59 protein-coding genes and 4 tRNA genes (1 of these 63 running past the window's edge) are annotated in these 56108 nt (G+C 53.6%); 26 read left to right on the top strand and 37 right to left on the bottom strand.

Going from position 1 to position 56108, the window contains the following annotated elements:
- A protein-coding gene (locus O0S09_RS01770) for a flippase (protein WP_268922178.1) crosses the window boundary here: on the top strand, nt 1-517 show its final stretch. 956 nt of this gene lie to the left of the window's left edge; 517 of the gene's 1473 nt are visible here — the last part of the coding sequence; its start codon lies off the left edge, out of view; its stop codon occupies nt 515-517.
- A gap of 4 nt (nt 518-521) precedes the next feature.
- Here O0S09_RS01770 and O0S09_RS01765 read toward each other — a convergent pair whose 3' ends face one another.
- The 3 genes from O0S09_RS01765 to O0S09_RS01755 are packed head-to-tail and all read right to left on the bottom strand — an operon-like array spanning nt 522 to nt 2711.
- Nucleotides 522-1463, bottom strand: a complete 942-nt coding sequence (locus O0S09_RS01765; protein WP_268922177.1) for an alpha/beta hydrolase — start codon at nt 1461-1463, stop codon at nt 522-524.
- 4 nt (nt 1464-1467) lie between these two features.
- Nucleotides 1468-1698: a DUF3006 domain-containing protein gene (locus O0S09_RS01760; RefSeq protein ID WP_268922176.1), complete on the bottom strand. Its 231-nt coding sequence runs from the start codon at nt 1696-1698 to the stop codon at nt 1468-1470.
- Nucleotides 1695-2711 carry a ComEC/Rec2 family competence protein gene (locus tag O0S09_RS01755; protein WP_268922175.1) on the bottom strand — a complete coding sequence of 339 codons (1017 nt, stop codon included), beginning with the start codon at nt 2709-2711 and terminating at the stop codon, nt 1695-1697. The genes O0S09_RS01760 and O0S09_RS01755 overlap by 4 nt, the downstream gene beginning before the upstream one ends.
- A 173-nt stretch (nt 2712-2884) precedes the next feature.
- On the opposite strand from O0S09_RS01755, the gene O0S09_RS01750 reads away from it, so the two are divergent.
- Genes O0S09_RS01750 through O0S09_RS01730 form a run of 5 tightly spaced genes read left to right on the top strand, consistent with a single transcriptional unit; the run spans nt 2885 to nt 6364 of the window.
- A complete protein-coding gene (locus tag O0S09_RS01750; RefSeq protein WP_268922174.1) occupies nt 2885-3217 on the top strand; it encodes a hypothetical protein in 333 nt (110 codons plus the stop codon).
- Nucleotides 3150-3686: a hypothetical protein gene (locus O0S09_RS01745; RefSeq protein ID WP_268922173.1), complete on the top strand. Its 537-nt coding sequence runs from the start codon at nt 3150-3152 to the stop codon at nt 3684-3686. The genes O0S09_RS01750 and O0S09_RS01745 overlap by 68 nt, the downstream gene beginning before the upstream one ends.
- Before the next feature lie 51 nt (nt 3687-3737).
- Nucleotides 3738-4496: a metal-dependent hydrolase gene (locus tag O0S09_RS01740; RefSeq protein WP_268922172.1), complete on the top strand. Its 759-nt coding sequence runs from the start codon at nt 3738-3740 to the stop codon at nt 4494-4496.
- A 33-nt stretch (nt 4497-4529) separates the two neighbouring features.
- On the top strand, nt 4530-5729 hold the full coding sequence (gene thrC / locus O0S09_RS01735; RefSeq protein WP_268922171.1) for a threonine synthase: 1200 nt from the start codon (nt 4530-4532) through the stop codon (nt 5727-5729).
- A complete protein-coding gene (locus tag O0S09_RS01730) occupies nt 5672-6364 on the top strand; it encodes a DUF5803 family protein (protein ID WP_268922170.1) in 693 nt (230 codons plus the stop codon). The genes thrC and O0S09_RS01730 overlap by 58 nt, the downstream gene beginning before the upstream one ends.
- A gap of 20 nt (nt 6365-6384) precedes the next feature.
- Here the strand turns inward: O0S09_RS01730 and O0S09_RS01725 are convergent, their stop codons facing one another.
- The 7 genes from O0S09_RS01725 to O0S09_RS01695 all read right to left on the bottom strand — a co-directional run bounded on the left by O0S09_RS01725 (nt 6385) and on the right by O0S09_RS01695 (nt 11729).
- A complete protein-coding gene (locus O0S09_RS01725) occupies nt 6385-7029 on the bottom strand; it encodes a YIP1 family protein (RefSeq protein WP_268922169.1) in 645 nt (214 codons plus the stop codon).
- 74 nt (nt 7030-7103) lie between these two features.
- On the bottom strand, nt 7104-7751 hold the full coding sequence (locus O0S09_RS01720) for a YIP1 family protein (protein WP_268922168.1): 648 nt from the start codon (nt 7749-7751) through the stop codon (nt 7104-7106).
- A gap of 51 nt (nt 7752-7802) precedes the next feature.
- The gene (locus O0S09_RS01715) at nt 7803-8693 is read right to left on the bottom strand and encodes a thiamine pyrophosphate-dependent enzyme (protein ID WP_268922167.1); all 891 of its coding nucleotides are present in this window, start codon (nt 8691-8693) and stop codon (nt 7803-7805) included.
- Nucleotides 8694-9851 (bottom strand): pyruvate synthase subunit PorA, encoded by a 1158-nt coding sequence (porA, locus tag O0S09_RS01710; protein WP_268922166.1) that lies wholly within the window; start codon nt 9849-9851, stop codon nt 8694-8696.
- On the bottom strand, nt 9852-10118 hold the full coding sequence (locus O0S09_RS01705; RefSeq protein ID WP_268922165.1) for a 4Fe-4S binding protein: 267 nt from the start codon (nt 10116-10118) through the stop codon (nt 9852-9854).
- Nucleotides 10118-10663, bottom strand: a complete 546-nt coding sequence (locus tag O0S09_RS01700) for a pyruvate ferredoxin oxidoreductase subunit gamma (RefSeq protein ID WP_268922164.1) — start codon at nt 10661-10663, stop codon at nt 10118-10120. The genes O0S09_RS01705 and O0S09_RS01700 overlap by 1 nt, the downstream gene beginning before the upstream one ends.
- A gap of 178 nt (nt 10664-10841) precedes the next feature.
- Nucleotides 10842-11729, bottom strand: coding sequence for a methanogenesis marker 12 protein (locus O0S09_RS01695; protein WP_268922163.1), 888 nt, complete (start codon nt 11727-11729; stop codon nt 10842-10844).
- Nucleotides 11730-11823: 94 nt separating this feature from the next.
- On the opposite strand from O0S09_RS01695, the gene O0S09_RS01690 reads away from it, so the two are divergent.
- Nucleotides 11824-12594, top strand: a complete 771-nt coding sequence (locus O0S09_RS01690) for a DnaJ C-terminal domain-containing protein (protein ID WP_268922162.1) — start codon at nt 11824-11826, stop codon at nt 12592-12594.
- A 6-nt stretch (nt 12595-12600) separates the two neighbouring features.
- The gene (locus O0S09_RS01685) at nt 12601-13317 is read left to right on the top strand and encodes a hypothetical protein (protein WP_268922161.1); all 717 of its coding nucleotides are present in this window, start codon (nt 12601-12603) and stop codon (nt 13315-13317) included.
- 21 nt (nt 13318-13338) lie between these two features.
- On the opposite strand, the gene O0S09_RS01680 is transcribed toward O0S09_RS01685, so the two are convergent.
- Complete coding sequence (locus O0S09_RS01680) at nt 13339-14565, bottom strand: adenosylhomocysteinase (protein WP_268922160.1); 1227 nt, start codon at nt 14563-14565, stop codon at nt 13339-13341.
- 71 nt (nt 14566-14636) lie between these two features.
- On the opposite strand from O0S09_RS01680, the gene hisF reads away from it, so the two are divergent.
- From hisF to O0S09_RS01665, 3 genes are read left to right on the top strand one after another with little or no spacing between them, the layout of a single operon-like run.
- Nucleotides 14637-15443 carry an imidazole glycerol phosphate synthase subunit HisF gene (gene hisF / locus O0S09_RS01675; RefSeq protein ID WP_268922159.1) on the top strand — a complete coding sequence of 269 codons (807 nt, stop codon included), beginning with the start codon at nt 14637-14639 and terminating at the stop codon, nt 15441-15443.
- On the top strand, nt 15440-16036 hold the full coding sequence (locus tag O0S09_RS01670; protein WP_268922158.1) for a class I SAM-dependent methyltransferase: 597 nt from the start codon (nt 15440-15442) through the stop codon (nt 16034-16036). The genes hisF and O0S09_RS01670 overlap by 4 nt, the downstream gene beginning before the upstream one ends.
- Complete coding sequence (locus O0S09_RS01665; RefSeq protein ID WP_268922157.1) at nt 16029-16301, top strand: hypothetical protein; 273 nt, start codon at nt 16029-16031, stop codon at nt 16299-16301. The genes O0S09_RS01670 and O0S09_RS01665 overlap by 8 nt, the downstream gene beginning before the upstream one ends.
- Nucleotides 16302-16319: 18 nt before the next feature.
- Here O0S09_RS01665 and thrS read toward each other — a convergent pair whose 3' ends face one another.
- From thrS to O0S09_RS01640, 5 genes are all read right to left on the bottom strand, one after another.
- Nucleotides 16320-18080, bottom strand: a complete 1761-nt coding sequence (gene thrS / locus O0S09_RS01660; RefSeq protein ID WP_268922156.1) for a threonine--tRNA ligase — start codon at nt 18078-18080, stop codon at nt 16320-16322.
- Nucleotides 18081-18284: 204 nt separating this feature from the next.
- Nucleotides 18285-18358, bottom strand: a tRNA-Lys gene (locus O0S09_RS01655).
- A 32-nt stretch (nt 18359-18390) separates the two neighbouring features.
- Nucleotides 18391-18464, bottom strand: a tRNA-Lys gene (locus O0S09_RS01650).
- A gap of 32 nt (nt 18465-18496) precedes the next feature.
- A tRNA-Lys gene (locus tag O0S09_RS01645) sits at nt 18497-18570 on the bottom strand.
- 32 nt (nt 18571-18602) lie between these two features.
- Nucleotides 18603-18676, bottom strand: a tRNA-Lys gene (locus O0S09_RS01640).
- 121 nt (nt 18677-18797) lie between these two features.
- Here O0S09_RS01640 and O0S09_RS01635 point away from each other — a divergent pair.
- From O0S09_RS01635 to O0S09_RS01625, 3 genes are read left to right on the top strand one after another with little or no spacing between them, the layout of a single operon-like run.
- Entirely contained in the window at nt 18798-20288 is a 1491-nt protein-coding gene (locus O0S09_RS01635; protein ID WP_268922155.1) for a DHH family phosphoesterase, read from the top strand.
- Nucleotides 20278-20907, top strand: coding sequence for a 6-hydroxymethylpterin diphosphokinase MptE-like protein (locus O0S09_RS01630; RefSeq protein ID WP_268922154.1), 630 nt, complete (start codon nt 20278-20280; stop codon nt 20905-20907). The genes O0S09_RS01635 and O0S09_RS01630 overlap by 11 nt, the downstream gene beginning before the upstream one ends.
- Nucleotides 20897-22555 carry a radical SAM protein gene (locus O0S09_RS01625; protein ID WP_268922153.1) on the top strand — a complete coding sequence of 553 codons (1659 nt, stop codon included), beginning with the start codon at nt 20897-20899 and terminating at the stop codon, nt 22553-22555. The genes O0S09_RS01630 and O0S09_RS01625 overlap by 11 nt, the downstream gene beginning before the upstream one ends.
- Here O0S09_RS01625 and O0S09_RS01620 read toward each other — a convergent pair.
- Entirely contained in the window at nt 22552-23004 is a 453-nt protein-coding gene (locus O0S09_RS01620; protein WP_268922152.1) for a GNAT family N-acetyltransferase, read from the bottom strand. The genes O0S09_RS01625 and O0S09_RS01620 overlap by 4 nt on opposite strands.
- 108 nt (nt 23005-23112) lie before the next feature.
- Between O0S09_RS01620 and O0S09_RS01615 the strand changes: the two genes are divergently transcribed.
- The 3 genes from O0S09_RS01615 to dapF are packed head-to-tail and all read left to right on the top strand — an operon-like array spanning nt 23113 to nt 25007.
- A complete protein-coding gene (locus O0S09_RS01615) occupies nt 23113-23385 on the top strand; it encodes a PRC-barrel domain-containing protein (RefSeq protein ID WP_338148496.1) in 273 nt (90 codons plus the stop codon).
- 14 nt (nt 23386-23399) lie between these two features.
- Nucleotides 23400-24143 carry a tRNA(His) guanylyltransferase Thg1 family protein gene (locus O0S09_RS01610; protein WP_268922151.1) on the top strand — a complete coding sequence of 248 codons (744 nt, stop codon included), beginning with the start codon at nt 23400-23402 and terminating at the stop codon, nt 24141-24143.
- A 36-nt stretch (nt 24144-24179) separates the two neighbouring features.
- Nucleotides 24180-25007: a diaminopimelate epimerase gene (dapF, locus tag O0S09_RS01605; protein ID WP_268922150.1), complete on the top strand. Its 828-nt coding sequence runs from the start codon at nt 24180-24182 to the stop codon at nt 25005-25007.
- Nucleotides 25008-25318: 311 nt separating this feature from the next.
- On the opposite strand, the gene O0S09_RS01600 is transcribed toward dapF, so the two are convergent.
- From O0S09_RS01600 to O0S09_RS01570, 7 genes are all read right to left on the bottom strand, one after another.
- Nucleotides 25319-26254 carry a TDT family transporter gene (locus O0S09_RS01600; protein WP_268922149.1) on the bottom strand — a complete coding sequence of 312 codons (936 nt, stop codon included), beginning with the start codon at nt 26252-26254 and terminating at the stop codon, nt 25319-25321.
- Entirely contained in the window at nt 26254-27201 is a 948-nt protein-coding gene (gene pheA, locus O0S09_RS01595; protein WP_268922148.1) for a prephenate dehydratase, read from the bottom strand. Before pheA ends, O0S09_RS01600 begins: the two co-directional genes overlap by 1 nt.
- A 64-nt stretch (nt 27202-27265) precedes the next feature.
- Nucleotides 27266-28204 carry an S-layer glycoprotein N-glycosyltransferase AglJ gene (gene aglJ / locus O0S09_RS01590; protein WP_268922147.1) on the bottom strand — a complete coding sequence of 313 codons (939 nt, stop codon included), beginning with the start codon at nt 28202-28204 and terminating at the stop codon, nt 27266-27268.
- Between the two features lie 788 nt (nt 28205-28992).
- On the bottom strand, nt 28993-29505 hold the full coding sequence (locus O0S09_RS01585) for a hypothetical protein (protein ID WP_268922146.1): 513 nt from the start codon (nt 29503-29505) through the stop codon (nt 28993-28995).
- A gap of 64 nt (nt 29506-29569) precedes the next feature.
- Nucleotides 29570-30136 carry a hypothetical protein gene (locus tag O0S09_RS01580; RefSeq protein WP_268922145.1) on the bottom strand — a complete coding sequence of 189 codons (567 nt, stop codon included), beginning with the start codon at nt 30134-30136 and terminating at the stop codon, nt 29570-29572.
- A gap of 103 nt (nt 30137-30239) precedes the next feature.
- Nucleotides 30240-30767 (bottom strand): hypothetical protein, encoded by a 528-nt coding sequence (locus tag O0S09_RS01575; protein WP_268922144.1) that lies wholly within the window; start codon nt 30765-30767, stop codon nt 30240-30242.
- A 373-nt stretch (nt 30768-31140) separates the two neighbouring features.
- On the bottom strand, nt 31141-32436 hold the full coding sequence (locus O0S09_RS01570; protein ID WP_268922143.1) for a hypothetical protein: 1296 nt from the start codon (nt 32434-32436) through the stop codon (nt 31141-31143).
- Nucleotides 32437-32672: 236 nt separating this feature from the next.
- On the opposite strand from O0S09_RS01570, the gene O0S09_RS01565 reads away from it, so the two are divergent.
- Entirely contained in the window at nt 32673-33122 is a 450-nt protein-coding gene (locus O0S09_RS01565; RefSeq protein WP_268922142.1) for a hypothetical protein, read from the top strand.
- 2 nt (nt 33123-33124) lie between these two features.
- Nucleotides 33125-33991 carry a winged helix-turn-helix transcriptional regulator gene (locus O0S09_RS01560; RefSeq protein ID WP_268922141.1) on the top strand — a complete coding sequence of 289 codons (867 nt, stop codon included), beginning with the start codon at nt 33125-33127 and terminating at the stop codon, nt 33989-33991.
- Between the two features lie 47 nt (nt 33992-34038).
- Here the strand turns inward: O0S09_RS01560 and O0S09_RS01555 are convergent, their stop codons facing one another.
- The 9 genes from O0S09_RS01555 to pyrG all read right to left on the bottom strand — a co-directional run bounded on the left by O0S09_RS01555 (nt 34039) and on the right by pyrG (nt 44266).
- The gene (locus O0S09_RS01555) at nt 34039-34446 is read right to left on the bottom strand and encodes a nuclear transport factor 2 family protein (RefSeq protein ID WP_268922140.1); all 408 of its coding nucleotides are present in this window, start codon (nt 34444-34446) and stop codon (nt 34039-34041) included.
- A gap of 113 nt (nt 34447-34559) precedes the next feature.
- Nucleotides 34560-36203, bottom strand: coding sequence for a hypothetical protein (locus O0S09_RS01550; protein ID WP_268922139.1), 1644 nt, complete (start codon nt 36201-36203; stop codon nt 34560-34562).
- A gap of 347 nt (nt 36204-36550) precedes the next feature.
- The gene (locus O0S09_RS01545; RefSeq protein WP_268922138.1) at nt 36551-37621 is read right to left on the bottom strand and encodes a hypothetical protein; all 1071 of its coding nucleotides are present in this window, start codon (nt 37619-37621) and stop codon (nt 36551-36553) included.
- A gap of 188 nt (nt 37622-37809) precedes the next feature.
- A complete protein-coding gene (locus O0S09_RS01540) occupies nt 37810-38445 on the bottom strand; it encodes a CDP-alcohol phosphatidyltransferase family protein (RefSeq protein ID WP_268922137.1) in 636 nt (211 codons plus the stop codon).
- Nucleotides 38442-38951, bottom strand: coding sequence for an adenylate kinase family protein (locus tag O0S09_RS01535; protein WP_277612890.1), 510 nt, complete (start codon nt 38949-38951; stop codon nt 38442-38444). Before O0S09_RS01535 ends, O0S09_RS01540 begins: the two co-directional genes overlap by 4 nt.
- Nucleotides 38951-40030: a histidinol-phosphate transaminase gene (hisC, locus tag O0S09_RS01530; RefSeq protein ID WP_268922135.1), complete on the bottom strand. Its 1080-nt coding sequence runs from the start codon at nt 40028-40030 to the stop codon at nt 38951-38953. The genes O0S09_RS01535 and hisC overlap by 1 nt, the downstream gene beginning before the upstream one ends.
- Nucleotides 40008-41135: an aspartate aminotransferase family protein gene (locus O0S09_RS01525; protein ID WP_268922134.1), complete on the bottom strand. Its 1128-nt coding sequence runs from the start codon at nt 41133-41135 to the stop codon at nt 40008-40010. Before O0S09_RS01525 ends, hisC begins: the two co-directional genes overlap by 23 nt.
- Nucleotides 41136-41140: 5 nt before the next feature.
- On the bottom strand, nt 41141-42676 hold the full coding sequence (gene guaA / locus O0S09_RS01520) for a glutamine-hydrolyzing GMP synthase (protein WP_268922133.1): 1536 nt from the start codon (nt 42674-42676) through the stop codon (nt 41141-41143).
- Nucleotides 42677-42679: 3 nt separating this feature from the next.
- Nucleotides 42680-44266: a glutamine hydrolyzing CTP synthase gene (gene pyrG / locus O0S09_RS01515; RefSeq protein WP_268922132.1), complete on the bottom strand. Its 1587-nt coding sequence runs from the start codon at nt 44264-44266 to the stop codon at nt 42680-42682.
- Between the two features lie 243 nt (nt 44267-44509).
- On the opposite strand from pyrG, the gene O0S09_RS01510 reads away from it, so the two are divergent.
- Nucleotides 44510-45016: a hypothetical protein gene (locus O0S09_RS01510; RefSeq protein WP_268922131.1), complete on the top strand. Its 507-nt coding sequence runs from the start codon at nt 44510-44512 to the stop codon at nt 45014-45016.
- Here O0S09_RS01510 and O0S09_RS01505 read toward each other — a convergent pair.
- From O0S09_RS01505 to O0S09_RS01495, 3 genes are all read right to left on the bottom strand, one after another.
- Nucleotides 45013-45729, bottom strand: a complete 717-nt coding sequence (locus O0S09_RS01505; protein WP_268922130.1) for a vWA domain-containing protein — start codon at nt 45727-45729, stop codon at nt 45013-45015. The two genes, O0S09_RS01510 and O0S09_RS01505, sit on opposite strands and share 4 nt — an antisense overlap.
- The gene (locus O0S09_RS01500) at nt 45726-48485 is read right to left on the bottom strand and encodes an aminotransferase class V-fold PLP-dependent enzyme (RefSeq protein WP_268922129.1); all 2760 of its coding nucleotides are present in this window, start codon (nt 48483-48485) and stop codon (nt 45726-45728) included. The genes O0S09_RS01505 and O0S09_RS01500 overlap by 4 nt, the downstream gene beginning before the upstream one ends.
- A gap of 155 nt (nt 48486-48640) precedes the next feature.
- On the bottom strand, nt 48641-49546 hold the full coding sequence (locus O0S09_RS01495) for a DUF4013 domain-containing protein (protein ID WP_268922128.1): 906 nt from the start codon (nt 49544-49546) through the stop codon (nt 48641-48643).
- Nucleotides 49547-49649: 103 nt separating this feature from the next.
- On the opposite strand from O0S09_RS01495, the gene O0S09_RS01490 reads away from it, so the two are divergent.
- Together O0S09_RS01490 and O0S09_RS01485 are read left to right on the top strand one after the other, a co-directional pair.
- Nucleotides 49650-50126, top strand: coding sequence for a hypothetical protein (locus tag O0S09_RS01490; protein WP_268922127.1), 477 nt, complete (start codon nt 49650-49652; stop codon nt 50124-50126).
- A 3-nt stretch (nt 50127-50129) separates the two neighbouring features.
- Nucleotides 50130-51215, top strand: a complete 1086-nt coding sequence (locus O0S09_RS01485; protein WP_268922126.1) for an MFS transporter — start codon at nt 50130-50132, stop codon at nt 51213-51215.
- A 48-nt stretch (nt 51216-51263) separates the two neighbouring features.
- On the opposite strand, the gene O0S09_RS01480 is transcribed toward O0S09_RS01485, so the two are convergent.
- The gene (locus tag O0S09_RS01480; RefSeq protein WP_268922125.1) at nt 51264-52271 is read right to left on the bottom strand and encodes a hypothetical protein; all 1008 of its coding nucleotides are present in this window, start codon (nt 52269-52271) and stop codon (nt 51264-51266) included.
- Nucleotides 52272-52316: 45 nt separating this feature from the next.
- On the opposite strand from O0S09_RS01480, the gene O0S09_RS01475 reads away from it, so the two are divergent.
- The 4 genes from O0S09_RS01475 to O0S09_RS01460 all read left to right on the top strand — a co-directional run bounded on the left by O0S09_RS01475 (nt 52317) and on the right by O0S09_RS01460 (nt 55695).
- Nucleotides 52317-53162: a DNA adenine methylase gene (locus tag O0S09_RS01475; protein ID WP_268922124.1), complete on the top strand. Its 846-nt coding sequence runs from the start codon at nt 52317-52319 to the stop codon at nt 53160-53162.
- Between the two features lie 64 nt (nt 53163-53226).
- The gene (locus O0S09_RS01470) at nt 53227-53631 is read left to right on the top strand and encodes an arsenate reductase/protein-tyrosine-phosphatase family protein (protein ID WP_268922123.1); all 405 of its coding nucleotides are present in this window, start codon (nt 53227-53229) and stop codon (nt 53629-53631) included.
- A gap of 37 nt (nt 53632-53668) precedes the next feature.
- The gene (locus tag O0S09_RS01465) at nt 53669-54991 is read left to right on the top strand and encodes a protoporphyrinogen/coproporphyrinogen oxidase (protein WP_268922122.1); all 1323 of its coding nucleotides are present in this window, start codon (nt 53669-53671) and stop codon (nt 54989-54991) included.
- Nucleotides 54988-55695 (top strand): glycosyltransferase family 2 protein, encoded by a 708-nt coding sequence (locus O0S09_RS01460; protein WP_268922121.1) that lies wholly within the window; start codon nt 54988-54990, stop codon nt 55693-55695. The genes O0S09_RS01465 and O0S09_RS01460 overlap by 4 nt, the downstream gene beginning before the upstream one ends.
- The last annotated feature ends 413 nt before the right edge of the window (nt 55696-56108 follow it).

The raw sequence follows: 56108 nt of genomic DNA, 5'->3' as shown, positions 1-56108 counted from the left end.
CTTCTACGGTGCAGACTTCGCCGTAGGCGGGACGGCCTGTGCCATTCTGCTTCTCTTACAGATCGTGAATGTCTTCATGGTGTTCCTTGGAACAACCCTCAGCGCCATCGATCATGCCCGCCAGTCCTTCTATGCAAGCGGCTCGGCGGCTATCCTCAACGTTGTCCTCAACGTTCTCCTGATTCCGATCATCGGCATCGAAGGGGCTGCGGTTGCCTCGCTTCTCAGCATCACACTCAACGCAGTCCTCCTCAGACACTACCTCAAACACTATGTCGACGTCCGCTGTGACCTTCGTGCCGCAGCCCACATCGTCTTCAGTGCATTACTGATGGCGGCATTTATCCTCGTCTACCTGCAGTTTATCCCGCTCACGAATGTTTTCCTGGTCCTCATCGCAGTTGCGGCGGGGGCAGTTCTCTACTTTGTTGTCCTGTTCAGACTGGACCGGGAAATTCACGACGAAATTGCGGACCTTGCAAAACAGTTCGGACTTCCTTGGCCGTGCTGGCTCTAATGAATTATTGCTGTAAAAACGCCGCGCACTCCCCAATACCGCGCCAAAAGTCCCCGTCCATTCCGGCAACCGTCACAAACAGATGCACGGCCCCCGCAAAACATCGTTCCGTAACCGAGACACCCGCTTCCCGTAGTCGTTCACCAAACCTCTCCCCCTGATCCCGCAGAATATCACACTCCACTGTGATGCAGAGCGTTCGCGGCAGCCGGGAAAGATCCGCACAGGAAAGCGGCGATACACGTACGTCACCCCGCATCGCGTCGGGAACGTATGCCTCGGCAAACGCTTCCATCAGATCCGCATCCAGCGCATAGCCGCGGGAAAACTCCTGCCATGATACTCCGTAGTCTTCAGACAAAAGTGTTACCACCGGGTAAAACAGCATCAATCCGCTCAGCGGATATTCCTGCGCCAGTGCAACTGCGAGGTTACCGCCCGCACTGTCTCCTGCGGCATAGATCTGCGCAGCATCCCCGCCGTACGCTGCCGCATACTCCTGCATCCATAGACATGCCGTCTGGCAGTCCTCGACTGCCGCGGGATAGGGAAACTCCGGTGCAAGCCGGTACTCGACAGCAGCAACAACCACTCCTGCCGCGCGTGCAAGTTCCCCGCAGAACCGCGAGCAGCTCTGCACACTGCCGATAACCCAGCCGCCACCGTGAAAATAGAGAACGATCTTTTTAGGCGGCGTGGTGGACGCGGGAACATACAACCGCACGGGAACACCGTTCGCATCTGCTTCCACCACAACCACACCTTCTGGAACAGGAGCATCCGTTGCCCGTCTGCTCCGGACGCGCCGCAGTTCTGCTGAGTTGCCGGAGATAGCGTCCCGCACAATTTTTGCCCACCGGTCGCCGAGATCTTCCTCCCGTGTTCTGAGGAATGCCCGTGCCTCTTCGTTCAGCCGTGAGTCATCCCATGCATGCGTGAATTGCATCCGCTTATCTCCGCAGAAGCTGCTTGTGCAGCTCCTCTGCCCGTCTCCGCGCGGCCTCCGTCAGCTCCGGCTCTGCGTGAAACGAGAGAGAGAGAATATCTCCCGCAGAAACACCCTCCGGCAGCAGTGCGAGCGGAACAATCGCAAGAGGCCGCTCCTCCTCCGGCATCCGGAGAAGAAGCGACGCTTTGTCTCCCTCAATTGCATCAACCGTAACCAGCAGCTTCTCCATCATGCCTCCGCTGCGGGTTGGTTTGGCACAATCACATTCTCATACACATGCGGTTTGCGTGTCACCACAGAATATACCTCGCCGTCGGTTGTCACCACCACATCCCCGTCCATATCCGTCCGGTAGATGTGTTTCGTCATCTGCACAAACCGCTCCAGCGGCTCCTTGTGCGGATGGCCGTACTCATTTCCCTCGCCGACACTCATCACAATCACTGCCGGACGCACCGCGTTCAGGAACGCTTTCGTCGATGACGTGGAGCTTCCATGATGTCCCGCCTTCAGAATGTCGGCGTTCAGATCCGCTCCTGCGGCAAGCATCGCCTCTTCAGCCTTCTTCTCCGCATCACCGGTTAAGAGATAGGACACATTTTTGTAGGTCGCCTTCACCACCACAGAGTTTTCATTGATGTCCGGTTTCGCTCCCGCCATAATCAAATCCTTCGGCGGCGAGAGAACATCCAGCGTCACCTCGTTCCACGGCGAAGGAATTTTGTCTCCTGCGGAGACCACACGGTAGGAAATATTTTCCTCAAGAATGTACTGCATCAGCTTCTCGTAGGTCGCCGAGGTGTGGGTAATGCCGTTGTCATAGACGGTACCGACTTCGTATCGTTTCAGCACATCAAGCGCGCTGCCGATGTGATCATAATCCTGATGCGTCAGCAGCAGGAACTCCAGTCGTTTCACACCAAGCGAGTCAAGATAGATGAACAGTTTCTCCCGCGCCTCGCGTTCTGAAGGGGACATCGTCTCGCCTGCATCGATCAATGCGTACGTGTTGTCCTTGGAAAGCAGGATCGCATCCGCCTGTCCCACATCAACTGCATGCATCGCAAATGCATGTTCATCTGTGATCAGCGGCGCAAGTTCTGGAGCGGAGCCCGGAACTCCGCCGCCGAAGATCAGAAGGCACGCCGCGGCAACAATTACCACAAGGATCCCCGTAATCTGTTTCTGCATCTTCTGTGATTTTCTCCGGCGCTGCCCGCCGGTTCGTCCTGACTTCTTCGCCATGATACTTACTTAATACGTGTTCTTTGAAAACACTTATGTATTATTTGTTTTGCATGTTTTCACGCTTTCATCTCATGTCGATACTTATATTTCCAAATATAACCTCTAATTAGATAATGATTAAATCATTCTTAGCTCGTCTTCGTGAATTTCTGTGGAATACGCCCCAATCTATGAAATATTTGGAGTCTGAAAAATTTCGGAGAGAACTTCTTTGTTCTGAACCATATATCCATCCTTTGAGGCTTGAGAAATTTGGTTATAAAGTGTATTCACAAAATGATGAAGATGGAATCATCGCGGAAATATTTAGAAGAATTGGAACTACAAACAAGGTTTTTGTCGAATTTGGTGTGGGAGACGGATTAGAAAACAATACTCATTATCTGCTCTTACAGGGATGGAGAGGATTATGGATCGAAGGGGATAAAACATCCTGTGAGTATATTAGGAAAGAATTCAAATCAATACTTGGGGGGGGGGTCGCAATTAAACGTCCTCAATGAATTTATTAGTAAAGACAATATTAACGATCTTTTCATTAAGGGGGGAATTACTGGTGAAATCGATCTGCTCTCTGTAGATATAGATGGAAATGATTATTACGTTTTTGAAAATATTCACGTACTCAATCCGCGTGTTGTCATTATTGAGTATAATGCTAAATTTCCTGGGGATTTTTCTTGGATAATGCAGTATGATCCTGATCATATATGGGATGGTTCAGATCAGCATGGTGCATCATTAAAAGCATTGGAAACATTGGCGAAATCCAAAAATTATCAGTTAGTGGGTACTAATATTTCCGGGGTCAATGCTTTTTTTGTGCGTTCTGATCTCGTGGGAGAGAATTTTTACACTCCGGCAACCTCTGAAGCGTTATACAATCCTTTCAGGACTGGAATGGGGATGTGCTTTATATCGGGGCATCCTCCTCGGCATTATCTTGGTAAACCTTTTGAGAAGAAGTACTGACGTACTTTGTTCACCAAGAAATTATTTTTCCGGTCCCGCCAATACTTATCCGTGAAAGGCTCAACCCATCTACTGCTCAGCCTCCTGACCGGTCTTGTCATCCTCGCCCCTGTTGCAGGGCTCATCCACTGGTCATGGTCGCTTGTGATTCTGCTCGGCATCTTCTTTGGATCGATTGCGCCGGACGTGGACAAAGGCCGCGGCTCTGCGATCTTCCACGCAGCAATTCCCGGCGCAAAAGGCAGGAGATTTTTCCTGACCCCGGTGATCGGCTACTTCCTCTACCTCTTCTGTTACAAACCGCTCTCGATCATCTTTGTCGGCATCTTCGGTCAGAAAATTCTCCCGAAACAGGGGCACCGCGAACTGCCGCACTCGCCGATCGGCATCATCTGCATGTCGGCGCTGCTGACGCTCTGGCTGTGGCTCTTCTGCTATGTGCTTTCGTACATCCCCCCTCTGGAATTTTTGCGGGACCATGTTCTCATCTGGATATTTGGTGCCGCGTTTCTGCTCGGCTGCTTCCTCCATCTCCTGGAAGATACCTGCGACAACTCCGGCATTCACTATCTCTATCCGTTCCGGTTTCGCCGCATTCGCGGAACCGTCGTAGGAGACGGATCCGATATCAGGCCCAAGATGTTTGCGGTTGTTCTTGTGGTTGTTGCGGCAGTGGTGTTTCTTGGATTTTTTATGGGAAAAATCCCTGCCGGGTATGCGAAGTGGGCGGCATTTCTCGTGCCTGCGGCTCTCTGGATCGTCTTTCTGAAAATTTCCGGAGTACCGGCGAAAAAAGTCGTCTGGGAATAACATTCTAACGTTTCAACACCAAATACATACAGCATGTATCGTCTCGTCTGTGTCCACTGCGGTGCGGAGTATCCTCCGGACGCAATTGTATACAACTGTGAAAAGTGCGGTCATCTCCTGGCCGTCAAATATGATCTCGATAAGATCACCGTCAGCCATGAAGAACTCCAGAAACGCCCTATCTCCGTCTGGAGGTACAAGGAGTTCCTGCCGGTCAGAATTGAGCCGGTTACCCTTCAGGAGGGAGGAACCCCTCTCTACCACCTGAAAAAGATCGGTGAAGAACTCGGACTGCCGAATCTGTATGCAAAGCACGAGGGTATGAACCCGTCCGGCTCCTTTAAGGACCGCGGCATGACGCTCGGTGTTTCGATGGCAAAACAGCTCGGCAAGAATATTGTTGCCTGTGCTTCCACCGGCAACACCTCCGCCTCAATGGCAGTATATGCGGCAAAAGCCGGAATGCCGGCGGTTGTTCTGCTGCCGGCAGGTCACGTTGCGCTTGGTAAGGTTGCCCAGGCACTGATGCACGGGGCAAAGGTCATCTCGATTCGCGGCAACTTTGACCGCGCTCTGGAGATGGTGCACGAGCTCTGCGTTACCCACGGCATTTATCTCTTAAACTCCATCAACCCGTACCGGCTTGAGGGTCAGAAGACCATCGGGTTTGAGGCGGTTGATCAGCTTGGCTGTGTACCGGACAGAATTGTTCTGCCGGTCGGCAACGCAGGAAACATCTCTGCGGTCTATAAGGGTCTGTGCGAGTGGCGCGATGTCGGCTACATCGACACGCTGCCGATGATGACGGCAATTCAGGCAGAGGGTGCGATGCCGGTCGTCAACGCAATCAAAGGCAACCTGCCGGAGGTTGTGGTGGAGCAGAACCCGGAGACGGTTGCATCCGCAATCCGTATCGGTGCACCGGTAAATGCAGAGAAGGCTCTTCGCGCAATCCGCGAGACGAAGGGATGCGCAGAGTCCGTAACCGATGAGGAGATTCTTGCCATGCAGCGCGATCTTGCCCGCTATGAGGGTATCGGTGTTGAGCCGGCATCCGCCGCGTCGGTTGCCGGTATCCGCAAACTTGCCGAGCAGGGCATGCTGGATCCCAAAGAGAAGATTGTTTGTGTGGTTACCGGCCACCTCCTGAAGGATCCGGAAACGGTGATTAAGCAATGCGCTCCGCCAATCGAGATCGACCCGACCATCGAGGCACTGCTCTCCGTGCTGTAACTGCAGTACTGCTGATAGGCATACTGCTGATTGTCCCTGCATCCGCGAACACGGCGACGTATTACATTGCGGAGAACGGGGCATCCTTCTCCGCAGAGGTCACTCTGGTAAACCAGAGCGGTTATATGCTGATCTCTCCCGGTTTCATCGGGGAGGGAGCGGAACTGAAAGTAACGAACCTTACACTTACTGCGGAGAACGGGACTATTGTAAACGCCACGAAGAAGAATTCCATGCAGATAGCGTTTCCGGAAGGAAACTATACGCTTGTCTATGATGCACCGCTTGACGGGTATCTGATGTATGCGCAGTATCTCTCACCGTTCAATACCACGGTGTTTCTTCCGGCAGGCTTTCATACAAACAACCTGATTCTTGGTCCCGTAAGCAATGACGGTAAAACATATCTGATTGATGAGGAGACGACACAGCTGCAGGAACAGGGCATTGTCCCGAATGCTACGCAGTATGAAACGGTTGTCGTCTGGACGGACAAACGCGATATCCAGATGCGGTTTTATCCTGCAAGCTATGAGAAGTACTTCGTGATCTGTATGGGTCTGTGGTTTGTTCTCTTCTGTGCTGTAGGATACCGGTACTGGCGGCTGAGACGAAAAGCAGATCAGTATCTCTAATCTTTTTTTGAAAAATAGAATTATCTTGGGCCGCCTCCGCCGCCCGTTCCCATCACCATTCCTCCGCCGGCTGGTCCCCGGGTCATACTCGTTGACACTCCTCCTCCTCCTCCGTTTCCGGGCATTCCGGATGCCGGAGAGGTTCCGCCTGCAAACGTGCCCCACAGTTCAACTGCGAAGATCAGCAGTACCGGGATGATCAACAGAACCAGTACGGATTTCACCGGCAGGTTTGTTACTGCGGCAATGCCGTACACCCATATCGGGATACACCAGAGAAGAATGGCAGCACTCATCAGTGCTGTCAGCACTCCGGAAAATCCACCGACTGTTGAGCTGATTATTCCGGTCAGGACTGTTCCGATCAGGAGCGGTACTGCGGCATAGCCGGTTACTGCAAGGACGGGGACATATCCGCATTCGACATGCCCCATCACTCTGAGGAAAAAATAAAAGAGTGCCGCAACAAGCGGCCAGGCAATGAGATTGAGTACGAAGTTTCCTGCCAGTCCTGAAACATTCACACCGGCGGTAAATACTGCGGCAGTCCCAGCATAGAGTATGATAAGGAGAGCCGGAAGGGCGATCCGTCCGTGAAATGACTCATTTCGGAAGAACTGCTGTTGGGTAAACAGCAGTGTTTTTGTTGCATTAGTAATCTCCATATTACTAATTGTAATGTTTGTTTTACATTGCGTATTAATGTAGCGAGCAGTTTCCGGGATACACAAAAAAAAGGTTAGCGCGGCGGCTGCATTGATATCTGCATGCCGTTCATGCCGCCCGTTGCCGCCAGGGTTTTCAGTGATTCGATGGTCGTATAGGTTTCATATGCGGTGTATGCGGCCATGATGATGATCGGAATCAGCAGTGCCGTGAAAACAGCACGTACCGGAACGTTGCCGGCGGCTGCAAATCCGTAGATCCAGATCGGCATGCACCAGAACAGCACCACAATATTCAGCAGATAGCCCGTCCACCCGTCAAATATTCCGGGAGATACTGCACCTGCAAGAAGCATGAGAACTGTTCCTATCAGAATCGGGAGTGAGGCATAGCCGGTAACGGAAAGGAAGGGTTTGAATCCGGCAGTGGTATGCGTGATGAACTTGACGAACACAAAGAAGAATGCAGCGACGATGACCCATATGAGAAAGGCCATGATGAATCCGGTTACCGCGCCGACCGCGCCAAGCACTCCGGCGGCGTCCGGCATGCCGATCAGCGCTGCGGAGGCTGCGGATACCTGGTAGGCGACAGCTGCGGCGAAGATTCCATATACGGCGGTATAGATCAGCGGCAGTTTCAAGGACTGCGTGCGGGATGCATCTGCAAAGAACTCCTTTGGATGGAAAAGCAGGGAAAGTATGTCTGCTGCAAAGGTCATTGCAGTCTATATTGGATCTCTTCGGATAAGAGCGCTTGGAAAAAAAAGAATTTATGCGATGTCAATGCCGTACTTTGCGGCGTTGGCATCGGCAATTGCCTGAATCTTTGCAACCTCTGCATCGTTTCGGGCCGGTTTAAACAGGTGGCGGAACCGTTTCTGGGCTTTGAGATACTCATCGACCGGTACACGCTTGACCTTCTTGACGGATGTCAGTTTTCCGTCAACCATTTCGTAGCACGGCCACAGACCGCACTCAACCGCCATTCTGCCGATCTCCATCGTCTTGGAGCCGTCGAATCCCCATCCGGTACAGCAGGGTGCGTGTACCTGAATGTAGCAGGGACCGGGTGTGTTCATAGCTTTCTCGACTTTTCTCATCAGGTCCATGGGGTATGCCATCGTGGCTGTTGCCACATAGGGGGAACCGTGGGCAACGAGAATCTGCGGGAGATCCTTCTTGGGCCGGTTGTTACCGGTTGAACATGCGCCGGACGGTGACGTGGTGGTGTCCGCATCATACGGGGTTGCACCGGAACGCTGAATACCGGTATTCATGTAGGCTTCGTTGTCGTAGCAGACATAGGTGAAGTCATGACCGCGCTCGAATGCTCCGGAGATGCAGAGCATACCGATATCCACAGTCGCGCCGTCTCCGCCGATGACGAGAATCTTTTCCTTGTCAAGCCGTCCCTGTTTTTTCAGGGACGCCTCAATGCCGGACGCAACAGCCGATGCGTTCTCGAACAGCGAGTGAATCCAGGGCGTTTTCCATGCGGTCTCCGGATACGGAGTGGAGAACACCTCAAGACATCCGGTCGGACTCACGACGATGGTGTTTTCTCCTGCTCCCTTCAGGATCATCCGGACCGCAGATGACGCCCCGCAGCCGCCGCAGGCGCGGTGGCCGCAGTCGAAGTTTTCAATTGTACGATCTACCATTTATAACAACTCCTCGCGCAGTCCGTAGAACATATCGCCGGAACCTTTCTCGGCAAGTTCTACAATCTTTTTGATATCCTTCTTGCGCACGTCGCGTCCGCCAAGGCCGAGGATGTAGTCATAGACCGGAATACCGGAACCGTAACAGGCTTCCTTGACCTCAATGGCGACCGCACCCTTTGCACCGAGACTGACGTTCTTGTCCAGCACAGCAATGGTGTTGACGTGGGCGAGTGCCTTTGCGATGTCTTCTGCCGGGAACGGACGGAAGCAGCGAATCTTTAAGAGGCCGACCTTCTTGCCTTCCGCACGCATCTCGTCGATTGCATCCTTGGTGGTACCGCAGATGGAACCCATGGCAACGATCGCAACATCCGCATCTTCGAGTTTGTACCCTTCGACAAGTTCGGAGTAGTCGCGGCCGAACTTCTCGCCAAACGCTTTGCCGTACTTGCGCATCGCGTCTGCTGCCCGGTGGACTGCCTGATCGTGTTCGTACCGGAACTCCAGATAATATTCAGGCGTTGCGTACATACCGAATGAGATCGGATCCTTGACGTCGAGTTTCTGGTACGGGGTGAAGGGCCCGAGGAACTCGTCCACCTCTTCCTGTGAGGGGATATCGACCGGCTCGAACACGTGTGAGAGAATGAATCCGTCGAAACAGACGAATGCCGGAAGCAGAATGTTGTGATCCTCGCAGATTTTGTAGGCGAGGACATGAAGGTCAACTGCTTCCTGATTGTCCTCTGCATAGAACTGCAGCCAGCCGGAGTCCCGCATCATAATGGAGTCCTGCTGATCGTTCCAGATGGATAAGGGAGCGGAGATTGCACGGTTGGCAATGCCCATCACAATCGGGAGCCGCATACCTGCGGAGTTGAAGACAACCTCGGCCATCAGGGCAAGGCCCTGCGAGGTGGTTGCAGAGTAGACACGGCTTCCTGCGGCGGACGCACCGATACAGGCGGAAAGCGCGGAGAACTCGGACTCCACACAGATATACTCCGCGTCAAGCCGTCCATCCGCAACGATGGAGGCAAGACCTTCGACGATATGTGTCTGCGGGGTGATCGGATATGCGGATATCACCTGCGGGCGGCAGAGCCGGACAGTCTCTGCAACGGCGATGGATCCTTCCATAATCTGAAGTGTCATTTATTTTTCCTCCTTGTGCATGGTGATTGCCTTGGCTTTGTCGGGACATTCCGCCGCACACATGCCGCACCCTTTGCAGAAGTCAAGATCGATCTCATAGCTTTTGTCCGGCATCTGGTTGATGCAGCCTTCCGGACAGATCAGCTGACAGGTTCCGCATTTGGTACATTTTTCCTTGTCCAGAACCGGGTAGAAGACCCGCCAGGATCCGGTTTTGTTGTTTCTGGACTGGCCGGGCCGTGCTGTGCATCCTATTCCAAGCGCCATTAGACTGCTCCCTCCAAAACCATATTGTATGCCCGCTTTGCTGCGGCGAAGTTGGTCGCTGCAAGCTTTCCGGGGAACCGTTCCTCAATTGCGCCTTTCAGCGCATCCAGCGTGATCTCACCGCTTGCCGCGGCGAATGCTCCCATCAGCGTGGTATTGGTGATGGGCAGGCCGATCTCTTCCAGGGCAATCTGCGTTGCATCAATGATGATCAGTCTGACACCTGCGGGAAGGTTGTACTCTCCTTTCTTTTCGGTGTTGATGATGGCAATTCCTCCCTCAGACATTCCTGCGAATACGTTGACGTCGCGAATGAGGGTGCTGTCCTGTACAATAATATAATCCGGCTCGTAGACCTGGCTTCTCAGCCGGATCTTCTCGTTGCTGAACCGCACGAATGCCTGAACGGGTGCACCGCGGCGCTCGACACCAAATGCCGGAAACGCCTGGGCGTGCACACCGCCGGCAAAGGCTGCGGTTGCAATGAGTTCCGCAGCCGTGACGGATCCCTGTCCGCCTCTCCCATGGATGCGTAGTTCTTTCACGTGAATAACCAGTATAATTTATCACGATTAATCAATATGAATTTAGTGTTTCCGCCGATGCCGTCAATTCGGAGGTATTTTCTAAAAATAGGTTTGAATATCCTGTTTTTTGGGATTGGTTGTTCTATTCGGCTTATCTTTCTTTTGGTCGAAAATAAGTTCGACGATTTGCGAAACATTATCTTCTGAGTGCCGGAGAAACAGGGATACCGAGAATCTGTTTTGCTCCGGAAAAGACATCCCGGGCGATCCGGGCGAGACCGTCGGACGCTGCCCACTCATCATAGACGATGACCGGCTTTTGCAGAAGCGCGGAGATCTCCTCGGCAAGATCGGGGGCAAGACTTCCGGCAAGAGCAACAGGTGCGGCGGGTGCGAGCAGTGCAAGGGATGCACACTCCATTGCGGCCCACATGGCCACGGCCGGATTCTGATATTTTTCTTCCAGATGATACATCACGCCTGCGGTGGTGAAGGCTTCGTTTGCGGTGAGTTCTCCTGCGTCAACCTTTCTGATTGCATCCACATCAAGTGCGCCGTGCCGTGTTCCGGGCGCAAACACGCATGCATCAAACGCTCCGATAACTTTTCCGTTTGCCACCAGAAGGGAGACGGTGTTTGAACTGATGTCGGAGACAATGAAGGTGTCGCCGAGTGTTTCTGCTGCAAGATAGGCGATGCCGAGTTTTTCCGGACTGGTCTGATGCGAGTAAATCTTGAACCGCGGATCCGTGTCCGAACCCCGATGAATCCCGGGGATTGCAACCGCCGGAATGCCGGAGTCTTTTACCGCATCAAAGACGCGTGTTCCTCCGCCGATGTGTTCGCCCGCACCGTCACGGGTAATGATGCCGCGGTTCTTCAGTCTGTCAACCGGCGTTATCTGCGTAAAGTTGTCGCCCATCGAGTAACAGAGCGCGATTCCGGAGATTTCTTCGACGGGGCCGAGTTTGCGCAGATCGTCGATGGTGAACTCTTTCGCTGCTTCACGGGACATCTTGAACCGCTTTCCGTTGTCTGCGGCAAACCGGAGGGAGGTTGTTCCGTGATCAATCCCAATGTACATGAGAATTATATTTGGACGAAGTCATGATAATGGTTGGTCTCCCGCATTTTCCCAGTAAGATTATGATTTCACCCCTCCAATCTATTCTCAGTTCATGGCCGAAACCATTACCCACTATACGACTCTGGGCATTCCGCAGAATGCAACGCCCGAGATGATCAAAAAGGCCTATGTCTCGCTGGTAAAACAGTATCATCCTGATCGTGCGGGAACCGACGAGGCAAAACAGGATGAGTACAATGAGCGCCTGCTTGCGATCATGGCAAGTTATGAGATCCTTTCCCACCCGGAAAAACGTGCAGCCTACGACGCGGAGCTGTCCGGCGACGAACCTGCCGCAGGAACACCGCGTGGAAAAAAGATGTGCGGCATGCCGGTGAAAGGCGGGGATATCGAAACCGATTATCCGGTCTCAATGGCGATTGCCGCTTATGGAAAAGGCAAAATCCCGATGAAGGTTGCAGGCGAGCGGGTGGTGGTCAAGGTCTATCCGGGTGTCCGCCGCTACCGCATTGAGGGGTACGGTGTTCCGGTTGAACCCGGCAAACCCCGCGGGGATCTGTACGTCAATCTGAAGGTTGTCCCGCAGGAGAACTGGGAGATCGAGGATGCGACCAACAACCTGATCCATACCCTGCAGATTACCCCCAAGCAGGCGGAGCGCGGCGGCCCGGTTCCCGTGCAGCTGCTGTTCAACAAAGTGATCAGGGTCACGGTTCCTGCCGGAGTAAAAACCGGGGACCGTTTCTCTCCTCCGGAAGGCAAAGGCCTTGGCGTGATGTCGCCGAAGAAACGCGGCAATCTGGTGATCGAGATCGAGGTTGTGGAAAAGAAGGGCTTTCTTTCCGGCCTCTTCGGGAAGTGAACTGCCATGGCGGAAAAACAGAATGGAAATCTTACCGCGGCGGACTTTTACCATGCCCTCTACCGCAGGTTTGATGCTGCTTTCGCAGACGGAAAAACCGTTCTGGAAGTGAATGCCGGCGAACTGCACAAAACCCTCAAAGCAGCGAACCGTTTGTCCCTGTGCTGCAACTGTCTGTACGATATGCAGAACATCGGTGATGTCATCCAGAATGTTCCCTCCGGCGGTGTGGGTTCAACCCTTCTTATCAGCTACTCGCTGCCCCGCGACAAGGGACTGATGCTGGAGAAAAGTATCTACTCCCCCGCACAGGTAACGTCCTGTGCCGGGGCACGGATGCGGCGTTTTGAAGAGCTTGCGAGCCTGCACCCGATCTTTCGCGACCTTGCGGTGATTGCCCGGCAGAAAAAATCCGAGACCGCAACCCGCAGGCTCTGTGAGATTACGGCAGCGGTTGCGGAGCTGATCTGCCGGACGCAGAAGATCCGTACCGACAATAAAAAGTTCGGTACCGTCTGCGGCGCAATTGGAAGATGCGGGATTCTCTCTCCGGAAGGATTGTATGCGCTGGACCTTGTGCGCATCATCGGCAACACCCACGCACGAAAAATTCCGGATGCGTATCTGATGACACCAAATGTGTTTGCGTATGCAAGTCACGCGTTTGTAATCTTTGCGGATGAGGTTGTGAAGAAGCGGCTCATCTGGAAGAAACCCGAATAAAAAAGAAAAAAAATTTTTTGTTTATGTGCCGTGATTCCAGCTGCACATGTACTCTTTCTGTTCTGCCGTCAGCGCGTCAAGCGTCGCACCGACCGCCGCAAGTTTCAGGCGTGCGATGTACTCATCAATCTCGGTCGGCACATCGTGAACGCCTGCTGCAAGTTCGCATCCGTGTTTTGCCACATACTCAACCGACAGCGCCTGCACCGCAAAGCTGAGGTCCATAACCTCAACCGGATGGCCCATGCCTTTCGGCGTTGCAAGGTTGACCAGTCTTCCTTCTGCAAGCAGATGGATCTTTTTGCCGTCGATTACGTACGTATCGATGCCGTCGCGGTGTTCAACCGCCGATGCGTGTTCCGCAAGCCAGGGGATCTCAATCTCGTTGTTGAAGTGGCCTGCATTGGAAAGAATCGCGCCGGACTTCATCAGCGGGAAGTGGCGGCCGGTGATGATGCTGCAGTTACCGGTCGTTGTGATGAACAGGTCCCCGACCTTTGCTGCTTCTTCCATGCACATCACATCAAATCCGTCGAAGTGTGCCTGCAGCGCTCTGCGGGGATCGATCTCGGTTACAATCACGCGTGCGCCAAGGGACCGTGCCTTGGTTGCAACACCGCGGCCGCAGTACCCGTATCCGGCAACGACCACATGACGGCCCGCAATGAGGACATTCGTCGTCAGCATAATGGATGCCAGCGCACTCTCGCCGGTTCCGTGGACGTTGTCGAAGTAGTGCTTCATCGGAGTGTCGTTTACCGCAATGACCGGGAACTCCAGTTTTCCGTCGGCCTCCATTGCGCGCAGCCGGTGAATGCCGGTTGTCGTCTCCTCGCATGCGCCGATGATCCCCGGCAGGGCATCGCGGCGGTCAAGGTGGACGCGGTTGATCAAGTCCATGCCGTCATCGATGGTGAGGGTCGGGTGTACATCAAGCACTTTGTCGATTGCCGCATAGTACTCCTCGGTGTTGCATCCGCGCTGTGCATAACAGGCGATGCCGCCCTCGCGAAGGGCTTCTGCGACATCGTCCTGAGTGGACAGGGGATTGCAGCCGGTGATATACACCTCGGCTCCTCCTGCGGCAAGTGTTCGGACAAGACATGCGGTCTTTGCCTCCACATGCAGCGCCATACCGATTCTGTGGCCGGTAAGGGGCTTTTCCTTCTCGAAGCGTGCACGGATGGCATTTAAGACGGGCATATACTGCTGTGCCCACTGTATCTTCTGCTCGCCGGTATGCGTCATATCCAAAGATGTTGGTTCTGCAAGCCTATAATACGCAATGATAATTTTTCCCGCCCGCCAACTATACAGACATGGGACTTACACGGCGGATTATTCCCTGTCTTGATCTCAAGGACGGAAGGGTTGTCAAGGGTGTGAACTTTGAGGGTCTCCGCGATGCCGGAGATCCCGTTGAGCTTGCGCGGACCTACAACGAGCAGGGAGCCGATGAAGTGGTGTTTCTGGATATTGCTGCTTCAAAGAACAACCGCCAGACGATGGTTGATGTCATCGGCCGTGCTGCCGATCAGCTGTTTCTGCCGCTGACCGTTGGCGGCGGTATCCGGACGGTAAAGGACATTCAGGAGATTTTACGTGCCGGTGCCGACAAAGTAAGTCTGAACACGGCGGCGGTGAAAACGCCGGAGGTCATTTCTGCGGGAGCGAAGCTGTTCGGCAACCAGTGTATTGTGCTTGCCGAGGACGTGCGCCGAAACTATACGATGCGTGAGGGTGTAACTCCCGTGCATCTTGCGGACGGCCGTACCTGCTGGTATGAGGTTGTCATCTACGGCGGCAGTCACCCGACCGGCATGGACGCCATTGCCTGGGCGCAGGATGCGGTCAGTCGCGGTGCGGGTGAAATTCTCCTGACCTCTATGGAAACGGACGGGGTACGGACCGGTTTCGATCTTGAGATCACCGCGAAAATTTCGGATACTGTGGATGTGCCGGTGATCGCATCGGGCGGTGTCGGAACGCTTGAGCATTTCTACGACGGGTTTGTGAAGGGGAAGGCGGACGCCTGTCTTGCGGCAAGCGTGTTCCATTACGGTGAGATGACCGTCCGCGGGGTGAAGGAGTATCTCGCCTCCCGCGGTGTTGCGGTGCGGTTGTGACCGGCTGGGACACCGACTACACGCTGCGCGGAAACCGGTGGGGCGGGACAGCGGCGGAACTGCCGCCGCTGCCTGCGGGCAGCCGTGTGCTTGAGTGCGGCTGCGGTAACGGTAAGACACTCACCGCCATGGCGGCGCGGGGCTGGGAAGCGGTTGGTATTGATATCTCTCCTGCGGCGGTCTCTCTTGTACGCACGCAGAGTTGTACCGTAGTCTGCGGAGATATCACCGCACTGCCGTTTTCGGACGGCTCGTTTGATGCAGTGTTCTGCTGGCACGTGCTGGGTCATCTCCCCGCATCCCTCCGGCCTGCGGCCGCAGCAGAGATGCGGCGTGTTCTGGTACCTTCCGGCAGCATTTTTTTCAAAGGGTTCTCGCGCAGGGATTTGCGGTGCGGGAAGGGCCGGGAGGTTGCGCCGTACTCGTATCTCCGGGGCGACGGCATTGTGACGCATTATTTTGATGAGGCGGATCTCCACGAAGTTTTTGGCAGAGGAACGCTAACCAGAGTTTCATGGAAGATGCGGGTTCGCGGAACAGAGTATCTCCGGGAGGAGCTCTGCGGGGTGTACGGGAGGGAACGGTATGACTGATCCGATCGTCGGCGACTGGGAAAAGTCGGTGATGTTTGCCGGACACATGCACTGCCGGTTCTACCCTGACAATACCGGTGTTGCCATCGGCAAAGTGCTGGGGTACGATATTAACGAGCCGTTTACCTGGACGTGTAAAGGGAACGGCGTGTATCATATCTGTGCCGCGGGGCATGAACATGACATCCGGCTGTGTGGCGACCGGCTGGAGACAAAATTCCGCGGACATGCACTTGACATGGCCCGGGTCAGATATAAAAAATAAAAAAATATTTTCGGGAAATTATTCCCTGTTTGCAATCTCAGCAGTAATTTTTGCCAGGAACTCTTCCGGTTTCATTGTAACCGTCTTGCTGTCGCGCGTACGAATCGAGAGCGTCTTCGTCTCAAGTTCCTTTTCCCCGATGATGATCATATACGGCACACGCTCGGTGTACTGTGCCTGCCGGATCATGTAGCCGATCTTCTCATTGCGGTTGTCCAGTTCGCAGCGGACTTTTGCATCTTTGAGCATCTGATAGATCTCCGCTGCGTACTCCTCGCTCTTTTTGGAGACCAGCAGAACTTTTGCCTGCATCGGTGCCAGCCAGACCGGGAACTTACCGGCGAAATGTTCGGTCAGAATACCGATGAACCGCTCAATCGATCCAAAGCATACACGGTGAATCATGATCGGACGGGGACGTTCATCATTTTCATCCACATAGGATAAATTGAAGTTGAGCGGCATCTGGAAATCCAGCTGGATTGTTCCGCACTGCCAGGTACGTCCGAGACAGTCGCGCAGATGGAAATCGATCTTCGGGCCGTAGAATGCACCGTCCCCCTCGTTGATCGTATAGGGAAGATTCAGTCGTTCCAGTGCATCCACCAGACCCTTTGTTGCTGCTTCCCAGTCCTCATCGCTCCCCATACTGTCTTCAGGACGCGTGGAAAGCTCAAGCGAATACTCAAAACCGAACTTGGAGTACACCTGATCGATCAGCCGGATAACCGCACTGATCTCCTCGGCAATCTGGTCCTGACGCATGAAGATATGGGCATCATCCTGCGTGAAACTGCGGACACGGAACAGACCATGAAGAACTCCCTTCAGTTCATGCCGGTGCACAATGCCGAGCTCTGCCAGACGCATCGGCAGCTCGCGGTAGCTGTGCGGCTCGTTTGCATAGACCATAAGCCCGCCCGGACAGTTCATCGGTTTAATGCAGTAGTCCTCATCATCGATGCGGGTTGCATACATGTTCTCTTTGTAGTGGTCCCAGTGTCCGCTCGTTTCCCAGAGACAACGGTTCATAATGAGCGGTGTTGAGATCTCCTGATACCCGTTGGCCACATGCAGTTCGCGCCAGTATTCAATCAGCGCGTTCTTGATGATCATACCGTTTGGCAGGAAGAACGGGAATCCGGGACCCACATCCTCAAACATGAACAGTTTCATGTCTTTGCCGATCTTGCGGTGGTCGCGGCGCTCGGCCTCCTCCTGAAGCTTCAGGAACTCTTCCAGTTCCTTTGTTGTTGCAAACGCCGTTCCGTTGATTCTTGTCAGCATCTTGTTTTTGCTGTCGTTTTTCCAATATGCACCGGACAGGCCGGTGAGCTTGAATGCTTTCAGGGTCTTGGTGTACGTCAGATGGGGACCGACACACATATCGATGTATTCGCCCTGCTCATAGAAGCTCAGCGGTTCATGCTCGTCAAGGTCTGCAATGTGCTCAACCTTGTACGGCTCATGGCGCTCCTCCATGAGTTTCAGTGCGTCCTCGCGTGAAAGAATGAACGGCTTTATCGGCAGGTTTGCCTTGACGATCTCCCGCATCTCCTGTTCAATGGCCGGAAGGTCAGCGTCTGAAAGTTTCGTGTCTCCCAGATCCACATCATAATAAAATCCCTTCTCGGTTGCGGGTCCGTAAGCAAACGATGCATGGGGATAGAGACGTTTCACTGCCTGGGCAAGCACATGGGCCGCAGTGTGGCGTATTACGTGCAGTTCCTCTTCTTTTGGGCACTCGCCCACATTTCCGTCATTGTAAATTACTTTCATGAAAGTATTTCCTACCGTTCTCAGATGCAACGGATCTGTATATTCTCCAGAACCCGGGACATGACACCGCGATGCGGTATGCCCGGCTCAAGATAACCGTACATGTTTTGGTCTTTTACAGGATATGTGTTTTGGTACTCCGACACCATTCTTTCCGGCAGACGGATACCCAGGATCCCGTCTTTTGGTATCTGATTCTAAAAGCGGGCCTAAAGGGATTTGAACCCCTGGCCTACGGATTAAGAGTCCGTCGCTATTCCTGACTAAGCTATAGGCCCGTGAAAAACATTCCGCCATCACACAACAAAAGCGGGCCTAAAGGGATTTGAACCCCTGGCCTACGGATTAAGAGTCCGTCGCTATTCCTGACTAAGCTATAGGCCCGTGAAAAACATTCCGCCATCACACAACAAAAGCGGGCCTAAAGGGATTTGAACCCCTGGCCTACGGATTAAGAGTCCGTCGCTATTCCTGACTAAGCTATAGGCCCGTGAAAAACATTCCGCCATCACACAACAAAAGCGGGCCTAAAGGGATTTGAACCCCTGGCCTACGGATTAAGAGTCCGTCGCTATTCCTGACTAAGCTATAGGCCCGTGAGTGGTGTCTGTTGACCTAATTAGATTAGTCATCTCAATATTTATAGATTTCTTCCCGAGGGATTTTCCTGTTCTGCGGGTATCTACATTAATATCCCAACAACACGAATATTGGTACATGGTTGAGAGTGATGGGATTCTGCCGAACAATACCCAGACCCATAAAAAAATAAAATATCTTATTCTGGGCTGCGGCAGTATCGGTTACAATGTCCTCGAAGAACTCAAGGAGGACGATGAAAACGTCCTCGTTGTTGATGTAAATGAAAAACGTGTGGAGGACCTGCGTGACCACCGCCATCAGGCAATTGTGGGGGACATCACCGATCCCGGCCTGCTTGCAAAGATCCCCGAGCCTGAGGTGGTCTTCATTCTTGCAGCCGACAAGGATGCAAATCTTGCGGCAGTGCAGAATATCAAGAGTGCCTACCCGCAGACACATGTGATTGCCCGTGCCATGGACCTGTTCTCGGCGGACCAGCTGGTGGATCACGGTGCCGATGTTGTGCTGTATCCGCAGCAGGTTGTTGCAAAGTCTGCCGTCAATCACATGAACAATCTGGTTGCGTCACGCAACGCCCAGAGACTTTTTTCACTCTTAAGCTCGTGGACCGGAACGCTTGGCATCATCACGCACAAAAACCCGGACCCGGATGCAATCTCAAGTGCCATGGCGCTTGCGGCAATTGCTTCCAATGCTTCGGGCGGCAAACTCGCAACCCGGATCCTTTACGAAGGAAACATCGGTCATCAGGAAAACCGTGCGTTCGTCAATCTGCTTGAGATCAAGATGGAACGGCTGACCCCGGAGATTCTCGGTGAATGCAACTATCTTGCTCTGGTGGACTGCGTTGCCCCGGGCATGAACAATGACCTCCCGCTGGATACGCCGATCAATATCGTCATTGATCACCACAGCACGGAGGGTGTAACCCGTCTGCGGAAACCGGAGTTCCTTGACTCCCGTCCGAATGTAGGTGCAACGGCATCGATCATGACGCAGTATCTGCAGGAACTCTACCTGCCGATTGACAAAAAAGTCGCAACCGCTCTGTTCTATGGTATCCGCGCGGACACCAAAGAGTTCCAGCGTAATCTCTCGCCGCAGGATCTGCACAACGCCGCCTACCTTCTTCCGCTGTCGGACAGATCGCTTCTGGAGGTTATCATGGCCCCGTCGGTTTCGCAGGAGACGCTGGACGTTCTCGGTCATGCAATTGTCAACCGCGAGGTCAAGCACGGCTATCTGTTCTCCAACGTAGGATATGTCAGAAACCGTGATGCAATTCCGCAGGCTGCTGATATGCTGCTGAATCTGGAGGGTGTGACAACCGCAATGGTGTACGGTATCACCGACAACTCCATCACGCTTTCGGCCCGCAACAAGGATATCCGCCTGCATGTTGGTGATGTGATGAAGGAGGCGTTTTCCCCGATTCCCGGTGCGTCTGCGGGAGGTCACGCAACAATGGCAGCCCTGTCCATTCCGCTGAACGCGTTCTCTTTGGTGAAGAACAAGGATGAACTGCTCAATATGATCATTGATCCGGTCCTGTCCAATTTCATGAAGCTTGTCGGCATCTCCGAGGCTGAAGGGGATGAAAGCTGAGGAGTGGGAACCCTACTACTCTGAAATCCTCGACTTTTTTGGATTTTCCCGTGAGGATGACGAGCGTGCGGCACAGATCCTTGCCGAGCTTCTGCCCCGCGATGATATTGCGAAGCTCCGGGATGCGGTTTGGGGCCGGGACTGCATCGTCTGCGGGAATGCGCCGTCGCTTGCAGCCGAGATCCGTTCGACGGATTTTTCCGGCAAAGTCATCATCGCTGCGGACGCTGCGGCGCGTGTTCTTCTGCATGCCGGTCATCGCCCTGAGGTGATCCTCTCCGACATCGACGGCATGGATGATGACTTTCTTGCCATGAACGATCAGGGGACGATTCTGGTCCTGCACGCGCACGGGGACAATATTCCGCTGGTGCGCTCCTGGGTGCCGAAGGTGCGGGGTCCGGTTGTCGGGACAACCCAGGCGACACCTCTTGCGCATGTGTACAACTTCGGCGGGTTTTCGGACGGCGACCGGTGTGTATTCTGCGCGTACGAACTCGGCGCTGCACATGTGACTCTCATCGGATTTGATCTGGACGACCGGTCGGTTGACCCGGTGAAACACGGAAAACTGATGATCGCACGAAAACTTCTGAAACTTCTTGGTCATGACGTCTGATGCGATCATTATCGACGGGTATGTGGACGAACCCGCGTGTCTCGGCGTCCCTCCCTACATCTCGCCGTATATCCGAACAGTCGCCGGAGTGTTTGCCGAGCGCGGCATCACCCCGGACTATGTGACCATTGATCAGCTGCGGCACGATCCGCTGAAGGTCGCGGGTCTTTGCGCCTACTCCTATGTGGTGATGATCGCCGGAGTTACGGTTCCCGGCAAGTACCTTGCGGGAACGCCTGCAACGCTGACGGAACTGCAGCAGATAGGATTCACGCTGCGGGGACGGACCGTATCACTGCTTGGCGGCCCGATCGGGTTTGGGTATTCCCCGCAGGGCGGGGCACGTGCCATTGCGCAGGCGGTCTCCGGATGGTCGGCGATGCTGCGCGGCGAACCTGCCGCCGCACTGGACGCATATCTCTCCGGCGGCGAACCGGAGGGGGTCTGCCGGTATCCGGATTATGATCGCTGGGCGGTGCTCGGCGCAGATATTATCCGGAAACATCCGCTTTATCCGCGGGTAATGTGTGAGCTGGAGACGGCGAAGGGATGTTCCCATGCGGTTACCGGCGGCTGTTCCTTCTGTACCGAGCCGTTCTACGGCCTGCCGAACCGGCGGGATGTTTCGGGCATTACGGGAGAAGTTGCCGCACTTGCGGCTGCGGGTGCGGAACATTTCCGGCTGGGACGTCAGCCGGATCTTCTGGCGTTTGGAACAACCGGCGGGGCAGAATTTCCCCGACCGGACCCTGATGCCCTGCGGCAGCTGTTTGACGGAATCCGGCACGCGGCCCCTTCCCTGAGAACCCTGCACATCGACAACGTCAATCCGGGAACCATTGCCCGGCACGAAGAAGCGTCCCGCGAAGCGCTGTCCGTTATTGTTGCCGGTCACACTGCCGGAGACATTGCAGCGTTTGGTATAGAGTCCGCCGACCCCGCGGTGGTTGCGGCCAACAATCTCAAGGGGGATGCGGATGCCGTGTTCCGGGCAGTTGAGATCGTGAACGAGGTCGGCGCGGTACGAAGGGACGGTATCCCCGAACTTCTGCCGGGTCTCAACTTCATTTCCGGTCTGGCCGGTGAGACCGCCGAGACGTTTCTGCAAAACGAGGCGTTCTTGCAGCGTATTCTTGATGCCGGACTGATGGTCCGCCGCGTCAACATCCGTCAGCTGATGCCGTTTGAAGGAACCCGCGCATACACGGACAATACGCTCGGGCAGCACGACCGAGAGTTCCGCCAGTTCAAAGAGCGCGTCCGGGCAACGTTTGACGTGCCGATGCTCGAACGCGTGTTTCCTCTGGGAACTGTTCTGCGTGACGTCGTCATTGAGGTGTCGGGCCAGGTGTCGTTTGGCAGGCAGATGGGGACGTATCCTATTCTCTGCGGTGTTCCCCTCCAGCTGCCGGTCGGAACCGTGCTGGACGCCGCGGTTGTTTCTTACGGACAACGGTCGGTGACGGCGCTGCCGGTACCGATTGAGATAAACCGGCTGAGTCCTGCGGCACTGAAATGGCTGCCGGGCATCTCCAAAAAGTCCGCGGCAACCGTTGCCGCACGAAGACCGTATGCGGATGCTGCGGCGTTTCTGTCGGTAGTATCCGCCGACGCAGTCCGGCCGCTGCTTCCCTTCATGCGGTTTTAAAGAGTTTTCCAGAGAACCAGCCGCGGTGTTGCCGGATAAAAATATTCGGGGATGCGCTCCTTCTGCACAAACCCGAGTTTTTTGTAAAAGGTGATTGCGGCTGTGTTCGTCTCCGCAACCGTCAGGTGGACTGCGGTAACGTCGCGTCTTTTCATCTCGGCAAAGAGTGCGGCGGTAAGTTTTGTGCCGCATTCTCTGCGCTGATAGTTCGGCACAACGCCGATACGGATCAGTTTTCCGGTTGCAGCATCGTCGAGATGGATCCCGCCGAGAATATAGCCGATGATATTTCCCGCATCATTTTCCGCAACAAAGAAGAGAGAGGGAAAGAGTTCTTCGATATGACGGAAGAGTACCGGCCCCCCCATCCCTGAAAAGAGCGGAGCATCCAGTTCGCAGATGAAGGGATAGTCTGCGGAGGTATACGGACGGACGCGGATAGATTCCATATGTTTTCAAATATATGTGGTTTGGAGATGTTGAACGTATCCCTCTTTTGGCGTTCGCCGGATGTATGCAAACTTACTTATAGCTGCGGGAGTATAATTTTCAAAAGTATGATGAAGTGGCAGATCTCGGATCTCTTTGGAATGAACGTCTATTCTGACAAAGCAGTTTTCCTCGGTAAGGTTGAGGATGTTGTTCTGGATGTTACCAACAAGAAAATCAGCGGCCTTGCACTGACCGGCGTGAACCAGAATGTGCTTGATATTAAGAACTATCAGGGTGTTGTTATACCCTACCGTATCGTAAAAGAGGTGGGAGATATTATCCTTGTCCGCCATATTCCGGGAGCCTTTAAGGTGTCCGAGCCGCTCTTTGGGGAATAATCTGCTATAGAATAATGAAGGATCACGAGATTTTTTCCGGCCTTATCACCACTGTCCCTTTTATTCTGCGGCTGGACGGGAGATCCTTCCATCATTTGTCCCACGACGCTGGATATGACAAACCCTATGATACGGCGTTTTCCGGGAGTATGGTAAAAACCGCGCAGGCACTTCTTGCGGACAGCGGATTTGCCCCGTCCTTTGCCTATACCTTTTCGGACGAGATCAGTCTCTACCTCACCTCTCCGGTTTTTGACTGCCGGGTCGAAAAGCTTGTCTCGGTCGCGGCAGGGTTTGCCTCGTCGGCATTTACATTGTTCTCCAAAGCCCGCTATCCGCTTTCGTTTGACTGCCGGGTTGTTCCGATCGCCGAAGGTCAGCTTGCGACATATCTTGCCTGGCGGCAGGCTGAGGCATGGCGAAACCACATCAACGGCTACGCGCATAAACTGCTGATGGATACGGGGCTGTCCGCGACCGCCGCGCAGCGGAAACTGGATGGTATGAAGTCTTCGGAGCTGCATGAACTTGCCTTTTCCTTCGGCGTGAACCTTGCGGAGACTCCGGCATGGCAGCGGCGCGGAACGGCGGTGTACCGGGCAGTTCAGGAAAAAGACGGCTACAATCCCGTGTCCCGGGAGACGGTGCGTGTGCTTCGCCGCGTGCCGGTGATCGATGAGGATCTGCCGCTTTTCAAAACACCGGAGGGCGCGTCATGGCTTGCAGCCCGTCTTTCCTCTGCCGGTGCTGATGGGTGATCTTCAAGTTTTCTGAAGAGTAATACAGTGAGTACAATGACGATCGCGTTTACGAAGCTTCACGGCAACGGGAATGATTTCATTCTGATCGATGAGATGGCGGGTACGGTTATCCCGGATGATATGAAGGCGCAGTTTGCAGTGAGTTACTGCGATCGCCGGTTTGGTATCGGCGGTGACGGCGTTCTGTTTATCTCGCCGTCCCAGACGGCGGATGTGCGGATGCGCCTGTTTCAGCCGGATGCCAGCGAGGCGGAGATGTGCGGCAACGGTATCCGGTGTCTGGCAAAGTATGCGTTTGACAACAACTATGCAAAGACAAAGTCGTTTTCGGTGGAGACGCTTGCCGGTGTCCTGACCGTCCGCGCAGGGTATGATGCTGCGGGCGATTTCTCCGCTACGATTGATATGGGTGTTCCCGCGTATGATGCTGCGGCGATTCCGGCAGTGGGTTCCGGGGATTTCTCCGCCGAGATTGCGGGCATGACGGTGTATGCGGCAAACACCGGCGTGCCGCACGCGGTCATTTTTGTGGAGGATGTTGCGGCGGTTGATCTTGATGCCGTTGCTCCGCAGATCCGTCACCATGCTCTGTTTCCCAAAGGAACGAACGTGAACTTTGTGCAGGTGACCGGCCCGTCTGCGATTACCATCCGGACATTTGAGCGCGGTGTGGAAGGGGAGACGCTTTCATGCGGCACAGGCTCTACTGCTTCGGCCCTGATCTCGGCAAAGATCGGGAAAGTCTCGGGCGATGTGGTGCATGTTGAAACGGTCGGCGGTCCGCTGGATATCGGGGTTGGCGATCGTGCAACGATGACGGGACCCGCCGAGACGGTGTTTGTCGGCGAGATTCCCTTCTAACTTGGCGAGGATCGGTGATTTTGTTACCGATAGTGAGGTAACAAAACCATTCGATTTCTGAGATTTGTTTTGTGTTTAAGCTTGTTTTTCGAAGTATTTTATTTTTGTTACCTCCGGTTTTACATTCTGTTCCTGGTTTTTGTTTTGTTTTTGTACAGAGTACTGATTTTGCGGTAACAGAGGTAACAAAATTCTAAATGTCTGTGGATATCTAGTTATTTCGCATTTAGATGGTTTTAGGAGGTATTTTTGTTACCGATAGAGAGGTAACAGATTTTTGCATCCGCAAAAACCCGGATTGGCACTTTGCGTTATTTGTTCCCGACCGGTGTTCGTTTCAAAAAGAACAGCAGGTAGCGCAGCAGCACATACCCCACCAGCACGACGGCAACTCCCGTCTGCATCAGCACAACGCCTTCCATCAGCGGCAGTGCGCATCCCGTAAATGTTTCCAGATAGCTGGTGACCTGCGTGGACGCGGTCGCTGCGATGACGAACGGGAAGGTGAATGCGGCGTAACTTGGATAAAAGGGGAGATTGCGGTAGCTGATGACCTTGTACAGAGCAAAGAGGTAGAACAGACAGGCAGCAATGTACAGCCCGATTAAAAATTCCGGGGATACCGGCGTTATGGTTTCGATATAGGCGGTGAGACACAGACTTGCCGGTGCTGCGTAGATACAGATCAGAGGTTTTACCGCGTCCGGCACTTCGGGAAACCGCACATACCGTACGGTTATCGGGAGGAACACGATGAGGAATGCAGTAAAACCGATCCAGAACGCCGCGGCTGCAATCTCCTGTGAACCAAAAACCGGGGCGGTAACCGCAGCTGCGGCAATTCCGACATACACGATGTAGTAGTTTGCAAGGACGTCCCGCAGCCCGGCGTTACGGACAAATCTCACGGTGTAATACACCATGAGTGCCCCGTGCAGAAGAAGTGCGGCAAGCCACAGACCGAACGCTGCCTCGCTGCTGTATGGTTCGAGATAGGTACTCAGGATCATCAGCGCCATGGTACAGGTGCCTGCAACGCCTGCAAGTACCGGATCATTCATGTCCTTTCGGAATGCCGCGGGAACCCAGAGATATTTCAGAAGGACCAGCGAAAGAACCACCGCAGCAAGCACTCCGCAGACGGGCGGAATACTGTCTGAATAGTTCTGCAGAAGACTTCCGAGTGCGGCGGTTCCCAGGGCAACGCCTGAGAGCGGCAGAGGTATGCGGAGCAGGAACTGTTTCATTACCGGTCAGTGTGGGGGCAGTGCGGATAATTACCGACCAGTTTGAACCAGGTGCTCTGTTCCCGGACTTTTCCGAGGGCAATCAGAACGTTTGCATCCTCAAGGTTTCCTGCAACATCCAGGAAAAAGACATATTCCCAGGGGCTGTCGGGTTTGGGGCGCGACTGGATTTTCAGGAGGTTCAGCCCGTTGTAGGCGAAGTGGGCCAGTATGCTGTAGAGTGCTCCGCTTTTGTGGGCGGTGGAAAAGGCGAGACTGATCTTATCGGACTGCGGGGTAATTTCCATCTGCCGCGAGAGGATGATGAACCGTGTGTAGTTGTTTTCCGCGGTCTGGATATTTCGTTCCAGAACATCCAGTCCGTAGAGTTCTGCGGCCCGCAGGCTGCCGATAGAGGCTTTTGCGGGGTTTCGGGTCTCTGCAATAAACTTCGCGGCAAGGGCTGTGTTTGCATACGGATAGGCGTTGATTGCGGCGTGATGCCGGAGAAAGTCCCGGCACTGGCTGATGGCCTGCGGGTGCGAGTACACTTCGCGGACCGTTTCGGTTGATGCGCCGGATACGCCGAGCAGATTATGCCGGACACGGATGATGTGTTCGCCGACCACATACAGACTGCATCGCGTGATGAGGTCGGCAACCTCAAGTACGTCTCCGGCGGTGGAGTTTTCAATCGGCAGAACCCCGTAGTCGATCTCGCCGCGTTCCAGTGCCGAAAACACGTCGTCGAACTCCCTGTAATTGGTGACTGCCGATGCGGTTCCCCCGAAGTACTCAAGGGCGGCCTGTTCCCCGAAGGATCCGGCAACTCCCTGATACCCGACCTTTGGCGCGGATACTGCTGCGGTACCCAGCCCGGCCTCGATCTCTGCCAGAAACTCTTCACTGCCGATATACAGTTTGTCTATTGAGGCATGGAGGACTTTTTCAATCCGGGGAGTGGTCATAGTATATACTAATCAACCCGCAAAAATTTGAATGTGAGGATTTTCGTCCTCACGAAAAAATGGTTTACTCGTTCTTTTCGATTTCTTCGAGTTTTGTGCGAAGGATACGCATCTCCCGCATCAGTTCGCGGTGGTAGCCGAGGATCATGTCACTGATGAATCCGATCATGAAGGTGAGGATTCCGGTGATGATGAGAAGCATGGTTAAAATTCCCATGAAGAGATGCTCGATTCCTGCCAGCCACTCAAAGAGCACGTACAGTCCCAGACAAAATCCTGCGATGCCCATGAGAACACCGATGACGCTGAAGTGGAAGAGCGGGTTGTTCATTTTGCCGTATTTGTTGATTGCCCGGAGAATTTTGTATCCGTCGCGGATGGGATGCAGTTTTGTCGGGGATCCCGGACGTTTCTTGTAGTAGGTTGGGACGACCTCGAACCGGAGACCGCGGTGGATGACTGCAGAGCTGATCTCGGTCTCGATCTCAAATCCTGCTTCTTTGAGGTTCATCTGCCGGACGGAGTCCAGGGTAAATGCCCGGTAACCGGAGAGAATGTCGGTCATGTACACGCCGTGCGCCCATTTGAACAGGGTGTTCATGAGGCGGTTGCCCCAGAGATTGAGGCGGGTTAAGGCACCGCGTTCGTACTGGTTGAGCCGGTTGCCGATGACATGGTCTGCGCGGCCGCGTACGAGCGGTTCCATCATGGCGTCCGCATACTCCGGCGGGTTGGTGCCGTCTCCGTCAAGCATCAGGATGTAGGGGGCGGTAATCGTTTCAAATGCCTCGATCATGGCGGCACCTTTTCCTTTTCCCTTCTGCGTCATGACGGTTGCACCGAGTTTTTCTGCGATCTCCGGTGTTCCGTCCGTGCTGTGGCCGTCTACGACAAGTATTTGGTGATACCCCTCTGCCTGCAGCTCCTCAATAACGGACCCGATGGTTGCCTTTTCATTGAGTGTCGGAATCAATACACAGACATCGTCTTTGGAAAAATCCATTCTATAGTAGTGTATGGCTGTTCTCTGTAATCAGTCTTGCAGGTCTGCGGGAAAAAAAAGATTGAAGATTTCTATCTCTCCTTTTTTTCAGGACATTGCAGGTGAGTTAGTGGTGAGTGGGTAGGAAGAAAAGAGAACGCGAGATTTCGCAGATGCGCCTAACGGCGCTGAGTCGCAAGCCCGGAGGTCTTGCTCCGCTCCCCACTTCGTGGGTCGCCTTCGCTCGTCGCATTTGCTTTTCGTCGCTCGCCATCCCGCCCAGAGCCGGACGGGCGGCGTTGCACTCGCACGGCAGAGCCGCAATGATCTAAGATAGTCAGGAGTCCTCGGCAGAGGCACGATGAAAAAAGAAAACGCAGATAACGCAGATGCGTCGCTTCGCGCCGCGGCTTCGCTCATCGCATTTGCTTTTCGTCGCTCGCCATCCCGCCCAGAGCTGGGCGGGCGGCGTTGCTGTCGCAAGCGCGACGGCAAATGCTCGCGAAGCTCCCACTCATCCCTTATCCTGCAACAACCGGCAGAAACATTCACCAGAAATCTCTTGACGCTCGCGAAGCTCCCACTTGTTCCTTATCCTGCATCAGCTTCGCGAGCATTTTTAGCTGCGTTTGCGACAGCAACGAGCAACCGCCCGGCTCCGGGCGGGCGAGAGCAGCGTTAAGAAAATGCGACGAGCGAAGCAGCGCCGTTAGGCGCATCTGCGTTATCTGCGTTTTCCTTTTTCATCCTACCCACTCACCACTCACTCACCTACAATGTCCAGAAAAAAAGTGTTGAGAGAAATACGTTCATGCTTGTGTGGTCGTAATCGGTTTTTTTCCGATCAGTTCCCGCAGTTTGTTTGCCTGTTCGCGGGGCATCTGAAGATAGGCTTGCAGGTCAGGCCGTTTTTTCGACGTCTGCACGATGATGTAGTAGGAAAGTTTCCTGCCGGAGTCGGGCTGATCCGGAATAGTGACCGTTATCCGTTCGGCGAATATTGGTTTTTTCGTTCCGTCCTGTTCGGTCCAGTTCAACTGCTTTGGTGTGGTGTACCGCATGGTGATTACGACTCCTTCGCGTTTGCAGTCCGCCACATTCACTCCGCCAATTCCGACAAAATTGCGGTACCCATCTTCTTCGGTGTACTGCTCAAGCTGTTCGATGAGTGCGGTTTCGTTCGGCGGGGCAACGTACATCCCGTGGGAGATGACGGAGAGACCGTCAAGCTCCGTGAACACACAGGCATAGCTGAGGCCGAAGAGGGCGGCGGCGAAGCAGAGCGTGGTGATGATGATTGCGGTAAGGGTACTGTGGGACATGGATGGTTTCCTTTGTTATCCTATTTTCCGTTTGAGAAATGCTGCCGAGAAATGAACCGGGGTTTTACGTTCCCGATGTTTTCTCCATTCCCAAAAGGGTCAGAATTTTGTTCGCATCTTCAACCGGCAGGAGGATTGCGTGACAGAACCGTTTATCCTCGCCATAGACCACTACAAAGTTGGCCAGTTCTTTATCCCAATCGGGTTCATCAGGAATTGTTACTACGATCTTGTGGACCTGAATTGGTGTAGGTACCAGAAAACCTCTCCCATAGTCTGCCCAGAGAAGCTCATGCGGATTGGGATACTGTATTGCCAGTGCTACCCCGTGGAGGGCGGCATCTCGTGTGTTTATCGAGCTGAGAGCATAAAAATTGCCATAATTCTCTTCAATAAAGTGTTCAATCAGATTGATTACCGCAGTGTCATTTTCCGCGGTTACTTCCACGCCGTGAGAGACGATTGCAAGACCGTCCTTTTCCGGAATCCAGGTCAGAGGTGATGGTGAGGAAGTATTGTTTGCAGGGGGCAACGTATTCCCATACTGGATAAGACTGACGGCCATGAGAACACCAATGAGGACAACAATCACAAAGTATGCGATGAGTTTGCGGGTTTCACTGCGGGACATAGGGGTTGTGAGCTCCTTTCTGGTATCTTTTCCGCGAGAGGTAATAAAAAGAGTGGTCAAAGTCTCGTCAGGGAAAAAAGAGAAGATGTCCCGCAGGATACGTTCATTCCTGTGTGATCGTAATCGGCTTTTTTCCGATCAGGTTCAGCAGTTCGTTTGCCTGTTCGCAGGACATCACGAAGATGTAACGATCCGGGTTGTAGCGTTCCGGGTCCGGCGATGGGCGGTACACAATCAGGCGGAAGTCACCTTTTGGATCGTCGGGAATGACTGCTATGATCCTATCCACGAGAACCGGAATACTCGTTGGGTGGATGCCTTCTATGCCGAGATCCTCTGTCCATGTGATTCCGATTGGCTCTGCATACTTCATTGTTATGACGGTCCCGAAGAATGTATTCTTGACCACACCTGTTCGCGGGGTATTGAGCCAGTATCGATAATTTTCCTCGGCGAGTTGTTCCATTTTTTTGATAACGTCCTCTTCGTTCTGCGGAACAATGTGGATTCCATGGGATACAATACTGAGTCCGTCCGTTTCAATGTACAGGGAGGCAAGTCCCAGAGATGCGATCGCGATAGCGAAGCAGAGCGTGGTGATGACGATTGCGGTAAGGGTGCTGCGGGACATGGTTGGTGTACCTCAGGGGTATGTATTTTCGCAGGAGGTGATAAAAAGAGTGGTCAAAGTCTCATCAGGAAAAAATGTGTTTCCGGCACATTCGTTCTCCACCGCGGGACAGGAAGAGAAGAACCAAGGGGTCTTCTCTTCTTCTCCTGCCGAATTTTTTTCTGCGCTCAGATGACGCGGTGGGAGAATCCTGCAAGTTCCAGCAGGATTCCAACGATCAGATTCTTCTGCATACGACAGGAAATATACTGGAATACTGGGCATCCTACTTAAGGCTATTTCTTATATTTTCCAAGACGTCCTAGAAACATTATACGACATTACAGTTTGAAAAAAGAGAGGAGTTTGTGTAATTTTCCAGGAAATACGAAGGTTATAGATCCGGATTCAACGGTTTATATTCCCCGTTCTGCCACCGTATGTACAACTCCTGCGGAATGTAACGATTTGTTGTTGGTCCATATATAGAAGAATACACACCATCGGCGAATGCATTATAAGCATCAACAGTGTTTTTGGAGAGAGTGTAGACATTTCCATTTCGAGATTCTGATTGTGAACACACAATTCTCACACCAGATTTGAAGGTAAACGTCTGTTCTGCCATGTTACCACCACGATTAAATGTCCCATCCCATTTGCTGATTTGACCGCTGGGCCAGGTAAACACTAATGAAGTATCAGGAATATCAGTTGTCCACGAGAGTCCTACCGAAGATGAACTAAGTGAACAGGACACCGACTGACCGCTGCTGGTACCTGTAGGAGTTTCTTCAGCACTTGATGCGCTTGGAAGATGCGGCGCATTACCACTGAGATCGGAATATCCGGGATCTATCGTAAGGGTAAACCGGTCATTTTTGTACCCTATCCCTGGCGTCATTTTTATGTTGGTCGTGGTGTAGAATTGGTCCTGATAACTATTCTGTTCCACGGGATCCCAATACCAATCAGAACGTATTACGAATTTCCCAAATGCCCCATAGTCCCTCGGTGTTGCCCGATGAGAAATCCACCCGGGTTCTGTAATTGATGAGATTCCCGCTGCGTTGGAAACAATAGAAGTACTCGCGACATTCGTCTTTTCGTTTACGGTGTTCATCCATTCGCTCAGGCCTTCTCTGGCTGCTGCATAGGTTGTATCGTTTGCGTCCGCGGAAACGATATAGGTATACATCATGGTTTGCCCGGTAGGAAGAACCCGGAAGCCATAGGCTGCGAGTTTTTCATCATCAGCCACGGTAACCGGCGAAATACCCAGATATCCTTCTGATACCGGGGATGAAGATAACGCGTTCTTGGATAGCATCTTCCGTATGTTCAGAGATTTTGCTGACAGGCAAGAGTTGGACAAGGAAATGGGTGCCACGATCTTCCCAAAGAGCGCAGTGTAGTTGTTCAGGGAGTCATTCGCTGATTCGAACAGATCTTCGGGTGAGAGATCAGGACCGCTCGCGGTAATGGTAAAATCTGCGGGGTCGTACATGGAGACTTTCTGGAAGGTTAATGTTGAAGACTCCGGGATAGTCCATTCTCCGGAGGAGGGACTTTCACTGCCTCCCGTACCCTGAATCACTGCTGAAGCTGCGGTTACGGGCAGGATCAGCAACATCAAAAGTAACAGGATTCCTATTATAGATACCAATCGATTTTTTTTCTTTGTGTTCATTTTCGATACACCTCGGTAAACCTGTCACCCAGTATCAATCTTCTATCATGAATGATTAATATCGGTCACAGAATTACCACTTCGGTTATTCCTGTGGATATACATGAATTCATTGACCAAAGTATCATCACCCCCCAATTTTTCGCATCATGCGATGAACAAAAGAGACCATCCCAAGGGGGGTGATGATACTTTGGTCAATGAATTCATAACAGATGCGTCAAAAACATTTGTTCATGAAGCATCTGAAAAAGATACTTATTTCGGTAATAATTCTGCTTGCCTTTGCCGGTTCGGCAAACGCCGCCGGTACGGAAGTACAGACAGAGATTGAAATTCTGACGGAAGATCAGATCAAGGGTCAGGAACGTGCCCCTCCGGTGAATGATGTGATTCGCCAGGGTGAAACAAATCGTCATACGTACACCCCGGAGATCGGACAGAAACTTGAAGTATCTCTTACCTGGAACAGAGCATCATCCGGAAACGATCTGGATTTGTGTATTTATCCTCCCCAAACTGATCCGATACAATTACATGATGAAATTGATGGAAAAACGGACGGAAAAATCTCCCTTAGAATACCCCTCACCTCAAGTTATCTCAATCAACTTTGGGTATTTGATGTAGCTGGTGCCCAAGTTTCAGGCACACAGTCATATACTTTGATTATTAATAGTTACTAAGTATGGAAAAAGAACTGCTGCGGGAGATTGGTATTGTCATACTCGTGATATGTGTATTATTCAGCGCAGCAGCTGTACTTTTTTTCGCGGAAGGAGGAGAGATTTATGGATTCAACCATGATCCAACAAACCCTGTTATCAGTCTGGACCACCCAGAACTGGTAATTGAAGTGGTTGATGAAGACATTGTTCCCCTCTATGACGACACAGAAATTAAAACCGTAGAACTGTGGGAACTGCCAACAAAGGAAATTCTCCGGCAGCTGATTATCTCCCCTACAGCGTACATCCCGCCCCTCACCGCACACCTCATCACCCTCTTCATCTCCGCACTCGGCCTTGCCTTCCTCGTCCTCTACCGCCGCCAAGACAGCTGGGCAAACCGGCAGGAGAACGGCAGACCAGAACAGATACGCACCCTCCTCACCGAACATCCCGGGCGTTCCCTTCAGCAGATCGCAGACGCTCTCGGGATTTCTCACAGCACAGCACGCCATTATCTCAGGAGACTGAAGAAAGATGAACAGATCTCTCTGTTTGACTACCACGGACATCCGCACTACTTCGCCAGCGGCAGCAAACCCTACACCGACCTCGAGAAACTGATGTACATCATTCTCTCACGCAAAAAAGAAGAACGGGTGATTACCGCCATCCGGGAACACCCCGGCATCACCAAACGCGAACTCACCAAAAAACTCCGGCTCACCCTCCCCACCGGCAACTGGCATCTCCAGAGACTCCTTGACGACGGGCTGCTCATGATCATATTTGACGGCGTCCACAACAAATACCAGCTGACCAATGAAGCAGCAGACGCATACAAAAAGATCCTCACCGGCCTTAGCAGCATCGTGTCCGAACCGTGATACCGACCCGGCAGACACCCGTGCCGTTCTCCTCCCGGCAACCCCCCTCACGCATGATAGGGATAGCCAAGCGACATATGAATCTGCGCAAACTCCCACGCATGCCCCGTTCCGCGAAGAACCGCCGTAAACCGGCAGGGCGTCTCATGTACCGCACCGCTTCCGGCAGTACTCAGCAGCATACAGGAAGCCGAAAGCCAGGCAATAACCCCCTCACTTTTGATCTCCGCATCCGCAAACCGGATACCGCCGGTCTTGTAACGGGCAAAATTCTCCCGCATCGCAGAAAGAAAACTCTCCCGACCGGAAATTACCTCCTCCGTCCGGCAGCCGTACATAACCACATCCGCAGCGAGAAGTCCGGCAAGCGCTTCCGCATTATGATCATTATACGCCGTCTGATACCGGCTGAGAAGTACAGTGATCTGATCTATCGTTTGTGCAGAGACAGGCATACTTGTACTATAGTAGTTGGCAGGATGACATGAAGGGCTTTTCTGAAAAAATGTTACTCCCCGAATACAGGAACAGAACCTGAACAGCCCCGGAGTATCCGATCAAAAAATAATTAGAGTTTTCTCAGCACGACAAACAGTGCCGCAACACAGACAAGAGCAAGAACAACGGCCGTCGCAAGGGCTGCCGTGCCGGCTTCGCTCTGTGCGGTCTGGCCGGCATCACCGTCTGCGGGAACAACAGTAACCGCTATTTTTGTGGTGTCATCAACGAGATTACCGTCCCGATCATACGCCAGAACAGTATAGATCGTTGTCCCCGGCGGCATCGCGGCGGTCTGCTCTGCAGTAAACACATGACCGAACTCGTAGTTGGTATGTTCCGCAGAATACAGAGTACCATCGGCATTTACAAAAATCCGCGTCAGGAGTCCGTCAAACGTGTACTCAGTATCCCCGCCGGAATAGACATACGTGGAAATCTGATTATCAATATCATACCGGAGAGGAGACACGAAAGTAAGGGAAGACGCGATTGGCCGCGTTACTCCGTAGAATGCAAGATACTCCCCCTGCGTAACCGTGACCGCATACGGGGTGGTATCAACGGTTTTCGTGAAGTTGGGCAGACGGGAAACCGTGTTTGCCGGAATCTCGGATGACGAACTATCGGCTCTTGTATAAATCACCCGTGAATCCCGTGGAAAGGGCCGGGATGTACCGGCAAGCATCATGGTCTCGCCGGTATCCTCATCCGTCCAGATCATCGAACTTTCCCCGATATCATAATAGCGGAAGACTGTGTTGGGAGAATCAACAAGATGATACTGAACAATTGCCGCAAGCTCCAGCTGATAGGTTGTACTGGTACTGCCGATATTATAGATCAGCATGGTATTATTCGCCGCTGCGGCGTTGTCGACTTTGGTTCCCGGAAGATTATTTACCACCTCAACCGCATTATTCGCCTGCCAGTATGCAGGAATCCGGTAGCCTGCACTCCCGTCAGGCAGCTGGAAAAATCCGGGGAACCAGTCGACATACATCCGGAGATTATGCAGTGCTGCGTACTCGGCAACATTGTTTTTATTTTCCTCCGGCGTAAACATGCCCAGAGACGTATTCGTTAAACCAAACATGATGTTTCGGGAAACACGCCCGACGATCTCGGAAGTATCCGTGTTTTTGAACAGCATCGGCTCGTTCGTTGCAGGGTCCAGCACCTCAACAACAATGGTGTACTCTCCCATAGTAAGATCCGCAGGGTACCGGGTTCCCGAATCCGTATAACTGCCGCTGATCTCTTTGGTGGCCCCGCCCTGAACGAACGCCAGATAGTAGCCGGGATCGGTATTCACCAGAAGTTTGTTTGTTCCATTGGCAATCCCTCCCGGACTGGTGATTTTTTCAACCGCAAGAATAGTTCCCCACGAATTGTCAATACCGCTCATATCAACGCTTTCAGCAGGTGTCACTCCCGCATCGTTCACCGCACTGAGAACCGTTCTGACAGTCTGACCGGCATCATCCAGAAGCGTTACCCGCACATTTGCCGGATCGCCGGAATTCTGAAAATATCCATACACATAGAAGTCACGCATCTCGGCATACGTTGTCTCAGAAAGCGACGGCTGGGTTATGTTCAGAGAAACACTACTCATCTCGGCGGCGGAAACGGGAAGAAAAAACAGCACAGCAATCAGCAAAACAGATACCAGTATACTGATTCTTTTCAGAAACACTTCAACACATACCATAGTACAGATACCACTCAGTTTAAAATACACAAGGAACCTAAATAAATGTTTGCCGGACAGGGTGGCGTTTTCCATAAATTCGTTTATTGCCTATGAATGATCGTCATTGATCGATTTTTAGCCCACGAAACACACGGAAACAAAAAACATCACGGAACAGGTCGGTAACATCACAAAATTTCCATTCAACGCATTATTTCCGTGTTGTTTACGTATGTTTCGTGATGTTTTTTTCTTTCAGTGTGTTCAGTGTTTTCCGTAGGTATCGGAACTTTATGGGCAACACCGGACAGGGTTGGTGGAGTCCCCTTTGCATAGCGATAAAAAAATTTTAAAAAAGTGAATGTTCAGATAGTGAGTCTTTTCTCTGAATCACTGACAAATTCCCCGTTCGGCGTCGCATACACAACAGCAACACCTCTGCCGAACGGTTTCGGCTGAATCTGTGCACGAAGATCATACTTAATATTTTTGTCTTCTTTGGAATTCTTATTAATTCCTCCATTTGCATGATTATGGCCGGTGAACAGATAGGTGTTCTTTGGCAGCCCTGTCCGATTCAGATAATACACACAATCTTTGATAGTATTATACGAGGAATGGGCCAACAGCACACATGCGGAGGGATGTGTCTTTAAAATCTCCTGGTAAACATGGTTTTTCATATTTTCGTTTATGACTCTGGTTGACGCAACATCCTTATCCCCGGAGTCACCCATCCCCGGATACTGACTTTTATCGTACAGTAAGACTTTGCCATGTCCCATATCTTCCCGAACAACATTTGATCCGAGAACTGCCAGGAAGGTGATACCGTGTATCATAACCGAACGGTGGATCGTCTCCCCATACAGTTCGTCCATTGAACCGCCGGACTTCCAGGCGAGATCCGTATTGACGATATAGAACCGGTTGTTAAAATCTGTCCCGGTCAGTTCTTGAAGCTTCGTGAAATACGAGGCCAGCTCCTTGGAACTGGAACCCTTCGGATTTATAGCAAGCTCATGATTTCCCATGCCCATAATAATGATAACCTTGGGATTTTTCAGCAGATCCCCGACAAGATCCATAAATCTCGTGTGCTGGGACTCTTGCCATACACTTACACTATTTTTCGGGATGGTCACCGGACTAAATTTATCCATGTTACTGGGACTGGTAACACGGGTTTCGCTGTCGCCATTGAAGCAGACAATCACCGACTGGTGCTTGTCTGCCTCGGCACTGACTGCATCCAGTATGCTCTGATATGCGGCCTCGTTGGAGTGCCAGTCAGTAAATACCATGATGGCTGTGTCCTCATATGCAGGGGAAGCGGCTGCCGAACCGGTAAAAGCTGCGGCAAAAAGTATAACGATACCCGCCAGCATCATAGTCCGAAGCAGGATACCGGGTACGTCTGAACTGTTTTTTCTCATGAAATAAATCTCCATTGCAGGAAATGCATCTATCGTGAAAAAAACCAGTCTGTACACCAGTCGTTGCCAACACGTTTCACGGGTCCTGATACATGAGGTCCTACGAATTTCAAGTATTGACGCAGACAACGATAAATTTACCTGAGTATAGATTACTTTTTGTAAAGTATTCCGGACAAAGAAAAAAGTTATTCTTTTTTCGGTGCGTTCAGCTCCCGCCAGCCGCTCACAAACCGCTGAACTGCCGTAACATGGCCGAACACCCCAAAGATCACCAGCAGCCAGCCGAGCGCCGGAAGCCCGAACAGCAGCGGCACCGGAACCACCACCTCAACCGCACCGAACACCAGCAGCAGCACCAGCCGGTCTGCCCGGCCCAGAATCCCGCCATAATTTCGCTTCAGCCCGACCGCCTGCGCCTGCGTCCCCAGATACGACGACATCAGAACACCCGTCAGCGCAAACACCCCGATAGCCCAGGCAGGAACCTGACACGTCCACGCAACCGTACCCCACGCAAAAATACCCGTGATAATAAAAATATCCGCATACCGGTCGAACACATGATCCAGATAATCCCCCGCAGGACTTGCAATCCCCGTCAGCCGGGCAACCGCCCCGTCAATCGCATCAAAAAACGCACTCACAAACACCAGAACAACCGCCGCAAACGTCTCACCAACACCAAAAAACACCCCCGCAGCTGCAGCTGCAAGAAGTGCCAGCACCGTACAGGCATTCGGCGTCAGGTGCAGTGCAGCAATAGCCTTGGCAAGCGGCGTCACAATAAAAGCAACTTTCGGGCGGAAGGAATCAAGCGTCATAACATCGGGTCCAGAAACTCTGACCAGTCGATTGTCCCAAACGACGCAGGAATCTCACCTGCCGCAAACGAAACAATCAGATCTGCTACAGAAACTACATCTCTATTTGTCGTATCTATCTCATATACTTGTTCCGAAGCAAACATATCCGCAGTCTCCGACAAAATCACATCCAGCGCCTCCGCCTGACAATTCTCCGCAACCTTCGCCGCCGCATATCCGCGGGAAGCAAGGCGGAGTTTCAGCACATCCGGCCTGCACCGGAGAACAACAATCTTATCGCACGCAAGAAAATGCGCAAGCGACCCCTCCACATACCCCTCCGTATAGGAAAACGCATCCGCCCACGCATCCACATCCACCTCATCCGCATCGCGGACAGCATCATGCGCCACCACATAAGGAGCAACGGTCGTCTTCAGATCAACAACCAAAAACCCCCGGGCACGCAGTTCTGCTGCCGCCGCAGACTTCCCCGTCCCCGGCGTCCCGGTAATTCCGATCATCACAGACGCTTCACCGCCGCAAGGAACCGCTCATTCTCCCATACATCCCCCACCGACACGCGGACAAACGTCTCGCCCAGACCCGGGAAACTTGCACAAGACCGAACCAGCACACCCGCCCGCGCAAACGCTTCCATCGCCTCGTTGCTCGTCATCGGGGCAACATCAAACAGCACAAAGTTTGCTCCGCTCGCAAGAACCGGAAACGGAATCTCGCGGACAAACGTCTCACGCCACTTCCGCACATGGGCAATGAACGTATCGCGGTAGGCAGTATCCGCAACCGCCGCAACCGCCGCAGCCTCCGACACGCGGTTCAGCGTAAACGGTGTTGCCGCAGCCGCATACGGCCCTTCCAGCCAGGCCGGCACAAACCCGTACCCGACCCGCAGACCCGCAAGACCATACACCTTGGAAAGCGTCCTGCCGATAATCAGGTTATCGTACTTCTGCAGAAGCGGCAGATAATCCGTATCGCAGAACTCCACATACGCATTATCGAGGAACAGAACGCCGGAAATCCCGGATAAAATCCGCTCAATATCCGCCGCACGCGTAACCGTTCCGGTCGGGTTGTTCGGCGTGCACAGAAACGACAGCTTCGCATCCGCCGCCGCGGCAATGAACGCATCAACATCCACCGAAAAATCCGCCGCACGCGGCACATTCACTACCACCGCAGACGCAGCCCGTGCCGCAAGACCGTACATGGAAAACGTCGGCGTGGAAACGACGACCTTCTCTCCCGGCGAAACAAGTGCCCGGATCACGGTTTCAATCACGCCGTCCATCCCCAGACCCGAAGTCACCACGGGATGATCACAGATATACCGGCGGAGTGCCGCAACAAACTCTCCCGCCTTCGGGTCCGGATACCGGTTCGCCGCCGCAAGTGCGGCGGCAGCTGCCTCCAGCACCGCCGGGGACGGCGGATACGGATTTTCATTACTGCCAAGCATCGCGACCTCGTCAAATCCTGACGCAGCCGCAATCTCAGCCGGAGACTTCGCAAAGACGTAGCCCGTCTTTGTGTAGAGTTCACGGCAGAGAACTTCTTTAGACGGACTCTGCTGCTTCATTGATGATTGCAATTGCGTGATCGATCTCCCGGTTATTAATAACCAGCGGAGGAACAATTCTGATATTCTCGCCGCCGGCAACATTGATTAACACACCGTGTTCGCGGCAGTACTCCGCAATCGCCGGAGATTTTTCCCCAGCGGTAAATCCGACCATCAGACCCCGAACCCGCGGGTTCAGATGCGCCAGACCTTTTCTGAACCGCTCGCCCTTCGCCGCAACCTTCGGCACAACAGACTTCAGCACATCAAACGTCGCATTTCCGGCAGCACAGGCAACCGGCCCTCCGGCAAACGTACTGCCGTGCTCTCCGCGGGTAAACTCCAGACCCTCGCGGGCGATGATTGCACCCATTGGAATACCGGACGCAACACCTTTGGCAAGACTGATAATATCCGGCTGAACCGCAGAGTGCTGGAACGCAAACCATTTCCCGGTTCTGCCCATACCCGTCTGCACCTCGTCACAGATCATCAGGGCACCCGTATCATCGCAGATGTCGCGGATTCCCGGAAGGAAATCATCCGGCGGAATAATGACGCCGGTCTCTCCCTGAATCGGCTCAAACATAACCGCAGCAGTCTTCTTCGTCACAAGGTCTTTCAGTGCCTCAATGTCTCCGTAAGGCCCGAACTTGCAGGGAATTCCAAGCGGCTCAAACGGTACCCGGATCGCAGGCTTGTGGGTACAGGCAAGCGAACCAACCGTTCGTCCGTGGAAATCATGCTCAAAGGACACAAACTCGTGGCGGCCGGTTGCCCGGATAGCAAGCTTCATCGCCGCATCGTTTGCTTCGGCACCCGAGTTGCCGAAGAAGACCTTGCCAAGACCGGACGCCTTCGACAGTTTTGCTGCAAGCTCTGCCTGTCCCGGCACATAATAGAGGTTTGAGCAGTGAATCAGCGTCTGCGCCTGTTTGCAGATAGCAGCGGTCACTGCCGGATGACAGTGGCCGGTACTGCACACCGCAATACCTGCGACCAGATCAAGATATTTCTTTCCGGTACTGTCCCAGACATGACAGTCTCTGCCCCGGACGATCTCCATGTCCCGTCCGAACGCGGGCATGTAGTATTTTGCATCAAGTTGTTTGGAAGTTGGCATAAGTATCACTCATATTCGATGGTTGCCGGAGGTTTGCTCGTGATGTCATAGAGAACACGGTTCACATGGCGAACCTCGTTGATGATTCTGCCGGAAATTTTTTCCAGCACAGGATACGGAATCTGCGCCCAGTCGGCGGTCATAAAGTCCGTCGTCGTAACCGCCCGCAGCGCAATAGCGTAGTCATAGGTACGCTCATCGCCCATGACACCGACACTGCGCATGTTGGTTAAGGCCGCAAAGTACTGGTTAACGGCACGGCCCATACCGGCTGCGGCAATCTCCTCGCGGAAGATGGCATCCGCATCGCGGAGAATGTCGAGCTTGTCTTTGGTGATGTCACCAATTACCCGGATGGCAAGTCCCGGACCCGGGAACGGCTGACGCCAGACAAGATTCTCCGGGATACCAAGTTCCGCTCCCGCAGCACGCACCTCGTCTTTGAAAAGAATGCGCAGGGGTTCGATGATCTCCTTGAAGTCCACGTGGTCCGGAAGACCGCCGACATTGTGGTGGCTCTTGATAACCGCCGCATTCCCGGGGCCCGACTCGATCACGTCCGGATAAATCGTACCCTGCACGAGGAAATCGACCGTGCCGATCTTTTTTGCCTCCTCTTCAAAGACGCGGATAAACTCTGCACCGATAATCTTGCGTTTCTGTTCGGGATCGGAGACGCCGGCAAGTTTTGTAAGGAACCTCTCCTCCGCGTTCACGCGGACAAGATTGATGTCGTACTGGTTTCTGAAAACCTCTTCCACCTCATCTCCCTCGTTCTTGCGCAGCAGACCGTGGTCCACAAAGATGCAGGTCAGCTGTTTACCGACCGCCTTATGCACAAGGACCGCGGCAACCGACGAGTCCACACCGCCGGAAAGCGCACAGAGCACTTTTTTGTCGCCGATCTTCTCCCTCAGATGTGCAACCATAGTATCCACGAACGAGGACATATGCCATGTTCCGGTACAGCCGCAGACACCATACAGGAAGTTCCGGATCATCGTCATGCCTTCAGGGGTGTGCAGAACTTCCGGATGGAACTGAACCGCATAGATCTTTTTGTCCGGATTTTCGAGCGCGGCAAACGGGCAGCCGGGTGTCGCCCCCGTGGCACGGAATCCTGCGGGAAGTTCGCTGATGTAGTCACCGTGACTCATCCAGCAGGATGTCTCCTCCGGGATTCCGGCAAAGAGCAGACTCTCACGGAGCGAAAGCGGTGTTTTGCCGTACTCGCGGCTCTGCGCCGTTGCTCCGGAAGAAACTTTTCCTCCGAGGGTAAACGCGGTCAGCTGCGCACCATAGCAGATGCCAAGAATCGGAATCCCCAGCGAGAAAACACCGGCATCCACACGGGGAGCGCCTTCAGCATACACCGAAGCAGGGCCGCCGGTAAAGATGATACCCATGTAGTTTCCGGCTCTGATCTCGTCAAGCGAAACCGTACAGGGTTTCACCTCACAATAGACGTTCGCCTCGCGGACGCGGCGGGCAATCAGCTGGTTGTACTGGCCGCCGAAGTCAAGGACAAGAATGGATTCCATGGTTTACTCTTTGCGGGTGTGGTTTTCAAGACTGGCTTTCACAAAGCCGACGAACGGTGCCGAGGGACGGGTAGGACGGGACCGGAACTCAGGGTGGAACTGGGTTGCGACAAAGTACGGGTGGCCCGGAAGTTCAAGCGCTTCCATGCGGCGTCCGTTCCGTCCCACGAACCGCAGGCCTTTCGCCTCGATCGCATCGATGTACTCGGGGTTGACCTCATACCGGTGACGGTGACGTTCAACCACTTCGGTTGCACCGTAGAGTCCAGCGAGCCGCGAATCTGCCGCAAGCTGAACCGGATAGTCACCGAGCCGCATAGTTCCGCCGAGGTCATCGACGCCCTCCTGCTCAGGCAGGAGGGCGATGACCGGCGTTCCGTCGCCCATCTCGGCGCTGGTTGCATCACGGTATCCGACAACGTTGCGGGAGAACTCAATAACTGAGAGCTGGAACCCGAGACAGAGACCAAGGAGCGGCTTATTGTGCTCGCGTGCGTAGGTGATGGCACCGATCATGCCTTCGATACCGCGGTTGCCGAATCCTCCGGGGATGAGAATACCGTCGAGATCGGCAAGGTCAGCATTCGTGTAGTGTTCTGCATCGAGCCACTCAATAACAACCTCGGTCGAGAGCTGACGGCCCGCATGTTTGAGTGCTTCCTTGATGGAGATATAGACATCTTCCACACCGTATTTGGTGATGATACCGATTCTGACGCGGTTGGTGTACTCGCGGGAGACGAGGGAGTACCAGCTGTTGTCCGGTTTGCCGGGCGAAAGCTTCAGGAGCGGCAGGAGAATGTCTGCCATTCCTTCCTTTTCCAGCTCCATGGGAACAAGATACGTATCGGGGGCGGTTGTTGCGCTGATGACGGCAGAGACATCAACATCACAGAAGGAAGAAATCTTGCGTTTGGTGGAAAGCGAGACCGGCAGCGTACTGCGGCCTACGATAAGATCCGCTTCAAGACCCAGTTCCCGCAGCGCTTTGACGGAGTGCTGCGTAGGTTTGGTTTTGAGATCTCCCATAGTGTCCGCCGGAAGCAGGGTCACGTGAACGAGAACGAAGTCACCGTTGCCGTACTCCCAGTGCATCTGACGGACGGCTTCCAGGAACGGCATACTTTCAATGTCGCCAACCGTTCCGCCGACCTCAACAATACAGATCTCTGCATGGTTGCCGTCTTTATCGGTCCAGCTTTCTGCGGCATATTTGATTCTGTCTTTGATCTCGTCGGTGATGTGCGGAATGATCTGGACAGTTGCCCCGAGATAGTCGCCGTGGCGCTCTTTCTGAATAACGGAGGAGTAGATCTTTCCCGTGGTCAGATTGTGATCACTGGTGAGTTCAATATCAAGGAACCGTTCATAATTTCCCAGGTCAAGGTCAGCCTCGCCGCCGTCCTTTAACACGAAGACCTCTCCATGCTGGGCCGGGTTCATGAGGCCCGCGTCAATGTTTAAGTACGGGTCGATCTTGACGGAGGTTACGTGGTAACCTCTGTTGATGAGAATTCGTCCGATGGACGCAGCGGTGATGCCTTTGCCAAGGCCGCTCATCACACCGCCGGTTACAACTACATACTTCACTCGTGTGTCCCCGCAGTTTCAAATTTAATAATGCTTCTTATATTGGAGGGCTAAGGTATTGAAAGTGAGGGGTTGGTTTGCTTTACCCCAAAGTTTTGGCAGGTCCCTAACAATCCGGCATGATTCAGAGGGTACGGATTGGGCGTGTTTTTGAATCCCTCGTACGCATCCATGGTTCTGTAAAAATGTCCAACAGCGCCGAAACACTCTTGTCGATACAAGACAACATACCACGCAACGTATATGGGATCAACATCGGACAAAACAGAAGAGCTGATATATGACATCAGGGACGGACTGCCGGGTGAACCGGACGATCCGTACGAAAAAGTGTTCTTCTATCAATGCCTTCTGGAAGCGTTAACAAAGTTACAGGCGGAATATACCTATCGGCGGGAGAAAGAAATCAAAAAAATCCGGACGGAAAAGATCAAACATCCCGCATACCAGCTGGTGGTTCCCGTGCGAAAACGACGCAGTGTTGATGTTGCAAAGCTCCGGGTTCTCTATCCGGAGATTTACGACGAGTTTGCATACATCAAACCCTATGATATCATAAAGATATTTGGCAGAAAATCCCTCCGGACCGCAGCGGTTCAGCTCATCGGCGAAGAGGAGACGCACCAGTATGAGGCAGTGAATGTAACCGAGATCGCAGAAAAACTTACCGCAGACGAACTGAAGTCATGCGTAACGGTGACTGAAACGGAACAGACGCCGGTTGTCCGGCAGAAAAGAAGGAGATATTAGAATACCCGCCGGACATATCCGGCAATTTTGTCCCGGACGTATTCATCCTCAGTGCCGAACGCCGCAAGACAGGACTGCATCTCTTCTTGTACTGCGGAGATATCAGTACCGGATACGGAAAGGGAAAAGGAGTCTCCGCCCCCAAGGTCAATCGTACAGGAGAGAGTGATCGTGACTGATGCTGTATGCGAGACGACGGACGACGCGGCAGACTCCCCGAAGGAGGCAAGCAGGGGGCGCGGGTCACGGAGAATGGATGAGTCAAAAATATTGTCCCCTGTAAACATCCGGAGAACAGCCGTATCCGCATCAGCGGTCAGCGGGACGGCAGCACGCATGACTGCGGCATCAAATCTTTTTGCCAGCACCGCCTGCACGATCTCTTCGGGATCGGAGAGAGCGCCGTCGGAAACGAGGAGCACAACGTTTCGGATATCCGGCCCCGCAGCAAGGCTCTGTCCCGCGAGGTTTGCGGCATGGGCAAGTGAGGAGAGATAGCCGCCGGACGGCAGATCCGTCCACTCCACCTCACCGGCCGGAACCGGTTCAGGGCCGAGATGCCACATGGCAGTGTCGGAGTAACGGAGGATGCGTACCGGAAGGTCGGCGGGCAGACCTGCAATGAATTTTTTCACGGGCATATTTGCGGCGGCAGTTCTGCCGCCCTCAAACATGCCGGCACAATCCACGAGCAGCGTAAGAACAGTCTTCATGACAGCATCTCCCGGACGGTTGCGGCAAGGGTATCGATCTCGCTTTCGGTGTTGTAAAAGGCAAGACTTGCCCGGATGGTTCCGTCAGGACAGCCGAGCCGGCGCATCAGCGGTTCGGCACAGTGCATGCCGGACCGTACCATGATACCGCCTTCCTCGTCCAGATAGGCCGCGGCCTCATGCGGCGGAATGCCCTCAATCGTAAAGGAGACAACACTGATGCGCTGCACCGGGTCGACGGGTGCATAGACCCGCACGCCGGGGACGGCGGAGAGCTTTTCGATCAGTCTGCTGCAAAGCTCCCGTTCCCGTACTTCGATCTGATGCATACCGATCTCTTTGAGGAACGCGGCGGCCTCGCCAAGACCGATGCCGCCTGCGATGTTCGGCGTTCCGGCTTCGTATCGGTGGAAGCCTTCCGCCGGGGTGAACCCGTCGTCGGTAACCTGTTCTACCATACCGCCACCGAGGAACAGGGGTTCTAATATCGGTTCTTTCATCCAGAGAACGCCGGTTCCGGTAGGTCCGCACATTTTATGACCGGAGAAGGAGAGGAAATCCGCACCCAGCGCCCGCACATCAACCGGCATGTGGGGAACAGACTGGGCCGCATCAACCGCAAGGAGAGCACCGTATCTGCGGCAAAGTCCGGCGATATCTGTGACCGGCACAATAGTGCCGGTCACGTTTGATGCCTGCGTTACGGCAACCAGCCGGACGGAGTCGTCCATTGCTGCTGAAAACGCGTCCATGTCAAGCGTGAGGTCCGGGCGAAGACCAACGATCCGGAGCATGACCCCGTATTTTTCCAGCGCACGCCAGGGAAGGAGATTGGAATGGTGCTCAAGAGCGGTGGTTACAATCACATCGCCCGGCTGCCAGTTCAGTCCGCGGGCGATCATGGTAACCGCTTCAGTGGTGTTTTTCACAAACACCGTGATGCCTCCCTCCCCGTTGATGAGGTCAGCGGCTTTCTCGTGGGCGTGCCAGTACTTTTGGCTTGCAATCCTCGTCAGCCGGTGAACACCCCGGCCTACGTTTGCCCGGTAACTGCGTTCAAACTGATCCATGGCGGCAAGTACACATTCCGGGGCAAAGGAGGTTGCCGCATTATCGAGATAGATCAGATCCCCGATCATGGGGAACTGACTTCTCAGCAACTCCCAGTCCGGGACAGCGCCGGCGTCATCATCAACGTCCACAATATCGCCTGCTTTCCCCTCCGGCATGAGATGGGCAACCGAGGAAGGAGTACTGCGCTTCACCGGTTTTTCGGAGAGATCAAGACCCGCGTCCCGGACAAGCTCCTGCATCTTGGGCGGAAGCTCCTTCCACCGCCACAACCCCCAGCTGATGAACTCAGGCGGAAGACCGCGGTCGGCAGCCCAGCGGGTGAGGAACGCATCCCACCGTGCGGCCATCGCGGGATGGGTTTCATGCATCGTTGCAAGTTCCGACTCCAGCATGGCGGGGCAGAGGTAACAGCCGATGCGTTCATATCCGCGTTCATAGAGCGGGTTGTACGGAACTTCCCGCAGCCAGAGATAGAGGAAGACATCAAGCGCCCGCCAGGAACGAATGGGGGAGAGATTGATCTGCAGAGGATTGTTCGGGTTCTGGGAAACGGCATCAAGCGAGGCACGGCTCCATGACTCATACCAGCGGTTGCCCTGAACGGTTACGCAGGGTCCGGTTTCGGCAAGATGGACCTTCAGGGGATTGAGTTTGAGGAGTTTACAGCACCAGCGGTGATCTTTGCCGGGCGGACCTGCCTTCTCAACGGCCTGCCAGAAATCTCCGGCCTTCTGAATGAGACGGACATTCTGGCTTTTGACAAACTCAATCGTTTCGGGGAACTCAAGACCGGTATCAATGAAGAACGCATCCGAAACACCGGCTTTTTGGGCAATGTGCCAGACGGCGGTGCTGTCTTTTCCGCCGGAGAAGGAGCAGTTCGCCGCAGGCGCGAGGCTGAGATTTTGTTTGATCTCGCGGACCGCCGTGCGCTCCATGTTTTTGAGATGGAAGGCATTTTTCTCCACAACGTCAGCCCACGACGGGTTTGCCATACCGAGTTTCGGCTGCACGCTGACCAGTTCTTTGATGCGGACTGCCCCGTCCTTTAAGATACCGGTACCGTACTTGGATTTGTACTTCAGAATAACCACACCGTCCGTCGCCTCCGGTGCGGTGACGGCAACTTTTTTTCCGCCGAGTCTGCCGGAAGGAAGAGAAACTGCTGCGGTTTCCAGGTCAATGATGTTTCTCTCGGCTTTTCCGAGGAGGTAGGGAAGGGCTTCTGCTTCAATATCGAGCCGGAAGGTGCGGGTGACCGGATCAAACCAGAGCCAGGCGAACCGTACACCGTTTGCGATGATGAGATCATTACGGTCAAGACCGCCTGCCTTGTTGAAGATCATCACCTGCGGGAGGGTAACGCGGGGCCCGAACCGGTCACAGATGAGGGTTTGCAGGAGATCATGATCGGCCTTGAGAACCGGGCGGACATCATAGGGCTGCTGGAGAGGAATCTTCGTGGTCTCGGCTTTGCACGAGCAGGTTTTTGCAACGAGCGGGACATTACAGTGCGGACACCAGTAAAGATATTTGGTGAGATAGTCATCACTGTCGGCGGCAACATAATAGCCCGGCTTAATCTCTTTTCGCGGAGTTTTCTCTGCGGGCTTTCTGGTCTGGGATTTTTTTTGCGGACGGTTTTTTCGCGGGTGCGGATATTTTTTGTATTCGTGCGGCACAGTGAGAATATATTGGGCAGGATTGCTATTTCTAATCTGAGGTTCATCCGTACTGCCGCAGGCAGTATGGATGAACCTCAGGAAACTGCGGTCACAGCGACTGACGGGGGAAGGGATGCAGAAAGGAAACGATCAGGCGCACAGGAGATGAGGAGTTAGAAGAAATCAAACTCCTCATCATCAACTTCCTCCGGAAGGAAGGCCGTGTCATAGACCTCGGAAAGGTACCTGATGAAGAACACCGTAATCGGCACAAGCGCGAAGATGTAGAGAATATACAGCACCGTCATAATAACAATATTGTTTGAGAACAGCTGCGAAAGCGACACCACCACAAACGTCACCATCAGGTAGAGAATACTCATAACCACCAGCGACAGAATGTAGTCGTACCAGCCAATCTTGCTGATAATCCCGGTGATCGTCTTCAGGCTCACCGCCTCACGGATAGAACCTGTCCGGCAGAGATGTGTAATCCCGATAAACGCAAACAAAAGAACGATCAGCGTTGTAATAAACTGAATGGCAGCATAGGAAAAGACCGTTCCCACATAGATCATTCCTTCCGTCTCAAGGAAATCCGCGGTTGAGTACATCCCCGTATCCGGGAAGAAGTACATAAAGATCAGCATATAGATTACCGAGATGATGATCAGCGGAATTGCATAGATGATAACGGTAATATTGATTCTCCAGCCGTTGAAGAACAGTCCCCAGAGGTTTCCCGTATCCGGCATCGAATCGCCGGAACGGAACAGACGATAACAGTACCCCTGCATTAACGGAACAAAGAAAATGCAGGACAGTCCGAGCAACAGAGCAAGATACTGTAAAAGGCCCGAAAGAACCTCACGGGTAAATCCGAAGTCCGGGCCGACAAGAATACTCACCAGAATCGGCAGAACAATCAGCTGCAATGCAATCGTTGCCGCAATGAAGCCCACAATAATCGGGCCGACAATATAGAAGAACAGCACTATCCACCGCGGGAACTGCGTAATGCTGAAGAAAGCATTTTTCGTGAAGTTGTAGGCATTCGTAATGATCTCTGCGTGTTCCATGGGGCTGGTCTCTCTTAGAATACTATTATGTGGTTTTCTTATAAGATAATTGGCACGATGACGCACCCGCTTTTTTAAGAGGACAGAGATACAAGAAATACGTATGGGCATTTTAGGCCAGCTTGAACGGGCGCTCGGTGTCTGGTATCCCGATCCCGACGCAGACCCCGACGACACAAATCCGGTTGTGGCCGTAGCGTTCCGTGAGTATGTCATGAACCGGCTGGGCGACGCATACTCCGTTGCCGATCGTGAGGAGCGCGCCGCAGGCGAACCGGACGTGGTCTGCGTCCGCAACAGAGATGAGGCGCGGTTTGATCTCATCACCTGTTTCCGGAGCAGAATGTTCACCGGAGAAGACGGCGAAGTCTACCTGCCGTGGGTCACTCCCGAGACATATGCCGCATACCAGACCTACGCAGCAGCCGAGGAAAACCCCTGCATTGTCATTATCGGTCTGCACGGTTTTGCGGACGAACCGAAGTTTCTGTTCGCAGTCCCGCTCGCAGAAGCCGTTCCTCAGCTTCCGCGAACGGTTTTGCAGAAGTACGAAGTCAGGAAGGATGCAGAGCTGCTCTGATTCATGAAACTGCAGACCATTTTCCGCACGTCGCTGTTTCTGGGTGCATTTGCAGCGATGGCTCTTTCCAACGCGGTTGTGCCGGTCTTAAACAGTATCGCACCCGATCCCGGAATGCAGGGAGCGGTGTACTCGGCCTACTTCCTCGGCGCGTTTCTCATGGTGTTTCCCGCAGGGATGTTGTCGGACAGATTCGGGAGGACACCGCTGGTGCGGATAGGTTTGTTTGGAACGCTGGTATCAGCAGTTGTGCTGTGGATCTCCTATCCGGACCCGGCAGCTGCCGTGGCGCTCCGGTTTGCCGAAGGACTGTTCACGGGGATGTTCGTCTCCGCCGCAATGGCGTTCGTAAACTCGGCGGCGGATCACCGCAGACTTGCCGGCGGGTTCGTTGCGCTGATGAACGTGGGCATGGTTGCAGGACTTGTCGTGAGCGGCTGGCTTGCATCCGTGCAGGCCTACGCAGGCGTTCTGGTATTCGGAATACTGACGGGGGCGGCAGGACTGCTGAGTCTGGGACTTGCGGATGATGCGCCCGCACAGGAAAATATTCTGCCGTTTGCGGCGGTGAAGGATATTGCGGTATATCACAAATGGCTGTGGGCAGCCCTCTTTGTATCCTGCGGAACGACCGGTGTGGTCATCTCCGCATACCCGGAGCTTTCCGGTGCGTCGGCTGACGTGAACGGTGTGGTGACGGCGCTGATGAGTGTGGCAACGGCAGTGTTTGTGTATGCGGCATCACGGATGCGAACCGCAGATTCCCTTTCGGTGGTGCGGGTCGCAGGCATTCTGCTTGCCGTTTCCGTACCTGTTGTGCTGGTGAATCCTCTCGGCATGATCCTTGTCGGCGCCGTGTTCGGCGTGATTACCGCGGCGGTTCTGAACTATCTTGCAGAGACAAAAAAACCGCAGGGCGTGATGAACGGGATGTTCAATATGACGCAGTATGCGGGAATGGCAGCTCTGCCGTTCGCCGCAGGACTGCTGGTGCTGCCGGCCGGATATGTCGGGGTGTTTCTGATCGTCGCTGGCCTGAATGCGGCGGCAGGACTGCTGGTCGTCCGCTGCCCGTGTTATGTGCAATAAAAAAAGGTTCGCGAAATATTTTTCGCTAACATCCGTAATACAAAGAAATTAGTGTCTTCTGAAGATCAGAAGAGCAACAGCGCCAAGTGCTCCGGCAGCTGCAAGCAGGCCAAAACCGGGTGACGGAGTCGGCGTCGGGGCAGTGGTCGGAACGGTGGTCGCCACAGTGGTTGCCGCAGTTGTCGGGACGACGGTCGGTACACTCTGGTTGGAGACCGTAAACTGCTGAGATGCAGTCGCACCTGTTTTAATGCCGGTTACCGTAACTTCATACTGGGATGAGTGCAGCGGGTTTACGGAGAAACTCCAGAAGTTCTGGCCGCTTGCGGTTCCCTGCTGGACAATCACACTGCCGGAATCCCCTTGGGACCAGGATGCAGAGTCCTGGGCATTGGCTTCTTCTTTGCTCATGGGCCAGAAGGAGGCTACACGGACATCGACAAGAAGCGTATCTCCTGCCGCAAGGTTGGTGGTTCCGGAAACCGTAAAGGGTGTGCCCATGTACAGGGTACCGACCGGGTTGATGGTAATCATCGGGTAGTCAATGGTGAAGGTAAATGTCTGGGACAGATCGGGGATGTTTGGACTTTTGAGCATCTGTTCCAGAGCATAGGCTGCCTGCGATCCCTGTAAGGCGTTTGGACCCTGTACGACAAAGCTGTCACCGTCAGCGGGAACACCGCTTCCGGGTTTGACGGTGATGTAGGTTGTCTGGCCGACGGTTACGGGTCCTACACTGAAGGTACTGCCGGTTCCGGGACTCTGAACGACGCAGTAGTACTGTGAGGGGGACATATCACTCGTGGTGGTGAGCTGATAGGTGTATGATCCGTCATTTACCTGGGCAGTAGCATATTTGAAGTAGTTCGGACCGAAGAAGTAGAGAGCAACCTGTTGAGATCCGGGTGCCTGACCGCTGACGTACAGCGTGTCGCCCTGAGCAATGGTACTCTGGGAGACGCCCGCCGAGACCGGCATAATAAGTACTGCAAGAAAAATCAGTACGCACATGCCAAAGACTGCACGGGTCCTGGGTGTCGGGGATTTTTTTATCATAGACAAGGTATATGTCTTTCCGCCATCCCATTAATTATAATGTTTGTGACAAAGTCCTCTCTTCCACGACCTGTGGTGAAATGGGCGGGGGGCAAGAGGCAGCTGCTTGGCGAACTTGCAGAGAGGTGCCCGGAGGATTTTGAAAATTATTTTGAACCTTTTTTCGGGGGAGGAGCGCTGTATCTGTATTTGTGGAAAACCGGTGCAATGCGGGGGAAGGCGTTTTTAAATGATGCAAATCCCGAACTGATCAATTTGTACCGGATGGTACGCGACAGGGCTGCGGAGCTCGCAGACGCCGTGCAGCAGCCGGAGTTTCTGAATACGCGGGAAGCGTATCTTGCATGCAGGAGGCGGTTTAATGCAATCCGGGGCACGGATGCATGTGTGGAGCGTGCTGCGCTGTTTTTGTATCTGAATCATCACGGGTATAACGGGCTGTGGCGGGTGAACCGGAGAGGCGAGTATAATATTCCGTTCGGGAGGTATGCAAAGCCGCCACAGTTCGGGGAGGAAACCGTGCTGAAGGCACTGGCGACTGCGCTTGAGCCGGCTGTTCTGTTGGAAGGGGATTTTGCAGGTGTTCTGCCGCATATTTCGGGCGGGGACTTTGTATATCTGGACCCGCCGTATTTACCGGTCTCGGCAACGGCGAACTTTACCTCCTATACGACGGGAACGTTCGGGATGGCAGAACAGGAACGGCTGTTTGCGATGTTCCGGGAGGCAGACCGGCGGGGTGCGCAGGTGATGCTGTCAAACTCGGTTGCGCCGGAGATTCTGGATATGTATGCGGAGTTCTCGGTGGAACGGGTGCAGGTTCTGCGGTATATTAATGCGAAGGTTGCGGGACGGCGCGGGGCTGAGGAGATTATCGTGCGGAATTACTAAGTCTGTATCGTTTCCGCGTACCTTCCCAAGAATTATTATCCTGCACCGCAAACCAGAGATCCCTATGCCGTCCGTCCTCTTCCTCTGCACCTACAACTCCGTCCGTTCCCAGATTGCGGAAGGCGTCTGCCGGATGCTTCATCCTGACTGGGAAATCTTTTCCGCAGGGATAGCACGGGGTACCATCTCCACCCGTGTCCTTTGCATCCTGGAAGAAACAGGCTGCGACTGTTCCGATATGTACGCAAAACACCTCACCGAACTGCCCGACCGGCAGTATGATACAGTTGTTGTCCTCTGTGAAAATGCCTGGGGAGCACGCGATCATCTCCCGAAAGCAACTCATCTGATCTATCACCCGGTGCGTTCGCCCGAACCATGGGCGGGCGACGATGAACTTGCCGACTACCGGCGGCTGCGGGACGAACTCACCGGGTGGATGAAAAAAACGCTCGTACCCCACCCCTAACCACATATTATATTCTTCCAAAACCCACTATGTAAGCGTGAAGTGGGCTATTCTCGGCGGAGGCTTAACCGGAGTTACGCTTGCCCGTCTCCTCAGCGAGCACGGCTGTGACGTAACCGTCCTGGAAAAAGAAGCAAAGATCGGCGGACTCTGCCAATCGGAAACACGTAACGGATTTACCTTTGACTGCGGCGGGTCACACATCATCTTCTCTCGTGACACTGACGTTCTTGCGTTCATGCACAACGTCCTCGAAGAAAACCGTGATACCCGGGACCGCAATACCAAAATCTACTACAAACACAAATACATCAAATACCCCTTTGAAAACGGCCTCGCAGAACTTCCCAAAGACGACCTTTTCTTCTGCATCAACGAATACATCAAAAACCTCGTAGCGGTTGAAAAGGGCGAGGTTGCCGAGCCGCAGAACTTCCGCGACTGGATCTACGCAACATTCGGCAAAGGAATCGCCGAGTGTTATCTTGTCCCCTACAACGAAAAGATCTGGAACTACCCGACCGCTCGCATGTCCAAACACTGGATGGACGGCAGAGTCCCCCGCCCGCCGGTCGAGGACATCATCAAATCCGCTATCGGTATCGAAACCGAAGGATACACGCATCAGGCGGTCTTCTCGTACCCCATCGACGGCGGCATTGAAGCACTTGTCCGGGCGATTGCCGCACCCGTCACCGACAACATCAGGACAGACTTTACCGTAACGACCGTCCGGAAAACCGCAGACGGGTGGGAGATCGGAAACGGCAGTGAAATCATCACCGCAGACCGTATCATCTCAACCATTCCCTTACAGGTTCTCCTGCCCATGCTCGCTGGCGTGCCGGACAGCGTCCGGGACGCCTGCGAGGCGCTCCGCTACAACTCTATTGCCTGTGTCAGTGTCGGATTCCGCGGAACACTCCCGGACATCTCCTGGATGTATGTCCCAGAAGATGAATGGGGAATGTTCAACCGGCTCTCCTTCCCCTCCAACTTCTCCCACCATGTGGCACCGGACGGCTGCGCCGCGGTCCTCGCCGAGATCACCTACAACGAAGGAGATGATGTTTCGAAGATGACTGATGAGGAACTTGCAGCACACACTGTTGATGGTCTCGTCCGTATGGGCATTCTGCCAAGTGCTGCGGATGTCGTCCATACCGCAGTTGATCGCTTCAAATTCGCCTACGTCGTCTATGATCTCGACTATCTCAAAAACATCAAAACTGTCCGCGAGTACCTCGAAGGAACGGCGGGTATTGATCTCGTCGGAAGATTCTCCCAGTTTGAGTATCTGAACATGGACGGATGCATCCGCAGCGTTCTTAATTACGTCCAAAACCTGGAAAACGCATGATATCCGTAATCGTTCCCACATTCAATGAAGAGGAGGGCGTGGAAGCCTGCCTCAAAAGTCTCTGTGACCAGACCCTGCCCCGCGACCAGTACGAGATCATCGTGGTGGACGGCAACTCTAAAGATAAAACCCGCGAGATTGCTGCAAAGTATGCGGACAAAGTGTTCATCCAGACCAGCAAGAAGGTCGGCGGCGCACGCAATGACGGGGCGATGGCGGCAAAATACGATATCCTTGCAACCACCGATGCGGACTGTTTCCTTCCCCGCGACTGGCTGGAGAAAGTTCTGGCAGATTTTGCAAAATATCCTGACGCCTCTACCATCTACGGTATCGTGTACCCGCTGGAGCCGGGAATCAAACACAAACTCTCTCTGCTCGGTTACAATATTGTGTCCCGGATCGGATACTGGACGGGGACGATCTACATGACGCTCGGCTGCAATACGGCGTTCCGAAAGGATCTGTTCCTCGAAGCCGGGATGTACATCACGGCGGACGCGGGTGACGACTTTGAGATCGCCCGCCGGATGAAAAAGTACGGGCGTGTCCGGCTGGACACAAATCTGAAGGTCGGATTTTCGATGCGGCGGTACATTGAGTTCGGCGCAATGAAATCGATCTATCAGTGGCTCTACATTGTGGCGCACGGCGGATCGTCGGAGAAGTATCAGTACGCCGGAAAAGAGTACGGGAAAAAATAATCTGAGAATTTCTCTCAACCCTTTTTTTCTGGAGATGCTGTGGGTGGGGGAGTGGGTAGAATGGGATACCTGAAAAAAAGAACGCAAATAACGCAGATGCGGCGCTACGCTCTCCATTGTAGGTGAGTGAGTGGTGAGTGAGTAGGAAGAAAAAAGAAAACGCAGATAACGCAGATGCGCCTAACGGCGCGGCTTCGCTCGTCGCATTTTCTTAACGCTGCTCGCCATCCCGTCCGAGCGGACGGGCGGCGTTGCTGTCGCAAACGCAGCTAAAAATGCTCGCGAAGCTGTGGCAGGATAAGGAACAAGTGGGAGATTCACGAGCGTCAAGAGATTTCTGGTGAATGTTTCTGCCGGTTGTTGCAGGATACGGGATGAGTGGGAGCTTCGCGAGCATTTGCCGTCGCGCTTGC

This window comes from Methanocorpusculum vombati (assembly GCF_026891935.1).
GTDB classification, from domain to species: domain Archaea; phylum Halobacteriota; class Methanomicrobia; order Methanomicrobiales; family Methanocorpusculaceae; genus Methanocorpusculum; species Methanocorpusculum vombati.
Note: the sequence above shows the minus strand (reverse complement) of the source record. Positions and strands in the feature narration are given on the sequence as shown.

What these genes read in the sequence shown, in the direction of transcription:
- O0S09_RS01765 (WP_268922177.1), bottom strand. Translation starts at nt 1,463, where the DNA reads ATGCAATTCACGCATGCATGGGATGACTCACGGCTGAACGAAGAGGCA.
- O0S09_RS01760 (WP_268922176.1), bottom strand. Translation starts at nt 1,698, where the DNA reads ATGATGGAGAAGCTGCTGGTTACGGTTGATGCAATTGAGGGAGACAAA.
- O0S09_RS01755 (WP_268922175.1), bottom strand. Translation starts at nt 2,711, where the DNA reads ATGGCGAAGAAGTCAGGACGAACCGGCGGGCAGCGCCGGAGAAAATCA.
- O0S09_RS01750 (WP_268922174.1), top strand. Translation starts at nt 2,885, where the DNA reads ATGAAATATTTGGAGTCTGAAAAATTTCGGAGAGAACTTCTTTGTTCT.
- thrC (WP_268922171.1), top strand. Translation starts at nt 4,530, where the DNA reads ATGTATCGTCTCGTCTGTGTCCACTGCGGTGCGGAGTATCCTCCGGAC.
- O0S09_RS01730 (WP_268922170.1), top strand. Translation starts at nt 5,672, where the DNA reads ATGCGCTCCGCCAATCGAGATCGACCCGACCATCGAGGCACTGCTCTC.
- O0S09_RS01725 (WP_268922169.1), bottom strand. Translation starts at nt 7,029, where the DNA reads ATGGAGATTACTAATGCAACAAAAACACTGCTGTTTACCCAACAGCAG.
- O0S09_RS01720 (WP_268922168.1), bottom strand. Translation starts at nt 7,751, where the DNA reads ATGACCTTTGCAGCAGACATACTTTCCCTGCTTTTCCATCCAAAGGAG.
- O0S09_RS01715 (WP_268922167.1), bottom strand. Translation starts at nt 8,693, where the DNA reads ATGGTAGATCGTACAATTGAAAACTTCGACTGCGGCCACCGCGCCTGC.
- porA (WP_268922166.1), bottom strand. Translation starts at nt 9,851, where the DNA reads ATGACACTTCAGATTATGGAAGGATCCATCGCCGTTGCAGAGACTGTC.
- O0S09_RS01705 (WP_268922165.1), bottom strand. Translation starts at nt 10,118, where the DNA reads ATGGCGCTTGGAATAGGATGCACAGCACGGCCCGGCCAGTCCAGAAAC.
- O0S09_RS01695 (WP_268922163.1), bottom strand. Translation starts at nt 11,729, where the DNA reads ATGTACATTGGGATTGATCACGGAACAACCTCCCTCCGGTTTGCCGCA.
- O0S09_RS01690 (WP_268922162.1), top strand. Translation starts at nt 11,824, where the DNA reads ATGGCCGAAACCATTACCCACTATACGACTCTGGGCATTCCGCAGAAT.
- O0S09_RS01685 (WP_268922161.1), top strand. Translation starts at nt 12,601, where the DNA reads ATGGCGGAAAAACAGAATGGAAATCTTACCGCGGCGGACTTTTACCAT.
- O0S09_RS01680 (WP_268922160.1), bottom strand. Translation starts at nt 14,565, where the DNA reads ATGACGCATACCGGCGAGCAGAAGATACAGTGGGCACAGCAGTATATG.
- hisF (WP_268922159.1), top strand. Translation starts at nt 14,637, where the DNA reads ATGGGACTTACACGGCGGATTATTCCCTGTCTTGATCTCAAGGACGGA.
- O0S09_RS01665 (WP_268922157.1), top strand. Translation starts at nt 16,029, where the DNA reads ATGACTGATCCGATCGTCGGCGACTGGGAAAAGTCGGTGATGTTTGCC.
- thrS (WP_268922156.1), bottom strand. Translation starts at nt 18,080, where the DNA reads ATGAAAGTAATTTACAATGACGGAAATGTGGGCGAGTGCCCAAAAGAA.
- O0S09_RS01635 (WP_268922155.1), top strand. Translation starts at nt 18,798, where the DNA reads ATGGTTGAGAGTGATGGGATTCTGCCGAACAATACCCAGACCCATAAA.
- O0S09_RS01630 (WP_268922154.1), top strand. Translation starts at nt 20,278, where the DNA reads ATGAAAGCTGAGGAGTGGGAACCCTACTACTCTGAAATCCTCGACTTT.
- O0S09_RS01625 (WP_268922153.1), top strand. Translation starts at nt 20,897, where the DNA reads ATGACGTCTGATGCGATCATTATCGACGGGTATGTGGACGAACCCGCG.
- O0S09_RS01620 (WP_268922152.1), bottom strand. Translation starts at nt 23,004, where the DNA reads ATGGAATCTATCCGCGTCCGTCCGTATACCTCCGCAGACTATCCCTTC.
- O0S09_RS01615 (WP_338148496.1), top strand. Translation starts at nt 23,113, where the DNA reads ATGATGAAGTGGCAGATCTCGGATCTCTTTGGAATGAACGTCTATTCT.
- O0S09_RS01610 (WP_268922151.1), top strand. Translation starts at nt 23,400, where the DNA reads ATGAAGGATCACGAGATTTTTTCCGGCCTTATCACCACTGTCCCTTTT.
- dapF (WP_268922150.1), top strand. Translation starts at nt 24,180, where the DNA reads ATGACGATCGCGTTTACGAAGCTTCACGGCAACGGGAATGATTTCATT.
- O0S09_RS01600 (WP_268922149.1), bottom strand. Translation starts at nt 26,254, where the DNA reads ATGAAACAGTTCCTGCTCCGCATACCTCTGCCGCTCTCAGGCGTTGCC.
- pheA (WP_268922148.1), bottom strand. Translation starts at nt 27,201, where the DNA reads ATGACCACTCCCCGGATTGAAAAAGTCCTCCATGCCTCAATAGACAAA.
- aglJ (WP_268922147.1), bottom strand. Translation starts at nt 28,204, where the DNA reads ATGGATTTTTCCAAAGACGATGTCTGTGTATTGATTCCGACACTCAAT.
- O0S09_RS01585 (WP_268922146.1), bottom strand. Translation starts at nt 29,505, where the DNA reads ATGTCCCACAGTACCCTTACCGCAATCATCATCACCACGCTCTGCTTC.
- O0S09_RS01580 (WP_268922145.1), bottom strand. Translation starts at nt 30,136, where the DNA reads ATGTCCCGCAGTGAAACCCGCAAACTCATCGCATACTTTGTGATTGTT.
- O0S09_RS01575 (WP_268922144.1), bottom strand. Translation starts at nt 30,767, where the DNA reads ATGTCCCGCAGCACCCTTACCGCAATCGTCATCACCACGCTCTGCTTC.
- O0S09_RS01570 (WP_268922143.1), bottom strand. Translation starts at nt 32,436, where the DNA reads ATGAACACAAAGAAAAAAAATCGATTGGTATCTATAATAGGAATCCTG.
- O0S09_RS01565 (WP_268922142.1), top strand. Translation starts at nt 32,673, where the DNA reads ATGAAGCATCTGAAAAAGATACTTATTTCGGTAATAATTCTGCTTGCC.
- O0S09_RS01560 (WP_268922141.1), top strand. Translation starts at nt 33,125, where the DNA reads ATGGAAAAAGAACTGCTGCGGGAGATTGGTATTGTCATACTCGTGATA.
- O0S09_RS01555 (WP_268922140.1), bottom strand. Translation starts at nt 34,446, where the DNA reads ATGCCTGTCTCTGCACAAACGATAGATCAGATCACTGTACTTCTCAGC.
- O0S09_RS01550 (WP_268922139.1), bottom strand. Translation starts at nt 36,203, where the DNA reads ATGGTATGTGTTGAAGTGTTTCTGAAAAGAATCAGTATACTGGTATCT.
- O0S09_RS01545 (WP_268922138.1), bottom strand. Translation starts at nt 37,621, where the DNA reads ATGAGAAAAAACAGTTCAGACGTACCCGGTATCCTGCTTCGGACTATG.
- O0S09_RS01540 (WP_268922137.1), bottom strand. Translation starts at nt 38,445, where the DNA reads ATGACGCTTGATTCCTTCCGCCCGAAAGTTGCTTTTATTGTGACGCCG.
- O0S09_RS01535 (WP_277612890.1), bottom strand. Translation starts at nt 38,951, where the DNA reads ATGATCGGAATTACCGGGACGCCGGGGACGGGGAAGTCTGCGGCGGCA.
- hisC (WP_268922135.1), bottom strand. Translation starts at nt 40,030, where the DNA reads ATGAAGCAGCAGAGTCCGTCTAAAGAAGTTCTCTGCCGTGAACTCTAC.
- O0S09_RS01525 (WP_268922134.1), bottom strand. Translation starts at nt 41,135, where the DNA reads ATGCCAACTTCCAAACAACTTGATGCAAAATACTACATGCCCGCGTTC.
- guaA (WP_268922133.1), bottom strand. Translation starts at nt 42,676, where the DNA reads ATGGAATCCATTCTTGTCCTTGACTTCGGCGGCCAGTACAACCAGCTG.
- O0S09_RS01510 (WP_268922131.1), top strand. Translation starts at nt 44,510, where the DNA reads ATGGGATCAACATCGGACAAAACAGAAGAGCTGATATATGACATCAGG.
- O0S09_RS01505 (WP_268922130.1), bottom strand. Translation starts at nt 45,729, where the DNA reads ATGAAGACTGTTCTTACGCTGCTCGTGGATTGTGCCGGCATGTTTGAG.
- O0S09_RS01495 (WP_268922128.1), bottom strand. Translation starts at nt 49,546, where the DNA reads ATGGAACACGCAGAGATCATTACGAATGCCTACAACTTCACGAAAAAT.
- O0S09_RS01490 (WP_268922127.1), top strand. Translation starts at nt 49,650, where the DNA reads ATGGGCATTTTAGGCCAGCTTGAACGGGCGCTCGGTGTCTGGTATCCC.
- O0S09_RS01485 (WP_268922126.1), top strand. Translation starts at nt 50,130, where the DNA reads ATGAAACTGCAGACCATTTTCCGCACGTCGCTGTTTCTGGGTGCATTT.
- O0S09_RS01480 (WP_268922125.1), bottom strand. Translation starts at nt 52,271, where the DNA reads ATGATAAAAAAATCCCCGACACCCAGGACCCGTGCAGTCTTTGGCATG.
- O0S09_RS01470 (WP_268922123.1), top strand. Translation starts at nt 53,227, where the DNA reads ATGCCGTCCGTCCTCTTCCTCTGCACCTACAACTCCGTCCGTTCCCAG.
- O0S09_RS01460 (WP_268922121.1), top strand. Translation starts at nt 54,988, where the DNA reads ATGATATCCGTAATCGTTCCCACATTCAATGAAGAGGAGGGCGTGGAA.